This window comes from Peptostreptococcus porci (assembly GCF_009695815.1).
Taxonomy (GTDB): domain Bacteria; phylum Bacillota; class Clostridia; order Peptostreptococcales; family Peptostreptococcaceae; genus Peptostreptococcus; species Peptostreptococcus porci.
In genome coordinates this window covers 1-57,671 of record NZ_VUNE01000005.1, presented here as the reverse complement: position 1 = coordinate 57,671, position 57,671 = coordinate 1, and the positions used below count along the sequence as shown (strand labels likewise).

Here is a 57,671-nt window from a genome sequence, read left to right as displayed (position 1 = left end):
TTCCAGCATGTACCATACTTAGAAGAGTTTAATGCTCAGAATAATACGAAATTAACTTATACAGTTAAGGTTCATATAGAACCGATGGGCGTATACTCTGACAAGGTAAAAAAAGTATCAGATGTTAAAGATGGTGGAATAGTAGCGGTACCAAATGATCCTACAAATGAATCAAGAGCTTTAAAAATTCTTGAAAAAGAAGGTCTAATAAAGCTTGCTACTGGAAAAGAGCTATTGAACAAGAATGACATAGTTGAGAATCCAAAAAATCTTGAAATAAAAGAATTGGCTGCTGAACAGCTGCCATCTGCTCTAAAAGATGTTGATCTTGATGTGATCAATGCAAACTATGCATTACAGGCAAAATTGAACCCAGCAAAAGATTCTATAGCATTGGAATCGGCAGACTCTCCATATGCGAATATAATTGCTATTAAACCAGAAAATAAGGATTCTGAAAAGATAAAGGCATTAAGCAAGGCCGTTACATCTCCAGAGGTTAAGAAATTTATCGAAGAAAAATATAATGGAGCAGTAATACCATCATTTTAATCAACAATTAATTTAAAAGTTTAAACAATATTATAACGGCTTACTCTATAGTGCTTCAAAGATTAGATAACTTATAGTCATCGGATTATAGCACACAATGAGTAAGCCGTTTTTTAAAGATTTGTATTTCCTCTAAATTTTAGTTAAAACTATTAATTCACTAGTAAAGTCTGGCAATGTCTATTAATATATACTAATATTAACTTTTATTTACTGATATCAAGTAATATCGACTAATACTATTCGGGTTAATTGCTAGGAAGAAGTGATTTAATAAAATTGACTATTTTTTCAAAAAAACCACTTTCTTTTACTTGGTTTCCAATATCGCCAGCAATGCTTGCAGCTGTATTCAATCCTTCAGCAGTAGTGCTGACAACAGCATCAGAGGATAATTTTGAGTCATCAAATTTATTAAAGAAGTTAGCAGCATCTTTATTATTATCCAAGAAGGATTTTATTGTATTTTGGAATCCTTTTATATCTATGTTTTCTCCAGACTCCTTTAATTTGCTTATAACATTTGCCGAAATATTATTCAATGTATCTTTAACTTCATTGTAGTTGTAGTTTTGATTGGAAATATTTTTTAAAAGATTTACAATTATGTTTATATCGCCAGTCGTTAAATTTACATTGTAGTTATTTGCAACTTCTTTTACTGCGTTTTCAATTTGTTTTTCATCTTTTATATTGTCCTTTATTACTTCTTTTTTAGCATCGTTTACAATCCCAGCAGCTTTGTCCTTTCCGACTTTTTCTGCTAGATTTCCAGTAGTCACCAACTCTTCATTTGCTAGTTTTTTCTTTTCTTCAGTTAAGACTTCACCAGAAGATTTTTCAAATGCCATAATTATTCCAGTTAGAGCACCAGTACCACTTACAGGGAACGGTGCTGCTGCCACGACATTGGCATTTTCCACTCCGGCAGTAGATAATGTAGAAGCTATCATTGAACTTGTTACCCAAGTTATATTTGATGTCTTTACATTAATACCACCATCATTAGTTGGTACAACATAGGAAGATGACATTGTAACCCTACCAATTTGTTCTTCTGGAGCTATACCTGACAAATATTTTCTTTCTTGTTTATTATTTACATAGATAATATTCGGATTATTTTCATCTACACCAAAATAGTTTAATATTTCTTTTTTTTGAGTGTTATTTAAGTTTATCCCCAAAGTGATGACCTCAGATGTAGCATCTGCTTTTGATAGGGGAGATACTGACATCAAGATGACCATGGACATTATAACCATTGACATTCTTTTTAAAATTCTTTTCATTTTTTACCTCCATAAAAATCTAAAAGATTTAACCCCGAATTACTAAAGAGAATAAACCATTAGACTTAATTTTTCCTTTAACTTTATTATAGACTTTTAATGCATATGAGTGTTATAATAAACTAAAAGAATAGACTTGAAAGGAGATAATTATGTCTAAAGAATTAGTAAAAGACAGAGTAATAGAGTACCTAATTGATGAATTAGGTGTGCCAGAGAATATGATTGAGGTTGATACACCGCTATCAGAGTATGAGGAAGGTGTAGAGGGTACCATTGATATTACTGTAGTAACTGAGGATGATAATGGATTTTTGCTTCCATTGATGGTTGTGCAATGTATTGATGACGATATTGAATTGACTGAGAGTGTAGTAGAGGCACAGATGGACTTTTTAGAATTGGTTGATGATACGACTCAAGTAGGAAGAATAATTTTGACAAATGGCGATCAGATGATGTATGCTGATTGGAATGGAACTGAATTGGAAGACGAAGAAGCATTGCCAAATTATAAAACATTGATTGAAGAGTATAAAGAGCTTGAAAGAGAATTCTTAGAGCACGAACACGAGCATGAAAATTAGGAAAATAAACATAATTTTAAGCATAGAAAATGGGTTACGATGACGTAACCCATTTTTATGCATATTCACAAAAAATACAAAGTTGATATACTTACATTGACACTATATATAAATGCAAATAAATTTATACCAGTGTTTTAAATTCGTATCCGTTGCTTTTGTAGTACTTGATCATCTTATCTAGATACTTAACAGTTTCTTCTTTTCCATACGTATCATGCATTAACAAAACTATCAAATTATTTCCAGCACTTGATTTTACAGCAAAATCATACAGCTGATCAGCATTCTTTTTAGCACCCTCTGCATCACCATTTAATGCGTTCCAGTCAATTGATGCCATATTGTTTTTAATCATATATTCATTTAGTGGAGTTGTCTCCTTCCAAGATAACTGTCCTCCTGGACATCTTATAACTCTGGTAGAGAAGTTATCCATACCCAAAGACTTATTGATTAATTCACTGTTTTTGTTAAAGTCTTCCAAGAAATTGTTCATATTTAAAACTCTTGAAGGATATAAATAAGAATAATCATGAGAATATGAATGGTTGCCAATCGCATGACCCTCTTCATAAATTTGTTTTAATATTTCTGGGGCACCATCCATTCTCAATGATCTACCAATAACAAAAAAAGTTCCTTTTACACCATTGTTTTTTAGTATCTCTAAGACTTTTGGCGTATTTGTTGTTGATGGACCATCATCGAATGTCAAGAAAACTTCTTTTTTACCACCGTTGTCATAATCATACGCATTTAATGCATTCCAAACCTTTTGGGCATCAACACCTACTTTTTCTTTAAATTCCTTTTTTTGACCGACAACTTTTTGGCTGTCCTGGTTGTTTTCAAGAAGTTTTTTAAGCTTTTCTTTGTTTTCTGTTTCGATTCTTGCTATTTCTTGCTCATGCCTATAAGCAAGTGCTATTTTTGCACATCCTCCGATTGTAACGACAATTAGAAGTAACAAAAGAATTTTTTTCATATTCAATCTTTTTCTTCTTTTCCTACCTCTTGATTTTTTTGAAAAATTAATATTTGCACTTGAATCTTTTCTTCTATTTCCCTTTGTCATACTCAACCTCCTTAATTATATTTTACTATATATTATCTCATTGTTAAAGGGGATATTATTAATATTAATAATAAAAAATTTATCAAAGAAAATACAGACCTATAGTTTTTTTTATAAACTAATTGATGAAATTATGGTATAATAAAGTAGGTAGTAGACAGTATTGATACTTTTATCATGTCAATAATTTATTATTTTATCGTAGAGGTGCAATTATGAGGAAATTTAAGTGTAGAGAATGTGGTTATGTTCATATTGGAGATCAGCCTCCATCAGTCTGTCCAGTATGTGCTTTTGATTCAAATGTCTTTTTCGAGTTAGATGATAATAAGGATTCATCATCAGGATTTTTTGAAATGCTTGATATTGCAGATTCTTCGACAATAAAGATTATTAGAAATCTTTTTGATGCATATAGTGAGTTGGCCATTATTTCCCTAGCTATGTCTATTCAAGCTCGTCATGAATCAAGAGGAGAGGATGTTACTGATGGTTTGGAATGTTTAGGCAGAGAATTATCAAATCAAGCTACGATTTATGCTATGTTTCTAGGAGAATTTTTAGAGTTTAATACAGAGCTAAATATAAGAGATCTTAAAAAGAAAATTGCAAAATTAATGTCAAAAAATAACGAATTAAAGAATAATATAGAGATTGACTATCCAGAATATAAAAAAATAATTGATAAAAACAATAAAAAACTAGAAAATTTAATAGTTAAAATATAAAGATAATATGCTTCACTTTCTTTTATAGTAGAATAGTGGAGCATATTATCTTTATTTTTGTTCCTTTCGAAAAAATTCTTGTCGATAATCTTTGATTAAATTTTTCTTCTTCTCGTTATTATTTTTTTCTTTTATAGTTTATTTTTCTCTTATAATTATTTTTTTATAGTTTATCTATGTATTGATCAGAAAACACTATTTCTCCATTACAAATCGTGTATTTTATCTTTCCGTACAGTTGCTTACCAATGAAAGGTGAGTTTGATGATTTTGAATGAAATTTTTCAATAGTAAACTTCTCATCTTTGTTGAAAATACAGATATCAGCAGTCTTGCCAACACTGATGTCGCCCTTGTCAAGTTTATAAATATTTGATGGATTAATAGTAAATTTCGCAAGCAATTGACTTATAGTAAGATGTCCCTTTTTCTCTAATTCTGTAATAGCAAGTCCAAGTGCAGTTTCGAGTCCAATTATACCGCTAGGAGCTTTTGAGAATTCAACATTTTTCTCATCATATGAATGTGGTGCATGATCAGTGGCAATTATTTCAATAGTGCCATCTTTAAGTCCTTCGATTATTTTTTTCTTATCATAGGAAGTTCTTAGAGGAGGATTCATTTTAGCCAAAGTTCCATGTTCGATTACAGCATCTTCTGTCAGTGTAAAATGGTGAGGCGTTACCTCTGCAATTACATTTGCTCCCATTGACTTAATATATCTTATAAAATCAACAGAATTACCAGAACTAATATGCTGTATTACAATTTTTGCACCTGTGTTTAATGCGAGAATACAATCCCTAGCAACCATCACATCTTCAGATTCACGTGGAGCACCATTCAACTTTAGTGATTTAGAAATCATCCCATCGTTAATGCCATGAGTAGAGATAAGGCTGTTATCTTCCTCGTGAAGGGCGATTATCGTATCTAATTCTTTTGCCTTTAGCATGGCTTCTTTTAAAACTCTTGTGCTCATTACCGGAACACCATCATTAGTAAAGCCTACAGCACCATTTTTGTGTAATTCATCCATATCAACTAACTTATCTTTGAAATCATGTGTGAGTGCTGCTTCCTGTAATACATTAATTTTTGCATTTTTTGCCTTGTTGTAGACATAGTTTAAGGTTTCTATAGTGTCTACTTTTGGATTTGTGTTTGCCATCATAATAACTGTTGTAAAACCACCAGCAGCAGCAGCGTCTGAGCCACTAATTATATCCTCCTTATGAGTAAATCCAGGATCTCTAAAGTGAACATGAGTATCTATTAAACCAGGTGAAACAATACAGTCTGATGCATCTAATTCCTTAAAATTAGTTCCAATGTTTTTTATTTCATTTTTTACTTTTTTGATGTCGATGTTTTTTGAGATTTCGCTCACTTTACCATCAACAATCAGAAGGTCAGCCATAGAATCGAGTTCAGTAGCAGGATTAATAATTCTTCCGTTTTTTATTAGCAAAATATTTTTTGACATATTTTTCTCCTTTATAAAATACACTTATATCTGATAGGATTAGGTTGAGTTTAATAAAATCCTAATAAATCGTATCATTCTAAATAGTCTTGTTCTGCAAAAAAGAGATTAATTCTAAAATAGAATTAATCTCAGTAGTTATAATAAGATTTTATTTGTAAATTATCTTAACCGGATCGACCTTTGATGCCTTTAGAGCCGGAACCAAACCGAATATGATTCCAGTCAATACGATTGCTATAAAAGAGTATAGGAATGTATTGATGCTAGGAATTGGTTTGAACGGAAGGAAGTTCTTAGAATAAATTGTAACTGCATAGCCTACAATAACTCCTAGAACACCTCCACAAGTAGTTATGAATACTGATTCTATCAAGAATTGGAATAGAATCGATCTAGGCTTTGCTCCAAGAGCTCTTCTAATACCTATTTCCTTACTTCTTTCCATAACAGAAACATACATAATATTCATTATACCGACACCACCAACAACCATGGCAATAATCGTAATTAATCTAACTGTCTTATCGATTCCTTTAGTCATCTCTTCAGTGGATTTTTGAATACTAGATCTATCTTGAACTTTATATTCACCCATTATATTAGGATGAAGAGATGTTAATTCTGAAATTATGGAATCTGAAACATTGCTTATTTCAAACCCTTCTGCAACAGTCACAATAACCTGATTGATAGATGAGTTGTTTGCGATTTTTCCAGATATTATATTGTACGAAACCTCAGGAACTACAGATGATGGTACAGATGTATCAAAAGGGGTCCTTTTTTTGAATCCTTTTTCAACAGGATCGTATACAGTATCACTGTCAAGTACACCAACGACTTCATATGTCAAGCCTTTAATGGTAACGCCTTTTCCAATAGGATTTTCGTCTTCAAACATATCTTTTACAACATTGCTTTCAAGCACAATAACTCTCTTTCCATCATCAGCAGGAGTCAAGGATCTTCCTTTTGTAACCTTGTATTTAGCATCAGTAGAAGGGACGAATGCACCGCTACCAATTTTATCGAAATATGTTATATCAGAATAAACATCATTTGACGAACCAAGAGTAGGGGTTGAAGAAACGTATTTATCAGAGGTTTCTATTTTTTCAACTCCGTCCAAAGTCTTTAAAATTTGAACATCAGAAGAACTGAAAGGATCAAATAGTATTTGATTTGTCTTGAAAGCGTCATCAGATGGCTCAAAGTATATTATTGCTGCCCTAGGCGCTATAGTCTTAAATGATTGTTTAAATACAGCACTCATTGCATTACCCATTGAGCTAACAAAAACAACTGACGTTATACCTATAATTATCCAAATGAAGGCAATTGCCAATCTCAATTTGTGACCCTTTAAATTGGCTAGGGAATTTTTTATTAATGTAATCATATTTCATCCCCCTTAACAAAGCATCCGTCTTTGAGTGTGACAACTCTAGATGCATATTTTGTCATATCAAGGTCATGTGTAACCATGATAATAGTAGTACCAGATTTATTAAGGTCAGATAATAGACCCATTATGTCTCGACCAGTTTCACTATCCAGGGCACCTGTAGGTTCGTCAGCAAAAATCAACTTTGGATTGTTTACCAATGCTCTCGCTATTGCAATTCTTTGCTGCTGTCCACCAGATAGATGATTTGGAAAACTATTTGCTTTATCAGATAAACCGACATCCTCAAGTCTTTTTTCAACAAGCATCCTTCTTTGGTTTTTATCCTTCATTCCAGCATAAATCAACGGAATTTCGATATTTTGAAATACAGTCAAGGTTTCAATCAGGTTAAATTGTTGAAAAACATATCCAACGTAGTTTGCCCTGTATTGTGATCTCATATTCTCTTTCAGACCACTAACGTCATTACCGTCAAAATAGTATCTACCTTCATCTAAAGTATCCAAAAAACCCAATATATTTAATAGGGTAGTCTTACCGCTACCAGATTTACCCATAATCATTAGAAATTCACCTGATTCAATCTCAAGGTTTAAGTTTTTTAGTACATGAAGCTTATCTTTCCCTACTTTATAGTACTTCTGTACATTATCTAAAATGATTTGCATAATATCACCCTCTAACTACATTTCTTCAGATTTGTCATCTGATTTGGCGTCCACTTCACTTTCATCAGTGCCCGAGCTAACAGGTGCGGGATCGCCTTCCTTCATTTGTAGAGTAGGGTTCTTTATTATTACATCGTTCTGATTTAAATCTCCAGTTACAACGGAATAGTTATTACCCTCCGAAATAACTTCGATATTTACTTTTTTCAATACACCTTCGATATCTGCCAATACATAAACTTCTTCTCCAGAATTTAAGATTGCAGAGCTAGGTATTTTATGTTTGTCAGAGTTTACTTCTATAGTAGCCTGAGTATGGTACCCATCAACTACACCTTCTTGAGTGTCGAATGCTAGAACAACATTATAAAATGATAGAGATCCACCACCGACATCCTGTGCAGAGCCAGAAGGCTGAGCAGCACTTGCTGGTCTATCAGAAATATAGCTAATTCTTCCTTTTAGAGTATCACCAGTAGAAAGGACCGTTACGTCAGCAGTCATATCCTTGCTAATCTTTGAAAGATCTTGCTCACTTATTTGACCATTCATTACATAGTCAGTTGTTTGGACAGTCATCAGAGAACCACTTGAAGCGGAAGCCTCTGTCGATGAACCTGCTGATGAGTGAAGATATACCTTTCCATCAAAAGGAGCCTTTACCTTTGTATAAGCTTTTGCATTTGCAGCAGAAAGACTTGTATTTAAAGTTGCTATTTGATTATTTATCGATACGATTCCTACATCTCCTGTTTGAAGGGTTGATTTTTCTCTGATTAGATTGCTAATTTGAGTCTTTATTGACGCAATCTCTTGAATAGCAGCCTCATCCTTTACTATGTACAATACATCCCCTGTTTTCACACTTTGTCCATTGCTGACTCTTATGTCAGGTGTTGCTCCATTTGCAGGTCCCATGATTTCCTTGCTTTGTTTTGGAACAACAAGACCATTAATAAATATTTTTTCGTTTTCAGGTATTACATAAGTTTGAACAACTGGAGCTTTTTCCTTGTTATGACTGTTGTAAATTATTCCAACACCAACAGCTACAATAATCAAGACGGCTGCAGTACCAACATAAATTTGAATTTTTCTGTTTGTTTTAAATTTTTCCCAGCCTTCTTGCAGTTTAACTTTTAAAGACATCTTGTTTCCTCCCGATTTATATTAATTGCATTATCAAAGTGAAAATTATGATTGATGACAATACAAATGTATCATTCATTTCATTATCAAGCCTATACGTAACAATCCAATAAGGCATAACATGTAGAGGCTAAAAGTATCAAATCAACATATTGATAACAAATGCATATGACATGATATAATGATTTGATAAATGATTCGAATTTTGAAATATAATCCCCCCATAAAATACAATGATTTTATTTTCATTTTCACATACTATATTTTACCCTAAATGCAATGCAAAATCAATATTATATATAAAAACAACCACTATTTTTTTAAAATAATGGTTGTTTTGAAATAGATTTGATTAAAAATTCAAATTACAAATAAAATATAGCATAATTTTTTTGTAAAATATTTGCAGTTTCAATATATAGTATCCGAAGGCGAAATACATAGAATTATTCTTCGCCTGTCATTACCTCGTTTTCATCATAGCTTATCCAATCTGAAAAGCTACCAGGGTAAATCTTGTAGTCTATTCCAAGTTTATCCAGTGCTAGTGCATTTACCATCAACGATATACCTGATCCACAATAAACAATTTTTTCCTTATTATTAAAAAGTGAAGCAAAGTGTTCCCTCAAAAAATCATCTGATTTAAAAGAACTGTTTCTCATATCATCTATATTTAGGATATCCATAAAAAAGAAATTTTTTGCACTTGGAATATGACCTGCAACTTTGTCGACTGGCTCTTCAAGACCAAGATATCTCGGATTGGATCTTGAATCGATCAATATCGTATTTTCGTCGTATAGTTTTGATTTGACATAATTCATATTTACGATCATATCATTTTTTGGTTTAATGTCCAAATTATTTTCAGATTTCGTTGGAATATTTTCCTTAGATTCAACTTCGCCGCCGTTATGAATATAAGCAGTGATACCACCATCTAATACTCTTGCATTGTCAAAACCTATACTATTAAGTTGATATACTAATCTTCCCGCTCCTTGCAAATCACCGTCATCATAGGTAATTACAATGGTGTCATTATCTATTCCAAATGATTTGATAATTTCTACAAATCTGTCTGTTTTAGTGAATGGATGTCGACCTCCATGAATACCAGGTTTTTCTGCAAGATCATTTTCTATGTCAACTAAAAATGCGCCTTTGATATGTGCTTTTTTGTAAGAATCAATACCATAAGTTTTGTTCATAAGGTCAAACCTACAGTCTAAAACTACATACTTCTTATCTGAATTCAATAATTCAAAAAGCTCATTAACACTTATAAGTTTTTTCATAAATACACCTCCGTAACTTATATTCAAAAATATTTATTCTAAACTACAATTTCACAATTTACTGTTATGAATAAATTGTGAATACATATGAATACATTCATACTTATTATATCACATTTTTTATAAAATGTACTTCAAAATGCAGTAAAGTAAAAAGTATAAGGATGAATTATAAATGACATTTTTGATAGAGATAATATCTAAAATATAAAATTTAACTTTCACAAAATAATAATTAATTTGTTATAAAAAAAACTATAAAAAAGCTAAATTTTGTTGTATAATTATGTTAACTTATTTTATTTAAGTGTCGTTAAACCGTCATCGTGAATATGCGGATTTTTGTGTTGCTATAAAAATTAGCGTTATACTGACGGGTAAATTGACATTATTTTTGAATACTAACTAATTACTAACTAATTTAACTAAATGAATTATTTAAGGGGGAAGTTGTAATGGGCTATAAAATAGTAGATAAGAAACAGCTTAATGATGTTGTTTACTTAATGGATATTGAAGCTCCAAGAGTGGCTAAGTCAGCTAAGCCAGGTCAGTTTATCATCGTGATAATAGACCAAAAAGGTGAAAGAATTCCTTTGACAATTGCTGATTACGATGTGCAAAGAGGAACAGTAACTATAGTGTTCCAAATCGTTGGTGATTCTAGTAAGAAGCTATCAAAGCTTGAAATTGGTGATAGCATCAAAGATTTCGTTGGGCCTTTAGGTAGACCAAGTGACTTTGTCGATGAAGATATCGAAGCAATCAAAAAGAAAAAGATAATATTCATAGCTGGTGGTGTTGGTGCTGCTCCAGTATATCCGCAGGTTAAGTGGATGCATGAAAACGGTATTGACGTTGATGTTATCATAGGTGCGAGATCAAAGGATATAGTAATATTTGAAGATAAAATGAGAGCTGTTGCAAAAAATGTATATATGTGTACAGATGATGGTTCTTACGGATTCCATGGTAATGTAACGATGCTTCTTGATGATCTTGTAAAAAATCAAGGAAAACAATACGATGAAGCAATAGTAATAGGTCCGATGATAATGATGAAATTCGCTTGCTTGGCAACTAAGAAATTGAACATACCTACAATTGTCAGCTTAAATACAATTATGGTTGATGGTACGGGTATGTGTGGTGCTTGTAGAGTCAGTGTCGGAGATGATATCAAATTTGCTTGTGTTGATGGTCCAGAATTCGATGGTTGGTTAGTTGATTTTGATGAAGCGATGAAGAGACAGACGATGTTCAAAACTGAAGAAGGAAGAAAATCGTTGAGAAAGAGTGATGGGGATACACATTCAAATCCAAACTGTAAGATAGGAGGATCTCACTAATGGCTATTAATCCAGTAAAGGTTCCAGTAAGGGAACAAGAAGCAAAGGTAAGAGCTACAAACTTTGAAGAAGTTTGTTACGGTTATAATGCTGAAGAAGCGATGGAAGAAGCTAAAAGATGTCTAAATTGTAAAAATCCAAAATGTGTTCAGGGATGTCCTGTTAGCATAAGTATTCCAGAATTTATCCAAGAAGTAAAAGCTGGCAATTTTGAAGAGGCTGCAAAAGTAATAGCTAAGAGCAGCTCGTTACCAGCAGTTTGTGGTCGTGTATGTCCTCAAGAAACTCAGTGTGAGGGGGTATGCGTTGTCGGTATCAAGGGGGATCCGGTTTCTATTGGTAAGTTAGAAAGATTCGTAGCTGACTGGTCAAGAGAAAACAACATAGATTTGACTGGCAACATTGAAAAGAATGGTATTAAAGTTGGAATAGTTGGTTCTGGTCCTGCAGGCCTTGCTTGTGCCGGCGACCTTGCAAAATTGGGCTATGATGTTACTGTTTTTGAAGCTTTCCACGAATCAGGCGGTGTTTTGACTTACGGAATACCTGAGTTCAGATTACCAAAAGAAAAGGTTGTAAATTACGAAATTGATTCAATTAGAAAATTAGGTGTTAAAATAGAAAATAACGTTATCGTTGGTAGAACAATAACAATCGATGAAATGATCGAGGAAGAAGGCTTTAAGGCTGTGTTTATAGGATCTGGTGCTGGGCTTCCATCTTTTATGGGTATTCCAGGTGAAAATGCAAATGGAGTATTGTCTGCAAACGAATTTTTAACAAGAGTAAACTTGATGAAAGCTTACATTGATGATTACGATACTCCGATTAGAGTTGGTAAACACGTGGCAGTTGTCGGTGGTGGTAATGTTGCCATGGATGCTGCTAGAACTGCACTTCGTCTTGGTGCAGATACCCATATCGTATATAGAAGAAGTGAGGAAGAATTGCCAGCGAGAGTAGAAGAAGTACATCATGCCAAGGAAGAAGGAATAATATTCGACTTGCTAACTAATCCAAAAGAAATTCATGTCGATGAAAATGGAAATGTTTGTGGTTTAACTTGTGTAAAAATGGAACTTGGTGAACCTGATGATTCTGGAAGAAGAAGACCAGTTGAAGTTCCAGGTTCTGAATTTAGAATTGATGTTGACATGGTTATCATGTCACTTGGTACAAAACCAAATCCACTTATTGCTTCAACGACTCCTGGTCTTGATGTTGATAAGAGAAGATGTATAGTTGCCGATGAGGATGGATTGACATCACTTGAGGGTATCTATGCTGGTGGAGATACTGTTACTGGTGCAGCGACAGTTATTTCTGCGATGGGTGCTGGTAGAGTTGCAGCAGCTGCAATGCATAAGTATTTGAAAGAAAAATATCTTTAAATTTTCAGTGAAAGTTTAGAGTTTAATATTGACGAATTTAGGGCGTTAGTTTGAAATAATTTTTTATAATTTCAGATTGACGCCCTTATTTTAGTCCCATTTTTATACAAACCTTTACTAAATAAGGCTTTTATGTTATAATTAATAAACGATTTTATTTTGTTTAATTACCTTGCAGGAGGTTTAATGGGATATGAAAAAGAATTTTATTTTGGGTTTAATAGTAACATTCTCAATTTCTTTGGTGGGCTGTGGTTTTAACGAATCAGGACAGCTTATGAGTGATGCAAGGACTTTTATTGAAAAGGCTGAATATGATAAGGCCATGGATAATTTGTCAAAGGTGCTTCAGGAAGATGAAACTAATGTTGAGGCTAGAGGGATGTACTATCAGGCTATGAAATTACAGAAAGCTGATAAAGCGAAATATAGAAAAGACTATGAACAAGAAATAAAAGAGTTGCAGGATTTGATAAATGATAATCAAGGCTCTGCAAAGATTAGAAGTCAAGCTGAAGAAAAATTGGACTTGGCTCAAAAGGCGTTCAAGAGTCAGAGAAGTGCGTCTATTACGAGAAAAGAGAACGCAAAGAAAACTGCTGAAGAAAATAAATCAAAGTACGCTACAAGCTCTATTTATGGGCGAAAGTATACACAGAATACATATAACAGCAATAAAAATTCAAGTTCATCAGGTAGTGGCAAAACTACAACAGGTAACACTGGAGGCTATGGAACTTCTGGGAATAGTGGATCATCAGCCAATACAGGTGCTGGAAATGGTGGATACGGCTCTGGAAGCCGAAGTGGAAATGGTACATTAGGAGGTACTACTGGCACTGGTAATACTGGTGGCGGTTCCTATACGGGCGGATCTTCGTCTGAAAATTAATAGTGAGAAAAAGACTATTTCGTTTTTCGGGATAGTCTTGTTTAATGTTTGGTATTAAAGTTATAAAAAGCGGAGGTAATATGAGAAGTAATATGAGAGTTAATAAGTTTTTATCCACTTCGGGTGTTGCATCAAGAAGAAAGTCAGAGGAACTGATTTCTCAAGGCAGGGTGAAAATAAACGGTGAGGTTGTTGCAAACCTTGGTACTATGGTAGACATCGACAATGATATTGTAGAAGTTGATGGAAAGAAAATTGAAATAAAAGAAATTCAAAAAGTGTATATACTGTTAAATAAGCCAGCTGGATATATAACGACGGCAAAAGAGCAATTTGGAAGGAAAAGTGTTATGGATCTTGTTTCAGATATAAAAGAGCGTGTTTATCCAGTTGGAAGGCTTGATTATGAAACAAGCGGTCTGTTATTGTTGACGAATGATGGTGATTTGACTTATGCATTGACCCATCCGAAGCACGAATTTGAAAAAATATATATTGCATCAGTTAGAGGTAAGCTTTTGGAAAAGGGAATCAACGATTTTAAGAATGGTTTGGAAATAGAAAACTACACCACTTCTAAGGCAAAGTTAAAGGTGCTAAAATATGACTCTGACAAAAATTATTCGGTATGTAAGGTTGGTATACATGAAGGGCATAACAGACAGATTAGAAAAATGTTCGATAAAATTGGAAATCCTGTTATGAATCTGAAAAGAGTACAGCTCGGAAAAATAAGGTTGGATGACTTGGAAATTGGAAAATATAGACATCTTGAGGTATCAGAAATTGAGTATTTAAAAAAATTTTGCAGGTAATATTAGTTTGGAGGATTTTATTCCATTATGAATGATTTTAACAATGTAAATTCAGTTATAAAAGTAATTATTGGGCTGAAGGTAAAAGAAAATAGTATAGTTTTGGATTCCACTGTTGGAAATGGGAACGATACAGAATATCTGTCGTCATATTTGAGTTCGAAAGGATTTATTTATGGATTTGATATTCAACAGAGTGCAATTGAGGCTACCAGAGCAAGATTGTCATCAATAGGCTTTGAAAACTTTCAATTGTTTCTTGATGGGCATGAAAATATCGATAAGTACATTAACCGAGAAATTGATTTTGCAGTATATAATCTCGGATATTTGCCAAAAGCAGATCATACGATAACTACTAAATCAGAAACCACAATACAGTCGATATCAAAAGCTATGGATATGCTGAGTATTGGTGGTTGCATATGCATAGCTAGCTACATTTCTCATGATGGGGGTGTCGAATATCGTGATGTAAAGAATTTTTTGAAATCTGTAAATCAACAAAATTTCAACATTGCTGAAATAGATTTTATAAATCAGAAAAATTTTCCAGCACATCTTTTTATTATTGAGAAAAGAAATTAAATAAAGTTAAAATTTGTCAGCCATAATATTTTTGTATTGATTGAATGTAATTGATATATTTAGTATAATATTATGTAGTGATAAACAGATACTAAATTTTGACAAATAGAGGTGTAATAATATGGACAAACAGGCTCATGACGTAGAGTGTAATGGTCTAATCAAGATAATTAAAGACAACTATAAAATGATGAGTAAAGGACAAAAATTACTGGCGAAATATACTCTTGATAATTACTCAAAGGTTGCTTTTATGACAGCATCGAAGCTTGGGGAAACAGTTGGTGTAAGTGAATCGACAGTTGTTAGATTTGCAAATGCGTTGGGGTATAGTGGTTATCCAAAATTTCAGGATGCTCTTCAGGAGCTGATCAAGACAAAATTGACTACTGTTGAAAGAGTTGAAATGTCGAATAATGATTACTCTACAGATAGCTTAATACTTGAAAAGGTATTAAAGGATGATATTGATAATATAAAAGAAACGTTGGATTATTTATCTGAAGATACATATGAGCAGGCGGTAAATGCAATTTTTTCTGCGAGAAAAGTGTATATTATGGGGCTTAGAAGCTCAATTTATGTGGCTAAATATCTTGGATATTACTTGAGTTACATATTAGATGATGTAAAGATAATTAGAATGGATATGGGCGAGCCGGTAGAGCAGATGATAAAAATTGGAGAGGGAGATGTATTTATCTCAATCAGCTTTCCTAGATACTCTAAAAAGACACTTCAGGTTGTAAACTTTGCAAGAGGAAGAGGTGCAAAGGTAATAGCGATCACAGATAGTCACAACGCACCTATTTCAAAGGTATCGGATGTAGTAGTCACTGTTAAAAATAATATGATATCTTTTATTGACTCTCTTGTTCCAGCTTTCAGTGTAGCCAATGCTCTGGTAATAGGTGTAGCTATGAGAGAAAAGGATGATATCAAGTCATACTTTAATGAGTTAGAAAATATTTGGAAAGAATTTGAGATATTTGAATAGAAGAATACTTGAATAATAAACCTGATATGGATTCGTATTGGGTTTATTGTTTTGAAAGGAGAAAGAAATGAACAACACATATTATTTGGTGAGACATGGTGAGACTGAGTGGAATACAATGGGAAGAACGCAGGGGCATGGAAATTCACCATTGACAGCGTTAGGTGTTATACAGGCTGAAAGTGCTGCTAATGCCCTTAGCAAATTTCCGATAGATATGATATACTGTAGTGATTTGGGGAGAGCAGTTCAGACTGCTGAAATAATAGGTAAGAGGCTAGATAAAGAAGTGATACCAACTGAATCTCTTAGAGAAATGGGATTTGGCGAATGGGAAGGTATGAAAATTAAAAATATTCAAGAAAAATTTCCAGCAATGTTTGAGATTTGGAGAAATAGTCCAGATAGATTGGATATTAGGGGTGCCGAAAATCTGTTTATCGTAAAAGAAAGACAGGATAAACTTATTCAAGAATTAAATGAAAAATACTCGGATAAGCACATTCTTTTAGTTTCTCATTCTGTGACTGTTAGAGTTATGTTATTAAGTTTTTTGGATTCACATGTGAGAAATATATACAGAATCAAGCAAGATAACACTGCGATAAATATTGTTGAAAGTAGAAGTTATGGTCCTGTAGTCATAAAGATGAATGATACAAAGCATCTGTCTGAGCTTAATATAAAATCTTCGCCTGATGTAAAAAGTGCATTGGAGTAGCCATGAACGATAATGTATACGATTTGATTGTAGTCGGTGGTGGACCAGCAGGTATAATGACAGCGTTGACAGCAAAAGAGAAAAATCCTGGTTTTAAGGTTTGTCTATTAGAGTCTCAAAGTTCAATTGGAAAAAAATTATCCATAACAGGTGGTGGCAGATGCAATTTCACAAATGCCATTGATATTTCAGATTTTTTTGAGCATATCGTCAGGAATAATAAATTCTTATATTCTTCATTGTATAGTTTTACAAACAACGACTTAATTGAATTTATAAAAAGACTTGGGTTTAACTATGTGATTGAGAAAAAGACCTCAAAGGTGTATTTAGAAGGTAAAAGAGCTGTTGATTTTTCTGAAGCCCTGTATATTAGATTGAGGAAGTTAAACATTGATGTTTTTACGAACAGAGAAGTAGAAGGCTTTGATTTAATGATTGAAGAAAATAATCCTGATTTAGTATTTAAAGACAATACTCTTGATTTAGAAAATAATAACTATGATTTTAATTCAAAGGATTACCTATATGAAATTATGTCTGGAAGCAAAAAGTACGTTTCAAGAAACTTGGTTCTGGCAACTGGAGGAAAAAGTTACCCTCAACTAGGATCTAATGGAAAATTTTTTGAGATTCTAAGAAAAAAAGGTATAGAAATAGAAAAACCAGTTCAAGCTCTTTCACCGATTTTGATTAAAGAAAGCTATTTTAAAGATATTCCTGGAATTTCTCTCCAAGACATATGTATTTCTGCAAAGAGGCTCGATGGAAAAAAGAAGAGTGTTAAATCAATTTCTGGCGACATAGTATTTACTCATAAGGGAATTGGAGGACCAGCGGCTTTAAAAATTTCGTCATATATTAACAGAAATACAAAGGGGTATTTTCTGGAGGTAGATTTTATACCAGATATGAGCAAACAGGAAATTAGAGATTTGATTTTGAAAAATAGAACTAAGACATTATTTGGAATTATGAAAAAATTTTTTCCTTCAAATTTTTTAAAAGCAGTTTTGATAAATTGCGAGTCAGTATCTGAAAGTGGTTTCGGATTTACTGTCGAAAAGGCTGCCAATATATCGAATTATGAAATTGAAATATTTATTGATTTTCTGAAATGCTGTGTTCTTTCGCCGTTTTCTCTAGAGAAAATAGAACGCTCTACGATAACTTCAGGTGGAGTATCCACTAAGGAAATTGATTCAAGTACGATGGAATTAAAAAAATTTCCAGGGCTATTCGTCGTTGGTGAAATGATAGATGTAGATGCTCTTACTGGTGGCTTTAACTTGCAAATTGCATTTTCCACAGGCTATTTGGCTGGTATAAATGTGAAATAGTTGATCGTTATCGAAGTATTTTTATCAAAGTATTTTGATATTATGATTAGTATAGTTTAAATAAAGATATATTTAATAGTATAATAAGTGAAAACAGTAGTATGATGTTTTTAGATTTAGAGAGGAGAACAGATTTGTCTAATATTGATAATAATATTGTGATAGCAATAGATGGACCAGCAGGTGCTGGAAAGAGTACAGTCGCAAAACAGGTTTCCAGAATTTTAAATATCAATTATATTGATACTGGAGCAATGTATAGAGCAATTACTTTTAAATGTATAAAGAATGGATTGGATTTGGAAGATGAAAAATCGGTCGTTGACTTATGCAAAAATACAGATTTGAAATTTGAAAATAACTCAATATTCATTGATGGTCAATGTGTGGATGACGATATTAGAACGTTGCAGGTAAGCTCAAAGGTTTCCTATGTGGCTCGTATACCTGGTGTGAGATTTTATCTTGTCGAGTTGCAAAGAGAAATGGGAAAAGGTGATAATGTAGTATTAGATGGAAGGGATGTTGGAACTCAGATCTTTCCGAATACAAAATACAAATACTATTTAAATGCTGCAGTGGAGACAAGAGCCAAGAGAAGATATGATGAACTGATATTGAAAGGTGTCAAGGCATCATTTGAAGCTATTGTTGAAGATGTGAGAAACAGAGATAAGATTGATTCCACAAGGGTGGTATCTCCATTGATAAAGGCAAGTGATGCAATAGAGATCGATTCAACTAATATGACAATTGAAGAGGTTGTCGATTTTATAGTAAATGATGTCAGAGGTAAATAATAATGAGTTTTTATAAATTTGTAGTGGGTGTGCTATCTTTTCTATCAAAAATTCTGTATAGAGTTGAGATAATTGGAGAAGGTAATATTCCGTCAGAAGGTAATTTGATAATAATTGCGAACCATAAGCACTTCCTGGATCCAGTTTTTATGTTGGTTGCAGTGAAAAATAGAAAAATAATTCCAGTAGCGAAGCAGGAGTTGTTCTCAGTTCCGATTTTAAAATTCTTTATGAAAAAAGTTGGAGCAATTCCAGTTAATAGAGATAATCCAAGTATTTCTACCTTTAGGGCTGTGTTGTCTGAGATTAAATCTGGAAGTGTTCTTGGTATTTTTCCAGAGGGCACAAGAGCTGATACATACGATTTTCTTACACCAAAGTCTGGAACAACAATGTTTTCAATAAAGACAAAATCCGATATTGTTCCAATGAGTATAATATCGACGTTTAAGCTTTTTTCAAAGGTAAAGGTGGTAATAGGTGAACCTATTGATATGTCGCAGTATTATAACAGAAAGGTGGACAAATCTGAATATCAGGGAATTGTTCAAGAATGTTTTGATGTAGTTGTCAAAAATTACAAGGACAATATGGGAGGTATTATTCCTGAAAGGACAGAATAGTATGAAGAAAATATTTTTGGCAGATCATGCCGGTTATTGTTTTGGGGTCAAAAGAGCCATGAAGTTGGCTTGGGATGAGCTTGAAAACAGGGAAAATAAAAATATATTTGCATTGGGTCCTCTTATTCATAATAAGCAGGCAGTTGAAAAATATGAGGAAAAAGGTCTAATTACTATTAATGATATAGAGGATATTGACTCAAAGAATGTAAATCCAAAAGAGGTTATTATAAGATCTCATGGTGTGGCAAAGGAAGTGTATGATCAGGCAAATGAAAAAAAACTTGAGATAGTCGATACGACATGTCCCTTTGTAAAAAAAATACATGAATTGGCAAAAGAAAGTTACGAAAAAGGGAAAAAGATAATTCTGATAGGAGACAAAAATCACCCTGAAGTAATTGGAATAAATGGATGGTGTGATAATAAAGCGATTATCGTAAAGGAATTAAAAGAGCTGTTTGACATTGAATTGGATTATAGTGTTGAATATGTCGTTGTATCTCAAACTACGATGAATGAGAGAGAATTTGATGTTATTATTGACTATTTAAAGGATAAGAATATAAATATGGTAGTGAACAATACCATATGTTCTGCTACGAAGGTAAGGCAACAGTCAGCAAGAGAAATCTCAAATAAAGTGGATTTGATGATCGTAATTGGTGGGAAACACAGCTCCAATACGCAAAAATTAGTGTCTATTTGTAAGGAGTCGGTTGACACTATTGCAATAGAAACGAAGGCTGATTTAATTGACTTTGATCTTGGGAAGTATGATACCATTGGTGTGACTGCTGGGGCATCAACTCCTGATTGGATCATTGAAGAAACTATTGAGTACATTGAGAATGGAGTGATTTAGTATGGATAAAGACAAGAGACCAAAATCGGATTTTCTATGGTTCTATTCTTTTTTATTGGTAGTTATGTTGATTTTTAACGCATTTATATTACCAGGTATTTCAAAGAAAGGTGTGAATGAGGTTGAATACAGCACTTTCATTCAAATGCTTGATAAGAAAGAAGTTAAGAGTGTGGAAGTAGAGGACTCAAAAATAGTCTTTACTTCAAACAAGAAAAATGATAATAAGGCATATGTAACAGGAAACATAAGTGATCCCGACTTGGTAAAAAAGCTTGAAAATTCTGGTGCAACCTATAGCAAGAAAATTCCAGTGGAAAACTCACCTCTTCAAAACTTTGTTTTGACATGGGTGTTACCTTTTTTAATTTTCTGGTTAATAGGTAGGATGCTGGTTAAAAATATGGGAAGCAAAATGGGTGGAAGTAGTATGATGTCGTTCGGCAAAAGCAATGCAAAGCTTTACGTTAAATCAACTGGAGTTACTTTTGATGATGTTGCTGGACAAGACGAGGCAAAGGAAGCACTGACAGAAATTGTGGATTTTCTACATAGTCCTGATAAATATACTTCAATAGGAGCAAAGATGCCAAAAGGTGCTTTGTTGGTCGGACCTCCTGGTACGGGAAAAACTCTTTTAGCGAAGGCTGTTGCAGGAGAAGCGGGTGTTCCTTTCTTTTCTATTTCTGGATCAGAATTCGTCGAAATGTTCGTAGGAATGGGGGCATCGAGAGTAAGGTCGTTATTTAAACAAGCAAATGAAAAAGCTCCATGTATAATCTTTATTGATGAAATAGATGCAATAGGTAAAAGAAGAGATTCAAATTTCGGTGGAAATGATGAACGAGAACAGACCCTAAACCAACTTTTAAGTGAGATGGACGGCTTTGAAAATGATCTTGGAATAGTAATTTTAGCTGCGACAAACAGACCGGAGTCACTTGATAAGGCATTGCTGAGACCTGGTAGATTTGACAGAAGAGTTCCAGTAGAATTACCAGATTTGCTAGGTAGAGAATCGATTTTAAAAGTTCATTCAAAAAACATCAAAATCGATAAAAATGTAGATTACAATCAGATTGCCAGAGCAACCTCAGGAGCTTCAGGAGCCGAGTTGGCAAATATCGTGAATGAAGCAGCCCTGAGAGCTGTACGAAATAAGAGAAACATAGTTTTACAAGAGGATTTAGAGGAATCCGTTGAAACAATAATTGCCGGATACCAGAGAAAAGGTGCAGTAATCAACGATGAAGAAAAGAAAATAATAGCATATCACGAGGTTGGTCATGCCTTGGTAGCCGCTGTTGGTAAACATTCTGCTCCTGTTCATAAAATTACAATAATACCAAGAACTTCTGGTGCTCTTGGATATACTCTTCAGATAGACGAACAGGAAAAAGTACTGATGACGAGAGAAGAAGCCATAGACAAAATTACCACTTATACTGGTGGTAGAGCGGCAGAAGAGGTGATTTTTAATATCAAAACATCAGGTGCTTCTAACGATATAGAAATGGCGACTAAAATTGCAAGGGCGATGGTTACTAGGTTTGGTATGAATGATGAAATTGGAATGGTCGCACTGGAAACTGTCAATAATGCCTATCTAGGAGGAGATACATCATTAGTATGTTCTCCAGAAACATCCTCTCAAATTGACAAAGAAGTCGTTAAGATAGTAAAATCTTGTCATGACAGAGCTGTTTCTATTTTAAGTGATAACATTGACAAACTTCATGAAATATCAGCTTACTTATTAAAGCATGAGACAATTACTGGTGAAGAGTTTATGGATATTTTAAATGACGAGTATAAAATTACTACAAAAGCCATAAACAAAGCTGAAGAGCAGATGGTCGACGACAATTCAGTGACAGAAAATAGTAATGAAATATTTCATGTGGATAGTTTGGAATTGGAAAATGATGGTTCTGAATTAGAAAAAACAAAGAATAAGATGGAGGACTACGATGTTTAAGATGTTTTTCGATAGAACAGAGGCAGACTCTTTGAAAATAACCGATATTAGTATTTCTGATTTGATTGGTGAAAAAAATAATGAATACTATATGGAAGCATTTGAAAAGATTGAATCTGGAGAAAAAAGAGTTTTTAATAAATCTGCCATTTTTGCTGGTCCGTACTGGTATATTTACAGAAAAATGGTATTTAGAGGTGTGCTGATGATTGCTTTTCAAGCAATCATCGCTACCATGGCATATGCAACGAAATCGCCAATTTGGATTACGGCTTTTTTACTATCCTTTTTAACTTTTGTTTATTCGGGATTTTACGGAAATAAAGACTATTATAATAGAGTTGTTACCTTAGTAGACGAATCGAAATCCATAGACAATAAGTTTAAAGGGCGATTTTATGTTGATAAATCAGGTGTAGACGCATATATTACAGGCTGCTGGATTGTCGGTACTGTATTTCTGTATGCAGTGATAATATTCTTATAAAAAGGGGATTGTATGGCAAAATTATATTTTTATTATGGTGTAATGGGAAGTTCAAAGACTGCAAATGCTCTGATGGTTCATTATAACTACCATGAAAGAGGCAAAAAGGCGCTTTTGGTAAAGACTGATATTGATACTAGAGATGGAGATAAAATAGTCAGATCTAGAATTGGCTTGAAAAATGAGTGCGAGAATTTATCTGAATTTGTAAAGTATCCAAATGATAGGATAAAGGAATATGACTGTATTATTGTCGATGAAGTGCAATTTGCTACAACTGAAGAAATAGATTTTTTGTCAGATATTGTAGATGTGCTAGGCATACCAGTAATGTGCTATGGACTTAGAACTGACTTCAGAAATGAGCTGTTTGAAGGTTCCTCAAGATTGATTTCAATCGCTGACGAAATTCACGAAGTTAAGACTGTTTGTTGGTGTGGATCAAAGGCGACTTGTAATGCTAGGTATAACGAAAAAGGCATTGTGAGAGAAGGGGAACAAATTGATTTAGGAGCAAACGACAAATATATAGCTCTATGTAGAAAGCACTATAAGCTTGGCGATTTCGGTCCGAAATAAAAAAATACAAAACAAAGCAGATAAAAACTGAATGGACAACATTCAAGCTTTATCTGCTTTATTTTGAATAATATTTTGTTAGAAATAAAATATAATCATCACCTTAATTGTAGCATAGATCACTATTTTTTTCAATACCAATCGAAAGTGTTGTAATTTTTATTCTTATTCAACCTCTAATCATTTCTTTTTACCCCTAATACAGAGTCTTCGTCCAACCAATCGAAATTCTTGACAATTTCTCTCTTTGAGTTTTTTCTATGAGCAGAATATAGTTGCGTTGTAGTTACATTATCATGATCCAGAAGATTTTGTACATCATAAATTGAAAATCCTGTTTCTATCATCGATGTAGCGGCGGTTGCTCTTAGCTTATGTGGGCTGTATCCATGACTTCTGGAGGTTCCCATTGCAATAGAAGTGTATTTTTTTACCAAATCTCTTATAGAACGAGTGGTCATTCTTTTTTTCTGAAGAGATAAAAATAATGCATCCTCATTTTCATTATCAAGCTCATCGTTTTTTGCTCTTTCGTTTTCAATATAATCTAATATTACTTTTTCGCAGGCATCATTTATTGGCATTTGAACTTCTTTTCCTCTTTTTCTGTATATCACAAAAACTCCCCTAGAGAAATTAAAGGATGAAATATTTAATTCTCTTAATTCACTTAGTCTCAGTCCATATGTAACGAATAATACAAGTATGGCTTTATCTCTTAGCCTTGTTTTTAGCCAATAGTCTTTTTCTTTATCTGTTAGTCCAGTTCCATTTTGAACAGTGTCTAGCATCATTGCAACTTCATCAATTTCCAATCTCTTAATCGCATCTGGCTGTGTCTTTTGAAGCTTTATTGGATTGAATCCACCAGTAATATCGCTTGGCAATTGCTCGTTTCTAAACATAAATTTGAATAGGGTAGACAACGATGACTTTTTTCTGGACAATGACCTATTGTTGTTTTCAAAAAGAACCCTACCGTCGTTAATATTTTTATAGTATCTATTGCAATAATCTCCAATAAATAGGTTTATATCTCTTGATGTAATCTCCTTAAATTCATCAATTGTTATATCAGAGGCTTTTTCGGCATTGGTATACAGGTCTGTTTCAACCAAATAATTGCAGAAAAAAAGTATATCCTGTAAATATGCTCTTCTTGTGGTAACAGCCACTGAGCCCTTTAGAAAAATGAAATAGTCTCTCATAAATTTGGGTAATGCTGATTCAATTGCTTCACATTCATCGATAATTCCATTATCTCTAGCTACAATATTGTCAGGCTTAGAAGACTTGTTATGTATTTTTGTACTCATAAAATCACTCCAATTTATTTTTGTGTTATCTATATTATACCATACTTAAAAAATAAAAATCTTCCGATAAATAAATTAATATAAAAAAATAATATATTTTTTTTATTGATTAAATAGGATATATAGTATACAATATATATAGATAATTATTCAAATATATCATACTATATAAAATAGACAAACGATTTTATGTTTATTAATACTTATTAAATATGTATAGTGTGTAGTATAATCAAAAATACTTTTTTTATAACATGGAGGAAATTATGAAAATCAAAGTAGGTCTAAATGGTTTCGGTAGAATTGGTAGAGCAGTATTGAGAATCGTTGGAGAATCAAACGATTATGATTTTGAAGTTGTGGCTATTAATGCCAGAGCAAACTCAGAAACACTTGCGCATCTATTTCAGTATGATTCAAGTTATGGTATTTTTAAAGGTGAAGTAGAAGTTAAAGATGAAAATTCAATAGTAGTAAACGGCAAGGAGATAAAAATAACGAGAGCTGGGTCTCCAGCAGAAATTCCTTGGAAAGAACTTGGCGTTGATATTGTTATCGACAATACAGGTAAGTTTAAAACAAAAGAAGCAGCAATTGGTCATATAGAGGCTGGAGCAAAAAAGGTTATTATTACTTGTCCGGCAAAGGGAGAAGATTTAACTGTCGTACTTGGTGTAAATGATGAAAAATACGACCCTCAGATTCACCATATTCTATCTAATGCATCTTGCACTACAAATTGCTTGGCACCAGTAGCAAAGGTTTTGGATGAGAGCTTTGGAATCGAAAATGGTATGATGACTACTGTTCATGCATATACAAATGATCAGCAGGTTCTCGATAAAACTCACAAAGACCTAAGGAGAGCAAGAGCTTGTGCGGAATCAATTATACCGACTACTACTGGGGCTGCAAAGGCGGTTTCATTGGTATTACCTCAATTAGAAGGAAAGTTGAATGGATTTTCTTTAAGAGTTCCAACACCAACTGTATCAGTCGTTGATTTGGTAGTAAATTTGAAGAAAAAAGATGTAACTGCTGAAGAAGTAAACGAGGCTCTTAAGAAAGCATCTGAAAATGAGCTTAGAGGTATATTGGGATATTGTGAAAAACCTCTAGTGTCAGTAGACTTTAAAGGGGATCCAAGATCGTCAATCGTCGATGCTCCATCTACAATGGTAATGAATGATGGTATGGTAAAAGTAATATCTTGGTATGATAACGAGTGGGGTTATGCAGTTAGAACTGTAGATCTTGCTAATATAGTATCGAAGGCACTTTAAATAAAATATACAAAATATTGAGTTACTATGAATAATAGTTAAAAAAGACTAGACTCAAATTGACGCTTAATTTCGTTTTTTTAATGAGGTTGTCATATCCTGAAATATGGATGTGACGACCTTTTTATTTTTCCATATTAATTTGCGTATTAATTTACATATTAATTTTATACATTCTTCTATTTTATTTCTAGCAACATCAGATAAAAAAAGAGTATAATTATAATAAGGGGATTATGCACATTAGCATTTTTCGGATAATAAATTGATATTTTTCTAAAAGCTGGTATAATATTGCTATTATATTTAATAGGTTAGAAAAATCAATAAATATTATAATTTTAAAAAATTTGTTAAATAGTAAAGATGTATTGTCAGATACATGGAGGTGATATGATGAGCAGAGCGTATAACTTGGGAATTGATATTGGTTCAACTACGGTTAAAACTGTTCTTAGAAACGGAGAAGAAATCCTTTATAAAGAATACAAAAGACACTTCTCCGATGTAAAATCTACTGTTGTAAAACAATTAAAAGAAATATATAAAAAAATTGGTAATTCTAGCATCAAAACTGTTATCACAGGTTCTGGTGGGATTGGATTGTCAAAAAAGATAAATATAAAATTTGAGCAGGAAGTTATTTCTAGCACAAAAGCCATAAAGTTTATGCATCCAGAAACGGATGTTGTTGTCGAGCTTGGCGGAGAAGATGCAAAAGTAACTTTCCTGTCAGGTGGCATTGACCAGAGAATGAATGGAATTTGTGCTGGTGGTACAGGTGCATTTATAGATCAGATGGCAGTTTTGTTAAAGACCGATGCGGCAGGATTAAATGAGCTTGCAAAGGATTTTGAAGTGATTTATCCTATTGCATCAAGATGCGGAGTTTTTGCAAAGACAGATATTCAACCATTGATAAACGATGGGGCAAAAAAATCTGATATTGCAATGAGTATTTTTAACGCTGTTGTTGTACAGACGGTCAGCGTTTTGTCGTGTGGTAGAAAAATTGAGGGCAAGGTGGCTTTTCTTGGAGGTCCATTGTACTTTTTGTCTGAGCTTAGAAGACAATTTTGCAATGTATTAAAATTATCTGATGGAGATGTCATTTTCCCAGAAAATGCACAGTTATATGTTGCCTTAGGGGCTTCAATACTTGCAGAAAATGAAGAACCACTTTTGGTAGGTGAATTATTGGACAGAATAAACTCAGTTGAGTCACTTGAAGATGGAGAAGACGAAGAAATCACCCCGCTTTTTGTCAACGAAGCAGAGTACACAGCATTCAAAGAAAGGCATAGTGAGGCGAAAGTCGCTAGAGTCGATATTAAAAATTACAGAGGAAATTATTTCTTGGGATTGGATGCTGGATCTACGACAACCAAAGCAGTGTTAATAGGGGATAATGGCGAAATATTGTTTAGTCATTATGGTAGCAACGAAGGAAACCCTCTAAATACGAGTATTGGAATATTGAAAAAAATATATTCAGTAATACCAAAAGATGCCAGAATATCTAGAGTGACAGTAACTGGATATGGCGAGGAACTTATCAAAAAAGCACTAAGACTTGATGACGGTGAAATCGAAACCATTGCTCATTATAGAGCTGCTCAATACTTTAATCCTGATGTTGACTTTATTTTGGATATTGGCGGACAAGATATGAAGTGTCTAAAAATCAAAAATGGTGTAATCGATCAGATAATACTAAATGAGGCGTGTTCCTCTGGCTGTGGGTCTTTTCTGGAGTCATTTGCTCATTCTCTTGAAATGAATATTGTCGACTTTGCACAGTGCGGTATATATTCACAGAAACCAGTAGATTTAGGCTCTAGGTGTACTGTTTTTATGAATTCAAGAGTCAAACAGGCTCAGAAGGAGGGCGCTACGGTTTCTGATATTTCAGCAGGATTGGCGTATTCTGTTGTAAAAAATGCACTTTTCAAGGTTATTAAATTGAGGGATATATCATCCTTGGGCGAAAACGTCGTAGTTCAAGGTGGAACTTTTTATAATGATTTGGTATTGAGAGCATTTGAAAGACTAGCCGGAAAAGAAGTGATAAGACCTGAAATAGCAGGATTGATGGGAGCATTTGGCTGTGCACTGATTTCAAGAGAAAAATATAATGGGGTAGTGTCAAATGTTCTATCAGAAAATCAGTTGAATGATATAGAAATAAAAACAAGTATTACTAGGTGTAAAGGTTGCTCAAACAAATGTCTTTTAACTATCAATAAATTCTCTGAAACAGAGATATTTGTTTCTGGAAATAGATGCGAAGTGGGTGAAGCCATATACACAAATACGAGGATTGATAGAGATAAAGAAAACATAAATCTTTATAAATATAAGTATGATAAGCTGATGGCATACAAGCCTATTGGTAAAAACTTAGCCAAAAGAGGTGTAATCGGTGTACCAATGGTGCTAAATATGTTTGAAAATCTTCCTTTTTGGCATACTATGTTATCAGAGCTTGGTTTTTCCGTAGTACTGTCGGGGAAATCATCCAAAGAGGTTTTTGAAAAGGGGATAAGCTCTATAGCTTCTGATACAGTTTGTTATCCAGCTAAATTGGTGCATGGACATATTGAGCTATTGATTGAAAAGGGAATAAAAACAATATTTTATCCTTCCGTAACTCATGAATTTAGAGAAGATCCAAATTCTGATAATCATTACAATTGTCCAGTAGTAACTTCATATCCAGAAGTTATCAAGAGTAATATGGATAATTTGCAAAACTCAGATTTGACATATATTAATTTCTTTGTGTCTATGAACAACAAGGAAAAGCTGAAGAAGAGAGTTCATTCTGCTATGAAGTACTATTATCCCGATTTGAAACTGTCAGAAGTTGAAAACGCAGTTGATAAGGCCACATTAGAATACGATAAATTCAAACAGGACATAAGAATACAGGGAGAAGCAATAGTTAAAAAATTAAGTGATGAAAATAAAAAGGGAATAGTGTTGTCAGGTAGACCTTATCATCTAGATCCAGAAATAAATCATGGAATACCTGAGCTGATTAATTCACTAGGTATGGCTGTGCTGACAGAGGATTCAATTTGCCATCTTGCAGATATGAAAAGACCTCTAAGAGTGGTAGATCAATGGGTATATCATTCAAGACTATATAAGGCTGCGACATTTTGTTGCGAGCATGATAATCTTGAAATGGTGCAATTAAATTCATTTGGTTGTGGACTTGATGCAGTTACCACTGAACAGGTAGAAGAAATACTAAATGAGAGAACTAAAATTCATACAGTGCTGAAAATAGATGAAGGTAATAACCTTGGTTCAGCAAAAATAAGATTAAGATCGCTTAAAGCTGCGATAAGTGAAAGAGATAAAAATGGAATCAAACCATCTGAGGCAGAAGTGCAAAAGGTAGAGTATGAGAAGAATACGAAATTAAATACAAATCATACCTTGCTTGCACCTCAAATGGCACCAATACAATTCCAATTTATTGAAAAAGCACTCCAGAGTGCAGGGCTAAATGTTGTCGTTTTGAGCAATAATTCCTCTGAAATAATAGAAGAGGGGTTGAGATACGTGAATAATGATGCCTGTTATCCTGCGATTATAGTGATTGGACAAATCATTAACGCACTAAAATCTGGAATGTACGATACAAACAATACGACGGTCCTTATGACTCAAACCGGTGGTGGATGTAGAGCGACAAATTATATTGGATTTTTGAGAAAAGCATTAAAATCTGCAGGATTTGCTAATGTCCCAGTGGTATCTATTAGTGCAAATGGTGTCGAGGATAATGGTGTAAAATCACAAATGACTCTGGGTATTTTTAATAAAATAATGATGGGTGCAGTCTATGGCGATCTTTTGATGAAGGTTCTGCTTAGGATACGTCCATATGAAAGGATTCCTGGAAGTGCTAATAAGCTGTACGAATACTGGGTTGAAAAATGTAAGAAATCACTTGAAACTGGTAATATTAAAATGTACAAAGCTAATATTAGAGGTATCGTAAGAGATTTTGATAGCTTGGAGATAACTGATGAGATAAAGCCAAGAGTCGGACTTGTAGGAGAAATACTGGTTAAATTTAGTCCGATAGCAAATAATGATCTTATTTCGATAATAGAGAGAGAAGGTGCGGAAGCTGTTGTTCCTGAACTAATCAATTTCTTCACTTGTGCAGCTTATAACAGTATTTATCAGAGCGAGAAGCTTGAGGCTACCTTCAAAAAGAAAATAATAGGCAAATCAATAGTAAAGTTGATTGAATTATATTTGTCAACATATTATTATGCATTGAAAAAGAGCAAGAGGTTTGAGCCACCTATGAAAATTAAGGATATAGCTGAGCATACGAAGAGATTTGTTTCGCTTGGGAATCAAACTGGTGAGGGCTGGCTGTTGCCTGGCGAAATGTTAGAACTGTTAGAAACGGGAACAAATAATATCGTTTGTATGCAACCATTTGGTTGTCTTCCAAATCATATTATTGGAAAGGGTGTAATAAAAAATATTAAAAGAGAATATCCTAAGGCGAATATTATTCCTATTGATTACGACGCTTCTGCGACATCAGTCAATCAGCTGAACAGGATTAAGCTTATGCTTTCAACTGCATTTTCAGAGATTAATGGAACGGACAAAAAAATGTATGAAGATTCTTTTAAACCTATTGATTTAAACAGACTGATATAGTATATTAATTAGGAATGCAGAGAAAATTTGTTTTTCGATTAGTATTTTGCATAAACCAATCAAAGCTCTGATTGGTTTATGTTTTTTTGAAGGAGAGTGTTCATTATAGGAGAGGCAGTAAAATCAAGATATTGTATGAATGAAATAGGCGAGGATCTCGTTATATATTCCGGAAAATTTCATATATATTCGGATATTCAATTGAAGTGTGATGGAGTCTTGTATTATAAGCTTTCAGAGCCTGTTTCAATTAATTTTTCAGCAAAAATATACAAATTTGAAGATTTGTCAGAAATTGATTTAATAAATTTTTCAAAGGAAGCAACCCTTGAGATTTCAGGTTATAAGCTGATGAGTATCGAAATAGAAAGTATTAATAATGGCGAGATTATCGGATATGTAAATGATAATGTTATAAAATCAAAGGATAACAGTGTGCAATACATTCAATTTGATATATTGAATATGGACAAAATTCCAGGAAAATTAGTAAATTATGATGATTTGGTCTATGCAGGGAGGCTTGAATTTAAAGTTAATGATTACAAAATAACCATTGATAAAAGCTATAATTACAATAAAGATTTTCACAATAGATTGGTAAGCCGTAATGGAAGTGTGATAACTCATACTGGGAAAATAGAGAAATATGATGGTACGATGTTTAACACTAGAAATATTTACAAGCTGATTACACAGTTATCAATTGCCCTCAGCTTTTCATGTGGTAGATTTATTGCCATTCCAAATTGCTTTGGGTATAGCAATTCAAAGGAAGTATACAGGTCATGGCATAAGATGTACTCAAATAATTATCAATTTGTGTTTAATTGGACTTCAACTATTTCCAATTACTATAATTTTGAAAAATATTTGTCGCTTATGACAAAAAAGCTTGAAGAAACCTATTATTTTGATGCTTTTTCTAGTATTTTGGATTGGTATGTCGAATCCTTAAATGGAATTAATATGGGCAACAATATAATATCCATTCAAACTGCACTGGAGATGTTGTCATACGTGGTGCTTGTAGAGTTAGAGCGAGTGTTTTCAAGAGAAGAATACGATAACAGGGCAGCAAATCAAAACATTAGAGAATTGTTGAAATTCTGCTCGATAGATCACGATATACCCTTCGCAGTAAGTGGTAGAAATTACAACAGCAAGATAAAAATGGACTCTGTCGACCTTATTACTCAGTATAGAAATATTGTGGTTCATCCAAGTAAAAAAAATCATAATATACACTTAGATTTTGAAGAGATGTGGAACATTGTTTTGTGTGGAATTAGCTATATTGAGCTTGTGATTTTGTATATAATAAATTACAGAGGCGAATATACCAACAGATTTAAGGACTTGAGATTTGGAGATGTTGAGACAGTTCCATGGTCGAAAAAATAAAAAAGTATAAATTTTCTGAAGCATATTAGGGATGAAAAACAAGAATATACTTTTCTAAATGAATTGAACTCATAATAACTATAAATATAAGTTACAACAATTTAAAAAGAGAAGTAATAATAAAAAATAAAAAAAGTATTGACATTATGTTTGAATTGTATTAATATAGATTCAAACAATAAACAATATAAAAACATTGATAAGAAATAGTAGTCATGTGGAGTTAATCAGAGAGTTGCTGGGTGGTGAGAAGCACAATATGAATCATGATGAACACATCTTTGAGTTTGGTACCGAATTAGTAGTAGGCTATCACGGGGACGCCCGTTACAGTGTTAAGGTATGTTAGTACCTAATGAGGTTATCACTGTGAGGTGATGACAAATAGAGGTGGGAACACGAAGTAGAATTTTTACTCTCGTCCTCTGACATAAGTCAGAGGATGGGAGTTTTTTTATTATTTTATCAAATTGGAGGAATAGAAGATGAAAAAAGGCATTATAAAAAAACTATCATTAGTAGCTTTAGGTTTAGTATTAATTTCAAGTTTAGGAGCTTGTTCAAAGAAGGAAGAAGCAAAAACTACTGAAAAAACTGATAATACAGTAATTGTTGGATTAGATAACACATTCGTTCCTATGGGATTTTTGGACGAAAATAATGAATTGGTAGGATTTGATATTGATTTGGCAAAAGAGGCTTTTAAAAGAGCTGGATATACTCCAAAATTTGAAAATATCGAGTGGTCAATGAAGGAACAAACTTTAAATAATAAAAATGTCGACTGTTTGTGGAATGGGTATAGTATAACAGAAGAAAGAAAAGAAAAGGTTGCATATTCAAAGCCATATTTCGATAATAGACAAATCGTAGTAACTATGTCTACTGAGCCATTCAAAAAAATATCTGATTTGAAGGACCAGCCAGTTGGTACTCAGGCAGGATCTACTGGATTGGATGCTATAGAATCAAACAAAGAATTTCAGAATATGATTAAGGATAAACAGGCTTCAACTTATGATACATATGACAAGGCTCTAAGAGATTTAGAGGTAGGTAGAGTTAAAGCCATAGTTGGTGACGAGGTGTTGTTAAAATATTATATCAAGCAGAGGGGCGAAGATAAGTATACAGTATTAGAAGGCGATCTTGGAAGTGAACAATATGGTGTCGGCTTCAGAAAAGATGACAACGAGCTTAGAGAAAAGGTTGATAAAGCTTTAGATGAAATGAAAGCTGATGGAACTTTTGACAAGATAAGATCAAAATGGTTTAAATAATAATTTGGAGGTTGTGTAATGTTAGAAGGTGTAAAGATTGTTTTGGAATTATTTTTCCTGACAACAATATTTTCGATTCCACTTGGTATTGCAGTAGCAATGGTAAGGGTATCAAAAAACAAAATAGGGAGTGCTGTAACAGGCGCATACATATGGATAATGAGGGGGAGTCCATTATTATTGCAACTTGTATTTTTTTACTATGGACTTCCAGCCATAAATCCCAATCTAGTGTTTGATAAAATGACTGTTGCAATTTTTGCATTTTCTATCAATTATGCAGCGTATTATGCCGAGATATTTAGAGCGGGTCTTCAATCGATCGATAGAGGTCAATTTGAAGCAGCTATGGTTCTTGGATTGGATAAGGTTACAATGTACAAGAGAATAATTTTCCCACAGGTTTTAAAAATTGTTATTCCACCTGTCGGAAATGAACTGATAACTCTTGTAAAAGACACTTCATTGGTTTATATATTGGCTGTTAACGACTTGTTAAGAGTAGCGACTGCAGCTAGTAATAGAGAGGCTTCATTGATGCCATTTGTGGTAGCAGGTGCTATTTATTTGGTGATGACTGGAGTGTTGACACAAGTGTTGGCAATCGTCGAGAAAAAATTCTCATATTACAGGTAAACTGTTGTATTGCAGGTAAACTGTTTTATTGCAGGTTAACTGTTGCGTTGCAGGTAAATATATTTATTGGATAGATTGAAAAATCTAGTAGTGAGGTGTATTGATGTTAAAGGTAGTTGATTTAAAGAAAAGTTTTAATAATGTCGAGGTTTTAAAGGGAATTTCTTTTGAAATAGAGTCAGGTGAAATCGGTGTTGTGCTAGGCAAATCTGGTGCTGGAAAAACGACCTTGATAAGATGTATTAATGGGTTAGAAACATTTGATAGTGGAGAAATAATTGTAGACAGCATAAAAATAAAAGACTCAAATGATAGAAAGAAAATAAGAGGACAAATAGGGATGGTGTTTCAGAATTTCAATTTATTTCCTCATTTTTCGGTATTGGAAAATATTATTGAAGCTCCTATGAGGGTTCTTGGAAAATCAAGACAGGAGGCGGAAAAAATAGCTATCGATCTACTGGAAATGGTAGATTTGAGCGATAAAAAGGACAGCTATCCATTTGAATTGTCTGGTGGTCAACAGCAAAGAGTTGCTATTGCCAGAAGCTGTGCTTTGATGCCAAAAATACTTTGCTTCGACGAGCCGACCTCTGCATTGGATAAAGAAAATATACAGAAAGTCCAAGAGATAATAACTCGATTTAAAGAAAGAGGCATGGCAATATTAATAATTTCACATGATGTTGCATTTTCAAAAGAAATGGCAGATAAAATAATATATATCAAGGAAGGGCTTTTAGTTAATGAAAACGAAGTTGAAATATAATTTTTAAATAAAATCGATTATATGGATATTTTTTTAGAGGTATTTTCAAAAATCATATTTATGGTAAAATATTTGGATAGATTATTAAAATTATCTGATTTTTACAATGATAAAAATATGATTTTAAGTCAATACCTCTTATTTTTATGTTATAATTAGCATAGAGGAGTGTTGCTTATGAACGATAAATTTTATAAAAATAATAAACAGAATGATAACCAATATAGCGATAATTATTACAAAAAATATGATGATTTTAAAGGAAATAATGACAACAATTATAAGAAAGAGTACTATAAACAGATGAGACAAAAATCGGTTGATGAAATTTTTTCAAATATTGATTTTGGTGAAATTAATGAATTGGTGAAGTCAGGTGTCGATTTGGCATATAGAGAAGTGAAAAGATCCAATGTATTTAATGTTGCCAGTATGATAACATCTAGTTTTTCCGACTATATTAATAATAGAGATACCAATAAGCATATTGGAGAAAGGATCGAGCAGGGGTTTGATATTGAAAGATATTCCAATAAGCCTCAAGGATATATTCCTATGGTCATTGCTCAAATAGGATTTTATACAGTTGCCAGCACCATTTTGATTTCTGGAGGTATTTTTGCATTATTAGGAATTTCTGGGTTGGCTGCATTGCTTTTTTCAATTGGAATAGTATCTTTTGGATTTGGAGTATTTTCTAGCATTAGAGCAAGAACTATTACACGATTTAGGAAGTATATTTCCTATTTTAGCAATAGAGAGTTTGATGATATCGACAGGATTTCTAAAACCTTGAACATTGATAAAAACAAGGTCATCAAAGATTTAAAGACAATGATAAAAAATAATTATTTCAATCAAGGTCATTTGGTAGAAAATGATTCCTTGTTTATTGTGAATAATCAGTGCTATCAATATTATTACGAGGCATATAAAAATAGACAGAAGGTTGAAAAAGAAAAGCTTGAAATTGAAAAAAATGACGAGCTTAAAATCTTTATAAATGAAACAAATGAAAAAAATGACGAGCTAGAATACCTTGGCAAGACTATTGTGGACAGTGATGTCGTAAATGAAATAGACAAAATCCTTAACTCTTCAAAGCAAATAGTTGAGGTAGTGAAGAAGTATCCTGAGCAGCTAGGGTTGTTAAATAGATATTCAACATACTATTTACCAACTACTGTCAAGCTTGTTAAAACTTTTTCTGAAATGGAGAATAATTCAGAAAGAATTGTTTCTTCTAATACAACTAAAGAGCAAATTTCAAGCACTCTAGTCACAATTTCAGAAGCATTTGACAGACTGCTTGATCAGCTACTTTCAGTTAAAAAAATGGATATCAACGCTGATATTTCAGTATTGAATACTATGCTGTCACAAGACGGCTTAAAAAAATAATACTATTTTAGAATGGAGGAAGGAGCAACGCTCCTAAATGAGAATATGAGTGAAGAAATAAAATTGACTTTTGATGGTTTGGTTGAACAAGAAATAAAAAATGAAAATAGCAGTGAGTTAAATATAAAAAGCTTGGCTGATTTTGACCAGTTTGATATGTCGAATTTTACAGAGGAAGAGAAACAGATGGTACAGGATTTTTCTGAAAAAATCGATATTTCAAATTCACAATTGGTTCTTGAATATGGTGCAGGTGTACAAAAAAAGATGTCGGATTTTTCCGATCAGACCTTGAGTGTCATAAGAACAAAAGACTTGGGCGAAGTTGGAGATATGATTTCTAATTTAGTTGTAGAGCTGAAAAATTTTGATTTGGATTCAGACAAAAAGGATTCTGGTATCTTTTCTTTTTTCAAAAAAGCAGCAAAGAAAAAGGATATGATTCAGGCGAGATACACAGAGGCTGAAACAAATGTCGATGAAATCGTAAAAACTCTTGAAAAGCAACAGATAACTTTGATGAAAGATGTTGCGATGCTTGATCAGATGTACGATCTGAACAAGAACTATTTTAAGGAAGTTTCCATGTATATAGTTGCTGGAAAGAAAAAATTGGAGGAAGTAAATACAAAAACTCTTCCAGAGTTGAATGCGATAGTGACAGCAAACAGAAGAGATGAAGATATTCAGAAGTTAGATGAATTAAATTCTCAAGTTGTTAGGTTTGAAAAAAAGCTTCATGATTTGGACTTGTCGAGAGCAATTTCTTTACAGACTGCACCACAGATTAGAATGGTACAAAACGTAAATATGGAAATGGTTGAAAAAATCCAATCCACAATTGTAAATACAATACCTTTGTGGAAAAATCAAATGGTGCTATCTCTAGGAGTTGCGAATGCACAAGAGGCTGTGAAAATTCAAAAGCAAATTTCTGATACGACTAATGCACTTTTGAATAAAAATGCAGAAACATTAAAAATGGCTACTATAGAGGCAGCAAAAGAATCAGAAAGAGGAATTGTTGATATAGAAACTTTGAAAAAGACAAATGAAGCATTAATTTCAAGTCTTGATGAAGTTATGAAAATTCAAGAAGACGGAAGAACTAAGAGAGCTGAAGCAGAAAAAGAAATTAGAAATTTAGAAAACGAATTGAAATCAAAAATAATTGAAATAGCTACAAAGTAGTTATATAAAATGGAGGAACGCTAGTGAACAAAAAATATACGCTAATATCGCCATGTTTTTTTGGGATGGAAAAAATGTTAGCTAATGAAATCAAATCTCTTGGATTTGAAATAGAAAAAACTGAAGATGGAAGAATAACATATAAGACAGATGAATATGGAATTGCCAAGGCAAATATTTGGTTGAGATGCGCCGAAAGAGTTAATCTAAAGGTAGCGGAGTTTACAGCCAAAAGTTTTGAAGAACTTTACGATAAAACGAGAAGAATAGACTGGTCAAGGTTTATTCCTTACGGCTCACAGTTTCCAGTTTCAAAGGCATCGTCTATTAAATCAAAGTTATTTTCTACTACGGATATTCAGTCGATAGTAAAGAAAGCAGTAGTTGATTCCTTGAAGGAAAAGTATCTGGAAACAGGAATTTTAAAAGAGGACAAGGAAAAATATCCAATATTCGTATTTATACATAAAGATAAGGTCGTTTTATCGATTGACACCAGTGGAATGGCTTTGCATAAAAGAGGATATAGAGAAGTTGCGAACAAGGCTCCAATAAGAGAGACTCTGGCTGCTGGTTTGGTCTACTTAACTCTTTGGAAGCCTGGTAGAACGCTTGTCGATCCTTTATGTGGATCAGGGACTATTCTGATTGAGGCAGCTATGATTGGAATAAATATGGCACCTGGATTGAATAGGGAATTTATTTCTGAAAAATGGAGAACAATTGATAAAAAGATATGGTGGGATGTTAGAAGAGACGCTTTTGATCAAATGAACGATAACGAAGACTTTGTAATTCATGGCTATGATATAGATCCAGAAAGTATAAAGATCGCAAAAGCAAATGCAGAATTGGCTGGTGTTGAAAGCTATATAAAGTTTGATGTTGCAGATGTCACTGATTTTAAGAGCGACGAGGAATATGGATTTATAATAACGAATCCACCATATGGAGAAAGGTTGGAAGATGAAGAGTCTGTAAAGATGTTATACAAAACTATGGGCTACACCTTTAGGGGCTTGAAAAATTGGTCATACTATGTAATAACTTCTTTCGAGAATTTTGAATACGAATTTGGTATGGATTCTTCCAGAAAGAGAAAGCTGTATAATGGTATGCTTAAAACATATTATTATCAGTATCCAGGACCAAAACCACCAAAGAAAAGCGAATAGGAGGTAGAGTTTTGAAAAAAACAAAGATATTTTCATTTATGGCAATTCTGATTTTGATCTCTTTTAGTATTTCTGGATGTAAGTTTGAATCACTTAGATCACCAGAAAAACTATTGGAAATGCCTATTTATGATGAAAGTAGTAGAAATTTGTATCTTGATGTAAAAAAATTAACTCCAGCCGATACAAGTTTTATCCTACCTAAGAATGTCAATGATATAGGAAAAATAAATACTGTCAACCTTGATAATAGAGAAAATAAAGAGCTGGTTGTATTCAAGAAAAAAGAAAATGACAATCACAATATCAGCAGTATTTATATGTACATATTTCAGATTGAAGACGGCACAATAAAGGATGATACTGAGCAAATTGTAAGGCTGTCAGGTGATAACATAAAGTATGCAAATTTCGTCGATATAAATGGTGATAATAAAAATGAAATCATAGTGCAAGTTGTAAATAAAGGGTTTGAGAGTATATATATTTTCCAATATAACGACAATATTATCAAAAAAATAGCAGAATACTCGTCGTCAAAGGAATCAATAAGATTAAATTATTTCGACTATAATAACGACGGAAAAAAAGAATGTCTTGCTTTAGTGCAAGATTTATCGAGCTACACTGTTAAAATTTCTGAGATGAAATATTCAAGTGGTAAGATATACTTTCTGAAGGGATCTGAGAGCCAAAACATTGACAATATGGAAAAGGTGAATATTTTAGATGGATTTGTTTCAAAGGACGCAAAGGGGAGTGTTATCGTATATCAAAATATCGCTGGATCATCTGTAAACCAAATAATTGTCTATAGAGATGGAAAGTTCGAAAAGGGAATAGATGAAAATGACGAAAAAATAAAAAATCCAATTGCATTGAGAGTTGCAGATATTGATAATGATGGGATTTTTGAAATACCAAAGATGGAATTTAAGTACAGCAATAATACTACCAATGAGGCAAGGGTAATATCATGGTACAAATGGAATGGCAAAATTGGAAGCGAATCAAGTATAAATTTAGCTGATCAGATTTTTTACTGCTATGATTACAATTTTAAAATTGTAATTCCAGATAAATTCCAAAATAAATTCTTTATTAGACAAAACTATGAGGAAAACAAAAGCACATTCCAATTTTATGTAAAAGACGAATCTGATAATAACCAAAAATTGTTTAATATCGACATAGACCTTAAAGAACAAGAGGGATATGATAAAAATAAAATTTACGGAGAAAGCAATGTGCTTTATGAGTTAGATAATTATATATACTATATATCCAATGTAAACGAAAGTAATTTAAAGAAATACGGTATTAGTATTGAAAATATAAAAAAGAGCTTTTACCAGATTAATAAATAGCTAATTGAGTTTAAAACAGGAGGAAACATGGAAAAGATTTTAGTATTGGAAGACGAAATTGGTATTAGAAGTTTCGTCAGTATCAATTTGAAAAGAGAAGGTTACGAAGTTATTGAGGCTGGAACTGGATCTGAAGCTATAGAAAAATTAAATTCTGAGAAAAACATCTCTGTGGCTCTTTTGGATATAATGTTGCCAGATATGAGTGGTATAGATGTTTGTAAATACATAAGAGAAAACTATGACAACATAGGGGTTATTATGTTGACTGCGAAATCTCAAGAGGAGGACAAAATCGAGGGGTTTGTTTCTGGTGCAGATGACTATATTATTAAGCCGTTTAGTATTAAAGAACTATTGGTCAGAGTTGCAGCACTTATCAGAAGAGTTCAAAAAAACAACGACTCAAAGAAGAACAATATGATAGATACACCTCCTTTTTTACTAGATCAAAACAAGAGAAAACTGTTTAAAAATGGCATAGAAGTTGATTTAACGCCTACAGAATTTTCTATTGTAAAATATTTGATGGTAAACGATAGTCAAAGCTTGAGCAGAGATCAGATACTAGAAGAAGTATGGGGATCTGTAGTGCTTTATGATTACAAGATTGTTGATGTCAATATAAGAAGAATTAGAAATAAAATAGAAGACGATCCATCAAAACCAAAATATATTCAAACGATTTGGGGGTATGGATATTCATTTAGGAGAGGGGAATAATGGCAATACATTTTGGAGGTTTACGAAAAAAAGTATTAAAAAACTTCATAATAATAATTATAATGGTTGTTTTGTCATTTGAATTAATAATTACCTTTTTTGCAAGTAGATACTACTATAACTCTGTCAGCCAAGTATTGATGACACAGGTTTCGAATGCAAATTCGATAAATACATCTTTAAATGTCGACAATTCAAGTTTTATTGACAAGGCTACGAAAACAGTTGATAGTAGGCTATATAGCTCTGACAGCAAAATCGCAGTCAATATAGTCGACAAAAATGGTAGAGTAATAGTTGATCAATACGGGTTTAAGACAGACAAATTTGCAAACTATATTGATGTAAGAAAAGCCATGCAAAATATTGATCCAGTTGCACCGTACACATATAGAGAAAATATTACTGGTGAAAAGGTGATGAGTGTGTCCGTTCCAATCAAGGTAAGTGGGTTGGTTGAAGGTGCAATCAGATACAGTATATCCTTGAAATACGTTGATTTAGAAATAATAAAAATAATTGTCTATCTGGTTTTCATAGGAATTTTGGTGCTTTTATTTAGTATTGGATTGAGTCTTAAATTTGCAGAGAGTATCATAGAACCCCTAACTGAGCTAAAAATATTTTCAAATATGCTAGCAAAGGGTAATTACAATATAAAAATGAATAAAGATAGAATTTCTGATGACGAAATCGGTGACCTTGCAAGGACATTTGAAAATATGGCAAGTGAAATCCAAAAGAGTGACAAGCTTAAGGATGAGTTTATTTCATCTATTTCTCATGAGCTTAGAACGCCATTGACATCTATTAATGGATGGAGTAGTGAAACATTAAAACTTGATAATATCAACAAGGAAGAATTGAGCATGGGTTTAAATATTATTCAGGATGAAACTCACAGATTGATAAAGTTGGTTGAAGAGCTGTTGGATTTTTCAAGACTGTCATCCGATAGAATTAAGTTGCAAATTGAAGAAGTAAATATCGAAAATTTGGTCGTTAGCGTGATTAACCAGCTTAGAGCAATGGCAGTAGACAAAAATTTAAGATTGAGCTTTGAATTTGTCAACCAAAATATGAATATGATTTATGCCGATAAAAATAGATTGAGACAGGTGTTGATTAATCTGATACAAAATTCAATTAAATTTACTCCAAGCGAAGGTATAATTGTTGTATCTGTGGATCAGGATTTTGATATGACAAAGATTGTAGTTCGTGACACTGGAGAAGGTATAGAAGAGCAAAACATCAACAAGGTATCTCAGAAGTTTTTCCAGGAAAATTTCCACAAGGCAGGAAGTGGTCTTGGGTTGGCAATCAGTGAGGAGATTATCAAGCTTCATGGCGGCGTAATGCAGATAAAGAGTAAGAAAAATGAAGGTACAGAAATTACTTTCACAATAAAAAATGACAATAAAAAAAGGTCAAATGATAGGTTTTTAAACTAAATATGGAGTTTTTGTATTTGCTTTGTATTATGTTGGATGAATAGCTGAGATTTGAAAATTAATTAAGTAAGATAATAATACAACAAATTCATATTTATATGTCTATTGTTGATGGAGGTAAATTTGAATACTGATTTAGGTAGTGAAAAGATAACGAAGCTTATATTTATGCAAAGTGGACCAGCTATAATGAGTATGGTTGTTGCTGCGATATATAATGTTGTAGATAGAATTTTTGTTGGAAGAATAGAACCATTGGCACTTACTGCTGTTGGAATAACAATGCCATTTCAATATGTTCAAATGGCATTCGTTCTTTTGATCGGTATTGGTGGATCGACATTGATATCCATTAAGTACGGAGAGAAGGATATTGATTCAGCCGAAAGCATACTATACAATTCATTGATTTTTATCATTGTTGCAGAGCTATTTATAACTGTACTGGGAATATTTTTTATAGATCCCATATTCAGATTGCTGGGGGTATCACAATCAGTGGATAAAATGGCGAGAGAGTATATAGTGATAATTCTTCTGGGAGGCATTCCAGGTTTGACAGGGTATTGTTTAAATAATTCAGTTAGAAGCACTGGTTTTTCAAAATATTCGATGAAATATGTGACTATAAGCTCGGTTACAAATATCATACTAGATGCCATTTTTATTTTGGTATTTGGATGGGGTGTCAAAGGAGCAGCTTTTGCAACTGTGATATCTCAAACACTCGTTACGCTCTACGTAATTAATTTCTTTGTGAAGAATGAATCGGTTCCAATAAAACTAAAGCTTGGGACATCAAAAATAAGCAAAGATAGCATTAAAAAGATAGTATCCAATGGGGCACCGAGCTTTTATATGAACATTTCTGGAGTTATTTTGGGGGTAATATTAAACAGGTTTATCATAAGATTTGGCGGAGATTATAATATGGCATCAATTACCATAGTGTCGTCAATAAGTATGCTATTTACAATGATTTTCTATGGTATTAGTCAAGGTGCTCAACCGATAATCGGATATAATTTGGGGGCAAAGCAGATAGATAGAAGTATTGAAGCGGTTAAAGTGGCAGCTATCACAATAACTATATTTTCTGTAATTTTTCTGGCTTTTATCGAATTATTTCCAAATTTACTGGTGAGTATGTTTACGTCTGATAAGGAATTAGTGAAATTGACAAACCACAATATCAAGATATTCCTTTTGGGACTTCCTATGATAGGCTTACATTCGATTTCAACAACGTATTTTCAGTCTATATCAAGGGTAAAGACGACTTCTATTCTATATGTACTCAGATATGGTGGAATACTTTTACCATTGCTATGCTTTTTTCCAAATATTTTAGGAATAGATGGAGTATATGTTTCAAATGCATTAAGTGACATTATTTCTGGCATTATTGCACTCGTGCTTTTAATCATAGAAATTCGAAAAACAAGGTCACTTTCGGAATACTAAAAATATTCCAGCCTTGAAATAATGCTTAAGAAAAAATTAATGTATAAAAAATAGAATAGTAGTAGTTTTATTAAAAAAAATGGCTATTATATAGAAAGGAAGATGAAAATATTGATATTGATAAATATGTTTAACGGATTCTGTATGGCTTTGGCTGACAGTGTTCCAGGTGTTTCTGGTGGAACTATAGCATTTATACTAGGCTTTTATGAAAAATTATTGGAATCAATCAATATACTTACAACGAGGGATAAGAAGAATTTTAGTAAAGCAATTTCTTTTTTGATTAAATTGATGATAGGGTGGGCATTTGGTATGCTTTGTTCCGTTTCATTTTTGACAAAAATGTTTGAGAAAAATATATATTTTATGAGTTCGCTTTTTATTGGACTGACTGTTGCATCAATTTTCTATATAATTAGGAGCGAGTTTTCAAAAATAGAAAAAAAGAATTCGTATTTGCTATTTTCAATATTTGGTATTCTACTGGTTGTTTGTATTTCGGCGTTGAGAGGTCGATTTTCCAACAATGGACTTGTGGTCATGACAAATCTGAGCTTATTTGAATACTTATATCTGTTTTTTACAGGAGTGATGGCAATTTCGGCAATGGTTCTGCCTGGAATTTCAGGATCGACTCTACTGCTTATATTTGGAGTCTATGTTCCTATTATCTCAGGTCTAAACAGTATAATAAGTGGAGATTTCTCGACTTTTGGCGGACTAGTGGTGTTTATTTTTGGAGTTCTTTTCGGCTTGGTATCATCAGTTAGAATAATTAGACGAGCATTTATAAAATACAGAAGCAAGATGATATATTTTATTGTAGGTTTAACTACTGGATCTATTTATGCTATCATGCTTGGACCAACAACCTTGCAAGGAAAGCATGATATGATAGGTATGAGCAATTTCAGTATTTTGGGATTTATTGTCGGAGTAGGAATACTGATATTCATTGGAATGATAAGTCGTAGAAATAAGGGTGAAAAACTTGAAAAAGGCAGTTAATACTAATATATATAGAGAATTTAGAAATACAAAAAAGAGGCTAATTTCAATAATTGTACTGATTTTCTTGGGAGTATTAGTTTTTGTTGGATTGAAATCCAGTGGTGGAGATATTCGGAAAACGGCACTGGATAACATCCACAAATCAAACCTTGCAGACGCTTTTGTCATGTCAAATGTCGGTCTGGATCAATTTGATATAGCTACGATTAAACGTAATTCTAATATAGAAAAACTTGAATTAGTTCATTCGTCTGATATGATGATAAAAAATTCCAACGATGCGATTAGAGTAATGAACATTCCAGATGAAATTTCAAAGCTCGAATTAGTAGAGGGAAGATTTCCAGAAAAAGATGGTCAAATACTTTTGGATCGCAGGTTAAGCAGTGACTACAAATTAGGCGAGCAGATTTTTTTCGATGAAAATGGGTTGGACAATAAGACATACTTAAAGAGAAAGCAATATACGATCACTGGATTTGTAAATTCAATGGAGTACATAGACTCATTTAATTTGGGATATTCTACGGCCGGTAATGGCAAGCTGAAATTCGTTTCCTATGTTAGGGATTCAGAGTTCGATATGAACTTTTACAGTATGGCAAAAATTAAATATGACACACCTAATTATGATGGCAATAAAACAACTAAATCAAATGAGTATGATTTTAGCAAAGAATATCGTAATTTTGTGGAAGTAAATAATAAACAACTGAAAAGGGAATTATCAAAAAATGCTGATGAAAGGTTAGAAAAATTTAATAAAAATTCATTTGATACCTTTGCTGAAAATGAAAAAACTATTTTAGAAGAAAAAACGAATTTGGATGCAAAGAAAAAAGATTTAGTTTCGCTTCAGGAACAGCTAAAAAAGCTGGAAAATGAGTTTTTATCAAAAGATTTTAACAATTCAAGCGAAGTGGAAGCATTTTCAAGCAGGATGAACGACATCAGGGCAAAAATAACTAAAACAAAGACATTTATTAAGAATAATAAAGAAGTTATAGAGGCAAAATGGGAATATATCCAAGAGCGTAGAAAAGAATTAAACGACAGGTTGAAAGCCATAGCAAATGTTAATTATAGTGTGATGAGTAGAGATGATTATATTGTGAATTATTCAACCTACTGGGATGGATCCTATAAAATCGACACACTGTCAAACGCGTTTCCTGTATTTTTCTTTGCAGTGGCTCTGCTTGTAACACTATCTACTATGATAAGAATGGTCGACGAACAAAGACTCTTTATGGGAACGATGAAAGCAATGGGCTACAGTGATATTGATATCATAAAAAAATATTTTTACTATGGATTATTCAGTGGAGCAACAGGATGGTTTTTTGGTATGCTTTTCGGAGCATTCATATTACCTAAAATAATATTTATATCATACGGACATAATTATATATTCAAGGATGTAACTATTGTAGTTTATTGGAGGTATATTTTTGAAGCATTGCTATTATCACTTATTGGAACTACATTTGTTTCTATATTTGTGGCGATGAGAGAATTGAATAGTAAGCCAGTGGATTTGTTTGGAAAGAAAGTACCAAAGCATGGCTCAAAAATTATGCTTGAAAGAATCAGATTTATTTGGAGTAAAATGAGCTTTAATAGCAAGGTGACTGCTAGAAATATTTTTAGATATAAGGTCAGAATGATGATGACTGTTTTGGGGGTTAGCGGATGTACAGCCTTACTTGTAATTGGAATGGGTATAAAAGATTCTATTTCAGGTGTTTCAGATATACAGTTCAAACAGATATCTAAATATGATATTATATCAATATATAATAACAACATGAGCGATGAAAACTCAGATAAATATAAGGAAAAAATACTCCACTATGAAAATGTGAGTTATGTGGTTCCTATATTTTCAGAAAAGGTGAGCATAAAACTAAACGATGGTAGCAAAGACACTGCAAATATATTCGTGACAAAGGAAAAAAATGACTTTTACAAGCTAATTAATTTGAGAGATAGAAAAACAAAAAAAGCTATGAAAATATCTGATATAGACGTTGTTATAACAGAAAAGCTAAATAATTTGATACTAGAATGCAAAATAGCGAATACATCTGTTGAAAACAAAAAATTGACTGTTTATACAGAAGAGGATAAAGCGATTGATTTAAAGCTAAATACCAATACAGAATGGTACACTGGGCATAATATTTTTATGAGCGAAAAGTATTATGAAAAAGTTTTTGGGAAAAAATATAAAGAAAACGCATTTTTAGTTAAATTGAAAAATCCCACTGATAAAAATATAGATAATATATCCAAAAAGATAATGGCGACAAATGGCACGACATATTTGGTGACTAGCAAAGATAATGCTAGTATGATAAATTCGGCATTAGATGGACTTAATTTTATTGTTTTCGTTATGATAATTTGCTCATTGATGCTAGCTTATACCGTGCTTTACAATCTTACAAATATCAATATTAGCGAGAGAAGAGTAGAACTTGCTACTATAAAGGTTTTAGGGTTTTATCCCAAAGAAGTATCTTTGTATATATTTAAAGAAACATTTTTATTGACTATAATGGGTATATTTGTAGGGATTGTATTGGGAACTGGAATGCATCATTACATTATCCAAAATCTTACTCCGAACGATACTATGTTTTTACAGGGAATAACGATTACGAATATAATATTCTCAATGATACTTACAATAATTTTTGCATTGATTGTTATGAGGATCATGCACACGAATATTAACGATATAGAAATGCTTGATTCATTAAAAAGCAACGACCAGTAATTTGTGGTTTTTTCACAAAAAATCATAAGTAGTTTCGATAATAATTGCAAAAAAAAACAAAAAAACATTGTAATATCAATACTAAATTATAAAATAACTTTACTATGATACAAGAGATATTGTATAATAGTTATGTTAGGGATGTCTGAACGATACAAACGAATGGAGGTTATTATATTGAGTTTATCAAAAAATTATGTTGAACTGTATAACAATTATATAAACGAAATTGATGAAATAAAGAAGAGTTTGAAAATTTTCAAAACAAAGAAAAAAAACGCTCTAAAAAAGGGTATTTTTGCGCCTGATGAGGAAGTGAAAATATTGGAAAAACAGATGATGGGTATCAAGACAGACGGAATAAAAAAAGAAGATACGAAAAAAGTAGATGAAGAGTATATAGAATCAAAAAAAGAGGAAATTATAAAAAATGAAAATCTAGCTGATGTCTTGAGCATTTTAGAAGAAACAGAGGAAGAAAAGAAAAAAGACGCCATTGATAATGACATGGTGCAAGTATATAAATTTTCAAACGGCGATATGTACATTGGAAGATTACTCGATGGAAAAATGACTGGTATCGGTTCATATATTTTTGCTCCAGGTGAGGATGATGAAGATGCCAAAATAAACACTGAATATATCGGTCAATTTTCAAATGGTGTGAGAGAGGGGAAGGGAACCTTTACTTTCTCAAATGGAAACGAATATATAGGAGGTTTCAATACTAATAAGAGTAATGGTATAGGTCAGATGAAGTACGCAAATGGTGACGAATACTTGGGAAATTGGATTGATGGAAAAAAAGACGGTTTAGGAATATATACCTGGGATGATGGATATATCTATATTGGGGAATTTAAGGATAGCAATATGGACGGAACTGGATCATGCTTTAATTCAAAGGGAGAATTAGTTTACGACGGTGAATGGAAAAAAGGCTTGATTCATGGAATGGGTAGATATATCTGGGGAAAAAACAAGTGGTATGAAGGTGAATTTCAGCAAGGGCAAAAGCATGGCTTGGGTGTTTTTTACTTGAATGGAGAGCCTCTTTACAACGGAACTTGGAAATTCGACAAACCATCGATCTTTGACAAGAGCTTTGACGATATTTTTGCCGAATTTTAATAAAATGATTTCTTTGAGATGTTGCCTGCAAGTAATAACGCATAATTTTATTTGCAGGTATTTGTATGAAGATTTTTTAAAAAAAAGAGGAATTTAATAATAAATGTAGAATATAGTAGTATAAGGTAAAAAGGTGGGATTTTTATGGAAGATTTTAAAGATATTGTGGAAGAAGTAAAATCTAGAAGTGACATTGCAGAAATTATTTCAAGCTACATTAATCTAAAGCCTTCTGGAACCAATTATAAAGGGCTTTGTCCTTTTCATGGTGAAAAGACTCCATCTTTTTATGTGAATACAACCAAACAGATTTTTAAATGCTTTGGTTGTGGAGAAGGTGGAGATATTATTTCTTTTATTATGAAAATAGAAAATCTTGATTTTATCGATTCAGTGAAATTTCTTGCAGAAAAATGTGGTGTTATTATAGATCAGGATATTGATGAAAATACAAAAAATAGATTGAATAAGATTAAGAAATTTCAAGAAATGAATACTGAGGCAGCAAGATTCTTTTATTTCAGCTTAATGGAAAAAAATGAAAATTCAGGAATAACATATCTTAAAAAAAGAGGGCTAGATGAAAAAACGATCAAGGTTTTCGGATTGGGATATGCACAAAATTCTTGGAACTCATTGATGAATTATATGATTTCAAAGGGATTTTCGTTGGAAGAACTGGTCGAATGTGGATTAATAGTATACAATTCAAATAAAAATTCATATTATGACAAGTATAGAAACAGAGTGATGTTTCCAATATTTGATTATAAATCGAATATTATCGGATTTGGTGGGAGAGTGCTGGACGACTCTGTTCCCAAATATTTAAATTCTCCGGAGAGTGATATTTTTAATAAACGACTGAATCTATTTGGTTTAAATTTGGCTAGAAAAAATATAGGTAGTTCGAAGCAATTGATATTAGTTGAAGGTTATATGGATTTGATTTCATTATATCAATTCGGTATTAGGAATGTAGTTGCAACATTGGGCACATCGTTGACAAAAGAGCAGGCTATTCTCATAAAGAGGTTCGCTGATGAAGTGATAATATCTTATGATTCTGATGATGCTGGAGTTGTAGCGACACTGAGAGCAATTGATATCCTAGAAATTGAAAATATTAAGGTAAAGGTATTAAACTTGCAAGATAGCAAGGATCCTGATGAATATATTAGAGCTAATGGAATTGCTTCAATGATGTCTGCCATTGACAATTCTGTTGAGTCAACTAGATTTAAAATCGATAAGATATCGAAGGCTTTCAATCTAAATGATAGAAAAGAAGCAATGAACTTCTTAAAAGAGGTTGTAAGTGTAATAAGAAACATACGTAGTCCTATTGAATTAGATTACTACGTAAATCTTTTGGCACAGATGACAAGTACAAATAGAGAGATTATAATGACTGAGGCATTTGGCGAGTCGAGATATAATAAATACAAGTCGGAAAACAAGTCTAGATTTAAATCTAATTCAAAAAACAATAAAAACAATAACCTCTTGCTTGATGGTGCTAGGAATAATATGCTAAATCAACCTAAAATGACGACAAGCTCTGTAAGAAAAATAGATGACGCCATATTAAATGTTGAGAGATATATAATTAAAATGATGATGCAAAATAGCAAAGCGAGAGAAATTGTACCTTTAAAAATTGAAATTGATGATTTTGAAAGTGAAATAAGCAAAAAGTTGTATTCTTTGGTTTTAAATTCATCAAATAAGGGAATCATACGTATAGAGGAGTTAATAGATGAAAAGAGCGATATTAACTACTTTAAGAAATTAGATGGAATAGCTCTTGATATTGAATTATTTGATAATATTTCTGAAATTGAAAAGGTCATAAATAATTTTCTAAAGTATAAGTATAATAAAAAAATTGACCAGCTTTCTAAAAGACAGAAGATATTGGAAGACAGAATAAAGACAATGGAAAAAGATACAAAAGAAACTAATGAGGCAAATTTGGAAATTATGAAAATAACATTATCAATCTTAGAGTTAAATAAAAAATTAAAGTCATTGTAGGGAGGAGAGTTGACCATGTCGAAGGAAAATAAATTATTAGTCAACAAAGAAGCTCAAAAAAAGCTTTTTGAAAAAGGAAAGAAGAACGGCTCTGTAACCGTAATGGATGTCATGGAAGCTTTTCAAGATAACGAATTAGATAAGGATATGACTGAAAATCTGTATGAAACACTGGGAAATTTGGGCATTGAAGTTGTTGATGATAAAGAAATAAAATCAGACATTGATTTAACTGAACCAGATGATTTGGATATTAAATCGATTGACGAGGATGAAATCTTGAAAGATGATCTATCGAGCTTTGATGCAGCTGATATTTCTGTACCAAAGGGGATAAGTGTCGATGATCCTGTCAGAATGTATCTGAAGGAAATAGGTAAAATACCGCTATTGAAAGCTAATGAAGAAGTAGAATATGCAAGACGTATGGCTGATGGAGATCAGTATGCCAAAGACAAATTAGTTGAAGCAAACTTAAGGTTGGTCGTGAGTATAGCGAAAAGATATGTTGGAAGAGGAATGTTATTCCTTGATTTAATACAGGAAGGTAATTTAGGACTTATTAAGGCAGTTGAGAAATTTGACTATAAAAAGGGATATAAGTTTTCAACATATGCTACTTGGTGGATAAGACAGGCAATTACGAGAGCGATTGCAGACCAAGCGAGAACGATAAGAATTCCTGTACATATGGTAGAAACAATAAATAAGTTGATTAGAGTTTCGAGACAATTATTACAGCAATTGGGAAGAGATCCAAAGCCAGAGGAAATTGCCAAAGAAATGAATATGTCTGTAGAAAAAGTTAGAGAAATAATGAAGATTGCACAAGATCCAGTTTCACTAGAAACTCCGATTGGCGAAGAAGAAGATAGTCATCTTGGAGATTTCATTCCAGATGAAGATGCACCAGCACCGGCTGAAGCTGCTGCGTATTCTCTTTTAAAAGAACAGATAGAAGACGTTCTAAATACATTAAATGAAAGAGAACAAAAAGTATTGAAGCTTAGATTTGGACTTGATGATGGTCGTGCTAGAACATTGGAAGAAGTTGGAAAAGAATTTGATGTAACTAGGGAAAGAATAAGACAAATTGAAGCGAAGGCTCTAAGAAAATTGAGACATCCAAGTAGATCGAAAAAGCTTAGAGATTATTTAGATTAAACAATATTGACTATTTTTCAAATATTATTTTGTTAAAATTGATACTTGAAGAATAGTCATTTTTTAAATGAGCGAAGAATAGCCTGAAAGGAAGTATATATGAAATTAACACCAAGATTAAAATACATTTCAGAATTGGTAAGCGATGGGAAAAAAATAGCCGATATCGGAACGGATCATGGATATATTCCGATTTCACTATTATTGGATAAAAAAATAAGCTTTGCAATTCTATCAGATATCAATAGAGGTCCTCTTAATAATGCAAAAAAGGAAGTGACCAAAAATAATGTTCAAAACTATGTTGACTTGAGACTGGGATCAGGAATGGAAACACTGAGAGACGGAGAGGTTGATCAAGTGATAATTGCCGGCATGGGAGGAATACTGATTTCTGATATAATAGAAAAGAAAATAGAGCTATCAAAGAACCTTGACAAGTTAATATTACAGCCAATGCAAGCACCAGAGGAATTGAGAAGATACTTATCGAAAAATGGATTTAAAATAATAGATGAACACTTTGTTAGAGAAGATCATAGAATATATGAAATTATCGAAGCTGTTTACGATAAGGAGCTTTTGACGGAAAACCAAGATGATGAAGATTTTGAACAAAAAAAATATACTCAATACATTTATTCATTGTTTAAAAACAATGGTGATAAATTTATATATACAAGTTCATACTACGAGAATATCAAAAAGAAAATTAACCATATTGTCAAAAATCATATTTTGAAGATGGTAAATAAAAACGACAAGATAGTCAATGATAATGTATTTGACGAAAATATAATTGAGAGAAAAGCAATTGACGAAAATATAATTAAAGAAAATGCAATTGAAGAAAATACAATTGAGAGAAATATAATTGAGAGAAATGCAATCGATGAAAATACAATTAAGAAAAATTTAGAGAATGAGATTAGTAAGCTTTCCTTTGAAGTATCAAAACTTATGATAGCAAAAAGAGATAAGCTATTAGAGGAATTTCTAGAAAAGAAAATATATGAGTGTGAATCAATAGTGTCAAAAATGATTGGTATTAATGCAAAAGATTTAGATGATACCACTTTTGAAACGTACAACGAGAATGTTAAAAGCAAAGTGGAGCAGGTTGTTATTAGAAAAATAATATTGGATTTATTAAAATATGATATTAAATAGATGAGGAGGAAAGTGTATGAAATTGGATGAATTAATAAGAGTTATTGAAAAGAAATTTCCGAAAAATTTGCAGTATAACTGGGATAATTCAGGCTTGAATATTGGATATGAAGAAAAAAATATAAGTAGGATATTGACGACGCTTGAAATAACAGAGGAGACTGTTGATGAAGCGATTAAAAGCAATGTCGATCTAATAATTTCACATCATCCATTCCTATTTAGTAAAATTAATAAGATTGTCGATACAGATGTTAAGGGAAAGCTAGTTATAAAGCTGATAGAAAATAATATAGCAGTGTATTGTATGCATACAAATTATGACATTGCTTTTGGTGGATTGAATGATTATTTTCTTGAGATAATAGGAATAGAAAATTGTGGTATATTGGATCCAATTTCCAGTTATGGCGATTATGAAAATGGTGAAATGGTTGGTCTTGGAAGGATAGGTAAATTAGAAAAACCAACAACGATTGAAAATTTTATCATAGATTTAAAAGAACAATTGAAATTAAATACAATTAGATTTGTCGGAAAAAATATTAACGGCATTGTAAAAAATATCGCTGTTGTCACTGGTGCTGGTGCTGAGTATTTTGAAATGATAGCAAATAATGATATAGATGTACTAATAACAGGTGATATGAAATATCATCAGGCTGTTGATGCTTATGAGATGGGAGTTAATGTTCTTGATTTAGGACATTATGGAACAGAATATATATTTTCAGATGCCATGAAAAAATATATTGATGAAGAAATCGGTGGAATTGAAGTACAAGTAAGTACAAAAATGCTGAACCCATTTATTGAATGCTAATGTAATTGAGCAGTAACATAATTGAGTGCTAATATGTGAAATATTAATTTTAATTAACTTATATCCCTATTTTTAACTTTTTATAATAAAGAAAATACTAAAACTCCTTTTTGAGTTTATTATATTGAGCTACAACTATTTACTATTAAATAAATTGTTGTAGCTTAATTTTGCTTTAAAAACAGTCTATAACCTTAAATATAGTGATTTTATTTTTTGTTTTTTAAAAAATATTATTTTAATTTCATTAAAAATTTGATATAATAAACATTAAGATAAACGCTAATATTTTGCAAAAAGTAAGTGTATTGAACTATTTTTTATTAAAATATAGTGTATCTTGAAATTATTTTTGTGCAAATGCATAAATAATTGATTGAGCAGTGTAATTTAGGGTTTTTATATATCAGATTTAATCATTATTTAATTAAATATTGAATTTAATATTTAATTTGAAACTGTTATTTAGTTTTCTATAAAAATTTATTTATTACAATAAAAAAAATGCTGTTGTTCGGTTTTTTATCTCGCACAAAAATTAACAATTTAATATTTTAGAAAGGGAGTTATGTTATGAAAACAGAAAAAGTGAATTACAAAAAGCGTAATTCAAAATTTAAGTGCTTTTTTGCACTATTGATGGCATTTTCGTTAGTGTTACAATTACCAGGCGTGAGCAGTATAACAATGGCTGGGGAATCAACAAACGGAAATTCTTCGTCAAGCACTAGAGAGGGAAATAAAATTCCTACTATTACAAGCAATGCCGAAGAGACAGATATTGCACCTAATAACAAAGAAGGTGAAACGACTGACCCCGTCTTTTTTGTGATGGGTCTTCCTACAACAGGCACATCTTCTGATGGTTCTAAAAATGCCGATCCTATTGCAAATCCATTAATTTTAACTGGGAAAGATAGTGATGGCACAATAAATGAATTTTCAAACTTTAATGGAAGTTTTTTTGAAACAGGGGCATCAGATCTTACTTTTACAAAAGAACCAGCGATTTATCCAGGGGATCCAAAAACATCAACTGGTGTCTTGAAAATAGCTGGTAAATTTAGTCATGAGCCAGGAGGATTATACACACGATATTTAAAGGTAGTTGATAATCGTGGTGGAGCAATTCAATATAGATACAAAATAATTGGGTATACTGATTCGCTAATCAATACAAATCCGATTGTCAAGGAACAGACAGATTCAGTTTCTGATGCTGAAATTTATTCAAGATTGGCTTTGGAGATAAAGAGTAGTAAATTCTCTACTATTACCGACCAATTCCAGAACTATTTTAGAAATGCTTTTGGTGATACATATGGAGTAAGAACAATAGTTGGTTACAAAAAATCAAATGAAAATAATTATAACAATGAAACAAGTGTAACTAGCATTGTTGACAAATCAGGAACTTATGATGTCAAAGTAAAAACTACAAATCCTTGGGGGCAGGCAGTATATAATGTTGTGCAAATTCAGTTTAACGATCCTCCAACAGTAAGAATGTCGGAACAATTTGATCCAAAGTCTCCAGTTACAAAGGTTCCCGTAGCTGATCCTGCAAACTTAACAGATACTGAAAAAGAAGCTGTTAAGAAGGCAATGCAAGACGCAAATAAAGATTTAAATCCGAAGCTTCCTGAGAATACAACATTTGAAGTAGGAAAAGATGGAACAGTAACAGTGAAATATCCGGATGGAACAACTGATACAATTCAAGGATCAAATGTCGTAAAAAAATCAGTTGCATCTGAGTATAACTTGATTTTACCGGACAAAAAAGTTATTGTAAAAAATCCTAAGGATTTGACTACAGAAGAAAAAGCTGCTGTTAGAGAAGCAGTAATTAAAGCGAATCCAGATTCACCAGGCGGAATAACTATTTCAGTGGGTGATGACGGAAAAGTTACTGTAACATATAGAGATAATTCTGTTGATACAATAGAAGGTTCTGATTTAGTAGTACAGGCAGATAGTGAAAAATATAAGCCAGTAGCACCATCAACAAAGGTTTCAGTTACAGAACCAACAAACCTAACAACTGATGAAAAAGAAGCTGTTAAGAAGGCAGTTGAAGATGCGAATAAAAACTTAGAACCAAAACTTCCAGAGAAAACAGAAATAGTAGTTGGAAATGATGGAACAGTAACAGTAAAATATCCAGATGGAACAACAGACACAATACAAGGAAAAGATGTTGTAAAGAAATCAGATGCTGCAACAAATAATCCAGTGGCACCAGATAATAAAGTTCCAGTTGCAGATCCAAATTCATTAACACCAGAAGAAAAGAAATCTGTAGAGGAAGCAATAAAGAAAAAGAATCCAACATTGCCAGAGAAAACAGAAATATCTGTGTCAAATGACGGAACAGTAACAGTAACTTATCCAGATAAGACAACAGATACAATACAAGGAAAAGATGTTGTGAAGAAATCAGATTCTGCGGCAGTAACACCTGTTGCTCCAAAGACAAAAGTACCAGTAGCTGATCCTACAAATTTAACAGAAACAGAAAAAGAGGCAGTTAAGAAAGCTATAGAAGATGCGAATAAAAATTTGGATCCAAAACTTCCAGATGGAACAACTATTGATGTAGATAAAGATGGAACAGTAACAGTTAAGTATCCAGATGGAACTGCTGATATAATACCAGGAAAAGATGTTGTGAAAAAATCAGATGCTGCAACAAACAATCCAGTGGCACCAGACAACAAAGTTCCAGTGGCTAATCCAAAATCATTGACACCAGAAGAAAAGAAAGCTGTAGAGGATGCAATAAAGAAAAAGAATCCGACATTGCCAGAGAAAACAGAAGTATCTGTTGGAGATGATGGAACAGTGACAGTGAAGTATCCAGACGGATCAACGGACACAATTCCAGGAACAGATGTTGTGAAAAAATCAGATGCAGCGACAGTAACACCTGTTGCTCCAACAACAAAAGTACCAGTAGCTGATCCTACAAACTTAACAGAAACAGAAAAAGAAGCAGTTAAAAAGGCTATAGAAGATGCGAATAAAAATTTAGATCCAAAGCTTCCAGATGGAACTAAATTAGAAGTTGGAAATGATGGTACAGTAACAGTAAAATATCCAGATGGAACAATAGACACAATACCAGGAACAGAAGTTGTGAAAAAATCACTTGCTTCTGAAACAAATGTTGTTGTTCCAAGTCCAAAGATTATTGTTAAGGACCCTAAAAATTTAACTTCAGATGAAAAAACAGCTGTAAGTAAGAAGGTTCTTGACGCGAATCCAAATTTACCAAGAAATACTACGATAACAGTAGGTGATGATGGTAAAGTTACTATTACTTATAACGATAATTCAGTAGATACAATTGATGGCTCTGATATAGTAGTGCAGGCTGAAAGTGAAAAATATAAGCCAGTAGCACCATCAACAAAGGTTTCAGTTACAGAACCAACAAACCTAACAAATGATGAAAAAGAAGCCGTTAAAAAGGCAGTTGAAGATGCGAATAAAAACTTAGATCCAAAACTTCCAGATGGAACTAAATTAGAAGTTGGAGATGATGGAACAGTAACAGTGAAGTATCCAGATGGATCAACGGATACAATACCAGGAACAGACGTAGTAAAGAAATCAGATGCTGCGACAAACAATCCAGTGGCACCAGATAATAAAGTTCCAGTAAGTGATCCAAAAGCATTAACACCAGAAGAAAAGAAATCTGTAGAGG

45 protein-coding genes, 1 pseudogene and 1 other annotated feature (1 of these 47 running past the window's edge) are annotated in these 57,671 nt (G+C 32.6%); of the genes and pseudogenes, 38 read left to right on the top strand and 8 right to left on the bottom strand.

Going from position 1 to position 57,671, the window contains the following annotated elements; translation table 11 throughout:
* Positions 1-552 carry the 3' portion of a MetQ/NlpA family ABC transporter substrate-binding protein gene (locus FYJ71_RS08930; RefSeq protein WP_154538529.1) on the top strand. The gene continues 282 nt to the left of window position 1, outside the view, so 552 of the gene's 834 nt are visible here — the last part of the coding sequence; its start codon lies beyond the left edge, outside the window; it ends in the stop codon at positions 550-552.
* A gap of 248 nt (positions 553-800) precedes the next feature.
* Here the strand turns inward: FYJ71_RS08930 and FYJ71_RS08925 are convergent, their stop codons facing one another.
* Positions 801-1,844: a DUF1002 domain-containing protein gene (locus tag FYJ71_RS08925; protein WP_154538528.1), complete on the bottom strand. Its 1,044-nt coding sequence runs from the start codon at positions 1,842-1,844 to the stop codon at positions 801-803.
* 152 nt (positions 1,845-1,996) lie between these two features.
* On the opposite strand from FYJ71_RS08925, the gene FYJ71_RS08920 reads away from it, so the two are divergent.
* Positions 1,997-2,431 carry a type I restriction enzyme HsdR N-terminal domain-containing protein gene (locus FYJ71_RS08920; RefSeq protein ID WP_154538527.1) on the top strand — a complete coding sequence of 145 codons (435 nt, stop codon included), beginning with the start codon at positions 1,997-1,999 and terminating at the stop codon, positions 2,429-2,431.
* Positions 2,432-2,555: 124 nt separating this feature from the next.
* On the opposite strand, the gene FYJ71_RS08915 is transcribed toward FYJ71_RS08920, so the two are convergent.
* Entirely contained in the window at positions 2,556-3,509 is a 954-nt protein-coding gene (locus tag FYJ71_RS08915) for a polysaccharide deacetylase family protein (protein WP_154538526.1), read from the bottom strand.
* Between the two features lie 215 nt (positions 3,510-3,724).
* On the opposite strand from FYJ71_RS08915, the gene FYJ71_RS08910 reads away from it, so the two are divergent.
* Positions 3,725-4,237: a rubredoxin-like domain-containing protein gene (locus FYJ71_RS08910; protein WP_154538525.1), complete on the top strand. Its 513-nt coding sequence runs from the start codon at positions 3,725-3,727 to the stop codon at positions 4,235-4,237.
* Positions 4,238-4,400: 163 nt separating this feature from the next.
* Here the strand turns inward: FYJ71_RS08910 and FYJ71_RS08905 are convergent, their stop codons facing one another.
* From FYJ71_RS08905 to FYJ71_RS08885, 5 genes are all read right to left on the bottom strand, one after another.
* Positions 4,401-5,723, bottom strand: coding sequence for a dihydroorotase (locus FYJ71_RS08905; RefSeq protein ID WP_154538524.1), 1,323 nt, complete (start codon positions 5,721-5,723; stop codon positions 4,401-4,403).
* 151 nt (positions 5,724-5,874) lie between these two features.
* The gene (locus FYJ71_RS08900) at positions 5,875-7,125 is read right to left on the bottom strand and encodes an ABC transporter permease (RefSeq protein WP_154538523.1); all 1,251 of its coding nucleotides are present in this window, start codon (positions 7,123-7,125) and stop codon (positions 5,875-5,877) included.
* Positions 7,122-7,802, bottom strand: a complete 681-nt coding sequence (locus FYJ71_RS08895) for an ABC transporter ATP-binding protein (RefSeq protein WP_154538522.1) — start codon at positions 7,800-7,802, stop codon at positions 7,122-7,124. The genes FYJ71_RS08900 and FYJ71_RS08895 overlap by 4 nt, the downstream gene beginning before the upstream one ends.
* A gap of 15 nt (positions 7,803-7,817) precedes the next feature.
* Complete coding sequence (locus FYJ71_RS08890; protein WP_154538521.1) at positions 7,818-8,951, bottom strand: efflux RND transporter periplasmic adaptor subunit; 1,134 nt, start codon at positions 8,949-8,951, stop codon at positions 7,818-7,820.
* Between the two features lie 446 nt (positions 8,952-9,397).
* Positions 9,398-10,252, bottom strand: coding sequence for a sulfurtransferase (locus FYJ71_RS08885; protein WP_154538520.1), 855 nt, complete (start codon positions 10,250-10,252; stop codon positions 9,398-9,400).
* 455 nt (positions 10,253-10,707) lie between these two features.
* On the opposite strand from FYJ71_RS08885, the gene FYJ71_RS08880 reads away from it, so the two are divergent.
* The 14 genes from FYJ71_RS08880 to FYJ71_RS08815 all read left to right on the top strand — a co-directional run bounded on the left by FYJ71_RS08880 (position 10,708) and on the right by FYJ71_RS08815 (position 23,677).
* Positions 10,708-11,601: a sulfide/dihydroorotate dehydrogenase-like FAD/NAD-binding protein gene (locus FYJ71_RS08880; protein ID WP_154538519.1), complete on the top strand. Its 894-nt coding sequence runs from the start codon at positions 10,708-10,710 to the stop codon at positions 11,599-11,601.
* The gene (gltA, locus tag FYJ71_RS08875; RefSeq protein ID WP_154538518.1) at positions 11,601-12,992 is read left to right on the top strand and encodes an NADPH-dependent glutamate synthase; all 1,392 of its coding nucleotides are present in this window, start codon (positions 11,601-11,603) and stop codon (positions 12,990-12,992) included. The genes FYJ71_RS08880 and gltA overlap by 1 nt, the downstream gene beginning before the upstream one ends.
* A 193-nt stretch (positions 12,993-13,185) precedes the next feature.
* Positions 13,186-13,884: a hypothetical protein gene (locus FYJ71_RS08870; RefSeq protein ID WP_154538517.1), complete on the top strand. Its 699-nt coding sequence runs from the start codon at positions 13,186-13,188 to the stop codon at positions 13,882-13,884.
* 92 nt (positions 13,885-13,976) lie between these two features.
* On the top strand, positions 13,977-14,699 hold the full coding sequence (locus tag FYJ71_RS08865) for a pseudouridine synthase (RefSeq protein WP_154538680.1): 723 nt from the start codon (positions 13,977-13,979) through the stop codon (positions 14,697-14,699).
* A 27-nt stretch (positions 14,700-14,726) separates the two neighbouring features.
* The gene (locus FYJ71_RS08860; RefSeq protein ID WP_154538516.1) at positions 14,727-15,287 is read left to right on the top strand and encodes a tRNA (mnm(5)s(2)U34)-methyltransferase; all 561 of its coding nucleotides are present in this window, start codon (positions 14,727-14,729) and stop codon (positions 15,285-15,287) included.
* Between the two features lie 121 nt (positions 15,288-15,408).
* Complete coding sequence (locus FYJ71_RS08855; RefSeq protein ID WP_154538515.1) at positions 15,409-16,284, top strand: MurR/RpiR family transcriptional regulator; 876 nt, start codon at positions 15,409-15,411, stop codon at positions 16,282-16,284.
* 67 nt (positions 16,285-16,351) lie between these two features.
* Entirely contained in the window at positions 16,352-17,005 is a 654-nt protein-coding gene (locus tag FYJ71_RS08850; RefSeq protein WP_154538514.1) for a histidine phosphatase family protein, read from the top strand.
* A gap of 2 nt (positions 17,006-17,007) precedes the next feature.
* Positions 17,008-18,345, top strand: a complete 1,338-nt coding sequence (locus FYJ71_RS08845; RefSeq protein ID WP_154538513.1) for a BaiN/RdsA family NAD(P)/FAD-dependent oxidoreductase — start codon at positions 17,008-17,010, stop codon at positions 18,343-18,345.
* Between the two features lie 134 nt (positions 18,346-18,479).
* Entirely contained in the window at positions 18,480-19,145 is a 666-nt protein-coding gene (gene cmk, locus FYJ71_RS08840) for a (d)CMP kinase (protein ID WP_235899116.1), read from the top strand.
* Between the two features lie 2 nt (positions 19,146-19,147).
* Positions 19,148-19,768: a lysophospholipid acyltransferase family protein gene (locus tag FYJ71_RS08835; protein WP_154538512.1), complete on the top strand. Its 621-nt coding sequence runs from the start codon at positions 19,148-19,150 to the stop codon at positions 19,766-19,768.
* A 1-nt stretch (position 19,769) separates the two neighbouring features.
* On the top strand, positions 19,770-20,633 hold the full coding sequence (gene ispH / locus FYJ71_RS08830; RefSeq protein ID WP_154538511.1) for a 4-hydroxy-3-methylbut-2-enyl diphosphate reductase: 864 nt from the start codon (positions 19,770-19,772) through the stop codon (positions 20,631-20,633).
* 1 nt (position 20,634) lies between these two features.
* On the top strand, positions 20,635-22,611 hold the full coding sequence (gene ftsH, locus FYJ71_RS08825) for an ATP-dependent zinc metalloprotease FtsH (RefSeq protein ID WP_154538510.1): 1,977 nt from the start codon (positions 20,635-20,637) through the stop codon (positions 22,609-22,611).
* Positions 22,604-23,098, top strand: coding sequence for a DUF2628 domain-containing protein (locus FYJ71_RS08820; protein WP_154538509.1), 495 nt, complete (start codon positions 22,604-22,606; stop codon positions 23,096-23,098). Before ftsH ends, FYJ71_RS08820 begins: the two co-directional genes overlap by 8 nt.
* Positions 23,099-23,110: 12 nt before the next feature.
* The gene (locus tag FYJ71_RS08815) at positions 23,111-23,677 is read left to right on the top strand and encodes a thymidine kinase (protein WP_154538508.1); all 567 of its coding nucleotides are present in this window, start codon (positions 23,111-23,113) and stop codon (positions 23,675-23,677) included.
* 176 nt (positions 23,678-23,853) lie between these two features.
* On the opposite strand, the gene FYJ71_RS08810 is transcribed toward FYJ71_RS08815, so the two are convergent.
* Positions 23,854-24,993: a tyrosine-type recombinase/integrase gene (locus tag FYJ71_RS08810; RefSeq protein WP_154538507.1), complete on the bottom strand. Its 1,140-nt coding sequence runs from the start codon at positions 24,991-24,993 to the stop codon at positions 23,854-23,856.
* A 266-nt stretch (positions 24,994-25,259) separates the two neighbouring features.
* Between FYJ71_RS08810 and gap the strand changes: the two genes are divergently transcribed.
* The 21 genes and pseudogenes from gap to FYJ71_RS08705 form a co-directional block, all read left to right on the top strand.
* A complete protein-coding gene (gene gap, locus FYJ71_RS08805; protein ID WP_154538506.1) occupies positions 25,260-26,276 on the top strand; it encodes a type I glyceraldehyde-3-phosphate dehydrogenase in 1,017 nt (338 codons plus the stop codon).
* A 396-nt stretch (positions 26,277-26,672) separates the two neighbouring features.
* Positions 26,673-30,974 (top strand): 2-hydroxyacyl-CoA dehydratase, encoded by a 4,302-nt coding sequence (locus tag FYJ71_RS08800; protein WP_154538505.1) that lies wholly within the window; start codon positions 26,673-26,675, stop codon positions 30,972-30,974.
* Positions 30,975-31,109: 135 nt separating this feature from the next.
* Complete coding sequence (locus FYJ71_RS08795; protein ID WP_154538504.1) at positions 31,110-32,378, top strand: hypothetical protein; 1,269 nt, start codon at positions 31,110-31,112, stop codon at positions 32,376-32,378.
* 187 nt (positions 32,379-32,565) lie between these two features.
* Positions 32,566-32,807: a binding site (T-box leader), on the top strand.
* A gap of 56 nt (positions 32,808-32,863) precedes the next feature.
* Positions 32,864-33,658: an amino acid ABC transporter substrate-binding protein gene (locus FYJ71_RS08790; RefSeq protein ID WP_154538503.1), complete on the top strand. Its 795-nt coding sequence runs from the start codon at positions 32,864-32,866 to the stop codon at positions 33,656-33,658.
* Between the two features lie 18 nt (positions 33,659-33,676).
* A complete protein-coding gene (locus FYJ71_RS08785; RefSeq protein ID WP_154538502.1) occupies positions 33,677-34,294 on the top strand; it encodes an amino acid ABC transporter permease in 618 nt (205 codons plus the stop codon).
* A 103-nt stretch (positions 34,295-34,397) separates the two neighbouring features.
* Positions 34,398-35,063, top strand: coding sequence for an amino acid ABC transporter ATP-binding protein (locus FYJ71_RS08780; RefSeq protein WP_154538501.1), 666 nt, complete (start codon positions 34,398-34,400; stop codon positions 35,061-35,063).
* A 177-nt stretch (positions 35,064-35,240) separates the two neighbouring features.
* Complete coding sequence (locus tag FYJ71_RS08775) at positions 35,241-36,464, top strand: 5-bromo-4-chloroindolyl phosphate hydrolysis family protein (RefSeq protein ID WP_154538500.1); 1,224 nt, start codon at positions 35,241-35,243, stop codon at positions 36,462-36,464.
* Between the two features lie 45 nt (positions 36,465-36,509).
* Positions 36,510-37,655 (top strand): toxic anion resistance protein, encoded by a 1,146-nt coding sequence (locus tag FYJ71_RS08770; protein ID WP_154538499.1) that lies wholly within the window; start codon positions 36,510-36,512, stop codon positions 37,653-37,655.
* Positions 37,656-37,678: 23 nt separating this feature from the next.
* Positions 37,679-38,830: a THUMP domain-containing class I SAM-dependent RNA methyltransferase gene (locus FYJ71_RS08765; protein ID WP_331468068.1), complete on the top strand. Its 1,152-nt coding sequence runs from the start codon at positions 37,679-37,681 to the stop codon at positions 38,828-38,830.
* An 11-nt stretch (positions 38,831-38,841) separates the two neighbouring features.
* On the top strand, positions 38,842-40,197 hold the full coding sequence (locus FYJ71_RS08760) for a hypothetical protein (RefSeq protein WP_154538497.1): 1,356 nt from the start codon (positions 38,842-38,844) through the stop codon (positions 40,195-40,197).
* 27 nt (positions 40,198-40,224) lie between these two features.
* The gene (walR, locus tag FYJ71_RS08755; protein WP_154538496.1) at positions 40,225-40,920 is read left to right on the top strand and encodes a cell wall metabolism DNA-binding response regulator WalR; all 696 of its coding nucleotides are present in this window, start codon (positions 40,225-40,227) and stop codon (positions 40,918-40,920) included.
* On the top strand, positions 40,920-42,374 hold the full coding sequence (locus FYJ71_RS08750) for a sensor histidine kinase (RefSeq protein ID WP_154538495.1): 1,455 nt from the start codon (positions 40,920-40,922) through the stop codon (positions 42,372-42,374). Before walR ends, FYJ71_RS08750 begins: the two co-directional genes overlap by 1 nt.
* A 123-nt stretch (positions 42,375-42,497) precedes the next feature.
* A complete protein-coding gene (locus FYJ71_RS08745; RefSeq protein ID WP_154538494.1) occupies positions 42,498-43,838 on the top strand; it encodes an MATE family efflux transporter in 1,341 nt (446 codons plus the stop codon).
* Positions 43,839-43,940: 102 nt separating this feature from the next.
* A complete protein-coding gene (locus FYJ71_RS08740) occupies positions 43,941-44,849 on the top strand; it encodes a DUF368 domain-containing protein (protein ID WP_154538493.1) in 909 nt (302 codons plus the stop codon).
* The gene (locus FYJ71_RS08735) at positions 44,833-47,634 is read left to right on the top strand and encodes an FtsX-like permease family protein (protein WP_154538492.1); all 2,802 of its coding nucleotides are present in this window, start codon (positions 44,833-44,835) and stop codon (positions 47,632-47,634) included. The genes FYJ71_RS08740 and FYJ71_RS08735 overlap by 17 nt, the downstream gene beginning before the upstream one ends.
* Before the next feature lie 177 nt (positions 47,635-47,811).
* Entirely contained in the window at positions 47,812-48,765 is a 954-nt protein-coding gene (locus FYJ71_RS08730) for an MORN repeat-containing protein (protein WP_154538491.1), read from the top strand.
* A gap of 144 nt (positions 48,766-48,909) precedes the next feature.
* Positions 48,910-50,802: a DNA primase gene (gene dnaG / locus FYJ71_RS08725; RefSeq protein ID WP_154538490.1), complete on the top strand. Its 1,893-nt coding sequence runs from the start codon at positions 48,910-48,912 to the stop codon at positions 50,800-50,802.
* Positions 50,803-50,817: 15 nt separating this feature from the next.
* Entirely contained in the window at positions 50,818-51,966 is a 1,149-nt protein-coding gene (gene rpoD, locus FYJ71_RS08720) for an RNA polymerase sigma factor RpoD (protein WP_154538489.1), read from the top strand.
* Between the two features lie 99 nt (positions 51,967-52,065).
* Positions 52,066-53,136: a class I SAM-dependent methyltransferase gene (locus tag FYJ71_RS08715; RefSeq protein WP_154538488.1), complete on the top strand. Its 1,071-nt coding sequence runs from the start codon at positions 52,066-52,068 to the stop codon at positions 53,134-53,136.
* Between the two features lie 16 nt (positions 53,137-53,152).
* On the top strand, positions 53,153-53,959 hold the full coding sequence (locus FYJ71_RS08710) for a Nif3-like dinuclear metal center hexameric protein (protein WP_154538487.1): 807 nt from the start codon (positions 53,153-53,155) through the stop codon (positions 53,957-53,959).
* A gap of 573 nt (positions 53,960-54,532) precedes the next feature.
* Positions 54,533-57,671, top strand: a pseudogene (locus tag FYJ71_RS08705) (Rib/alpha-like domain-containing protein); the annotation flags it as partial.

Excerpts from the sequence above, each read along its gene's own strand:
- FYJ71_RS08770 (WP_154538499.1), top strand. The coding sequence starts at position 36,510 with ATGAGTGAAGAAATAAAATTGACTTTTGATGGTTTGGTTGAACAAGAA.
- ftsH (WP_154538510.1), top strand. The coding sequence starts at position 20,635 with ATGGATAAAGACAAGAGACCAAAATCGGATTTTCTATGGTTCTATTCT.
- FYJ71_RS08865 (WP_154538680.1), top strand. The coding sequence starts at position 13,977 with ATGAGAGTTAATAAGTTTTTATCCACTTCGGGTGTTGCATCAAGAAGA.
- FYJ71_RS08845 (WP_154538513.1), top strand. The coding sequence starts at position 17,008 with ATGAACGATAATGTATACGATTTGATTGTAGTCGGTGGTGGACCAGCA.
- FYJ71_RS08815 (WP_154538508.1), top strand. The coding sequence starts at position 23,111 with ATGGCAAAATTATATTTTTATTATGGTGTAATGGGAAGTTCAAAGACT.
- FYJ71_RS08885 (WP_154538520.1), bottom strand. The coding sequence starts at position 10,252 with ATGAAAAAACTTATAAGTGTTAATGAGCTTTTTGAATTATTGAATTCA.
- gltA (WP_154538518.1), top strand. The coding sequence starts at position 11,601 with ATGGCTATTAATCCAGTAAAGGTTCCAGTAAGGGAACAAGAAGCAAAG.
- FYJ71_RS08925 (WP_154538528.1), bottom strand. The coding sequence starts at position 1,844 with ATGAAAAGAATTTTAAAAAGAATGTCAATGGTTATAATGTCCATGGTC.
- walR (WP_154538496.1), top strand. The coding sequence starts at position 40,225 with ATGGAAAAGATTTTAGTATTGGAAGACGAAATTGGTATTAGAAGTTTC.
- gap (WP_154538506.1), top strand. The coding sequence starts at position 25,260 with ATGAAAATCAAAGTAGGTCTAAATGGTTTCGGTAGAATTGGTAGAGCA.
- FYJ71_RS08880 (WP_154538519.1), top strand. The coding sequence starts at position 10,708 with ATGGGCTATAAAATAGTAGATAAGAAACAGCTTAATGATGTTGTTTAC.
- FYJ71_RS08785 (WP_154538502.1), top strand. The coding sequence starts at position 33,677 with ATGTTAGAAGGTGTAAAGATTGTTTTGGAATTATTTTTCCTGACAACA.
- FYJ71_RS08710 (WP_154538487.1), top strand. The coding sequence starts at position 53,153 with ATGAAATTGGATGAATTAATAAGAGTTATTGAAAAGAAATTTCCGAAA.
- FYJ71_RS08780 (WP_154538501.1), top strand. The coding sequence starts at position 34,398 with ATGTTAAAGGTAGTTGATTTAAAGAAAAGTTTTAATAATGTCGAGGTT.
- FYJ71_RS08775 (WP_154538500.1), top strand. The coding sequence starts at position 35,241 with ATGAACGATAAATTTTATAAAAATAATAAACAGAATGATAACCAATAT.
- FYJ71_RS08715 (WP_154538488.1), top strand. The coding sequence starts at position 52,066 with ATGAAATTAACACCAAGATTAAAATACATTTCAGAATTGGTAAGCGAT.
- FYJ71_RS08790 (WP_154538503.1), top strand. The coding sequence starts at position 32,864 with ATGAAAAAAGGCATTATAAAAAAACTATCATTAGTAGCTTTAGGTTTA.
- rpoD (WP_154538489.1), top strand. The coding sequence starts at position 50,818 with ATGTCGAAGGAAAATAAATTATTAGTCAACAAAGAAGCTCAAAAAAAG.
- FYJ71_RS08740 (WP_154538493.1), top strand. The coding sequence starts at position 43,941 with ATGAAAATATTGATATTGATAAATATGTTTAACGGATTCTGTATGGCT.
- FYJ71_RS08860 (WP_154538516.1), top strand. The coding sequence starts at position 14,727 with ATGAATGATTTTAACAATGTAAATTCAGTTATAAAAGTAATTATTGGG.
- FYJ71_RS08900 (WP_154538523.1), bottom strand. The coding sequence starts at position 7,125 with ATGATTACATTAATAAAAAATTCCCTAGCCAATTTAAAGGGTCACAAA.
- FYJ71_RS08895 (WP_154538522.1), bottom strand. The coding sequence starts at position 7,802 with ATGCAAATCATTTTAGATAATGTACAGAAGTACTATAAAGTAGGGAAA.
- FYJ71_RS08910 (WP_154538525.1), top strand. The coding sequence starts at position 3,725 with ATGAGGAAATTTAAGTGTAGAGAATGTGGTTATGTTCATATTGGAGAT.
- dnaG (WP_154538490.1), top strand. The coding sequence starts at position 48,910 with ATGGAAGATTTTAAAGATATTGTGGAAGAAGTAAAATCTAGAAGTGAC.
- FYJ71_RS08800 (WP_154538505.1), top strand. The coding sequence starts at position 26,673 with ATGAGCAGAGCGTATAACTTGGGAATTGATATTGGTTCAACTACGGTT.
- FYJ71_RS08870 (WP_154538517.1), top strand. The coding sequence starts at position 13,186 with ATGAAAAAGAATTTTATTTTGGGTTTAATAGTAACATTCTCAATTTCT.
- FYJ71_RS08915 (WP_154538526.1), bottom strand. The coding sequence starts at position 3,509 with ATGACAAAGGGAAATAGAAGAAAAGATTCAAGTGCAAATATTAATTTT.
- ispH (WP_154538511.1), top strand. The coding sequence starts at position 19,770 with ATGAAGAAAATATTTTTGGCAGATCATGCCGGTTATTGTTTTGGGGTC.
- FYJ71_RS08905 (WP_154538524.1), bottom strand. The coding sequence starts at position 5,723 with ATGTCAAAAAATATTTTGCTAATAAAAAACGGAAGAATTATTAATCCT.
- FYJ71_RS08855 (WP_154538515.1), top strand. The coding sequence starts at position 15,409 with ATGGACAAACAGGCTCATGACGTAGAGTGTAATGGTCTAATCAAGATA.
- FYJ71_RS08835 (WP_154538512.1), top strand. The coding sequence starts at position 19,148 with ATGAGTTTTTATAAATTTGTAGTGGGTGTGCTATCTTTTCTATCAAAA.
- FYJ71_RS08890 (WP_154538521.1), bottom strand. The coding sequence starts at position 8,951 with ATGTCTTTAAAAGTTAAACTGCAAGAAGGCTGGGAAAAATTTAAAACA.
- FYJ71_RS08750 (WP_154538495.1), top strand. The coding sequence starts at position 40,920 with ATGGCAATACATTTTGGAGGTTTACGAAAAAAAGTATTAAAAAACTTC.
- FYJ71_RS08850 (WP_154538514.1), top strand. The coding sequence starts at position 16,352 with ATGAACAACACATATTATTTGGTGAGACATGGTGAGACTGAGTGGAAT.
- FYJ71_RS08795 (WP_154538504.1), top strand. The coding sequence starts at position 31,110 with ATGAATGAAATAGGCGAGGATCTCGTTATATATTCCGGAAAATTTCAT.
- FYJ71_RS08820 (WP_154538509.1), top strand. The coding sequence starts at position 22,604 with ATGTTTAAGATGTTTTTCGATAGAACAGAGGCAGACTCTTTGAAAATA.
- FYJ71_RS08920 (WP_154538527.1), top strand. The coding sequence starts at position 1,997 with ATGTCTAAAGAATTAGTAAAAGACAGAGTAATAGAGTACCTAATTGAT.
- FYJ71_RS08810 (WP_154538507.1), bottom strand. The coding sequence starts at position 24,993 with ATGAGTACAAAAATACATAACAAGTCTTCTAAGCCTGACAATATTGTA.